Source organism: Vibrio sp. 10N.261.51.F12, from assembly GCF_041471725.1.
Taxonomy (GTDB): Bacteria; Pseudomonadota; Gammaproteobacteria; order Enterobacterales; family Vibrionaceae; genus Vibrio.
On record NZ_JBFROV010000005.1, the window covers coordinates 115,344 to 173,014 of the forward strand.

A 57,671-nucleotide genomic window follows, 5' to 3' on the forward strand; every position below is an offset into this window, starting at 1 on the left:
ATGCTTATGTGATTGCAAACGATGGTCAGCAAGCGCTTGAAGCCTATCAAAGTGACCCTCATTTTGATGTCATATTGATGGACTGCATGATGCCCGTCAAAGATGGGTTTACGGCCACAAAAGATATACGCAGCTTTGAAAAGCAACAGGGCATCAGACCTACGCCTATCATCGCCTTAACCGCAAGTGTCGTTGATGACGATATTCAGAAGTGTTTCGATGCTGGTATGGATGCTTATGTACCTAAACCCGTGCGTCGAGAAAAGCTGTTGCATGAGATGCAAAACCTCATGTAGAACGAAAATAGTGACGATATATCGCTCATAGTTTTGTCAAAAAACGCCTCTTCCTTGGGGCGTTTTTTATTTCCAGTGTTTTGAAGCGACGTTGTATTTCAATTGCCAATACATCCATCACCATTGTATTAGGGTACTCAACAGAAGACACAACGCTCTAAGCTCGCCCACACATAAAAGTGTTTACACTATCGGTGTTCAAGATTGAGGGTAATCGTATTGTGGGAAGTAGTGTGTTGAATAGTGACGTATTAATGTTGAGTGTAGGGTTGATTGTTGTTGTAATTATTCTCTTACTGCCTTGGTTACGTAACAAAGAAAAGTATCCTTTAAATGCCGTTAATAGGGTTCAAGCACCTGGACAGTTTATCGAGTTGAAGCATGGTTCGGTTCACTATCAACTAGTCGGTGTCCCTGAAGGTCACGTCGTTGTGCTAGTACATGGCTTTTCTGCCCCATATTATATGTGGGACAACAACGTAGAAGCCCTTGTTACTCGGGGTTATCGCGTTCTTACGTTTGACTTATATGGACGGGGTTATTCCTCTCGACCATCTGTTAAGTATGACAAAGCATTGTTCGTGGAACAAATTCGTGAGCTCACAAGTGAGCTGATTGGTAGCGCCTCGTTTCATATTGTAGGGCTCTCAATGGGCGGAGCCATTACATCCCATTATATAGCAACATACCCGAGCACTGTTTTAAGTGTTGCGTACATCGCACCGTTCAACCAACCCATTGATATTGGACCGTTGACTGTCCCATTTTTAGGGAAGTGGCTAGGGTATTCGTTCTTCGTTCCTAATTTGCCAAAAAATCAGCTTAACGATCTTACCGATCCCAGTCGCTTTCCTAATTGGCAAAGGACATTCCGTATCCAGATGCAGTATAAAGGGTTTAGGCGAGCGATTATAAGCACCGGACGGTATTTGATTACTCAAGATCCTACGCCGGATTTTGAGGCCGTTGGCAAAACACCGATTGCAAAATTGTTAATTTGGGGTAGCAGCGATAAGGTGATTGGGATTGAAGATGCGCCTCGCGTGCAAAAACTGTTAGGACATAATACGACATTCATTAAAATGGATGGTGCCGGTCATGCGATGCAATACGAACGAGCCAGTGAAGTGAATCGTGTACTCTTGAATCACTTGGGCAACGTTAATTAACAAGTATTGTCGTTACGACTCCGTTAATTACGGGCGACGATATACCTCAATAGGCTAACGTTAATGAGTAATTGAAACGTTATTGAATTAATATGCTAACAATATTAACCAATTCGAGATTAAGTTTTATAACTTAACGCAATCATCATGGTTATGTGTTGAATATGCATGGCTAATGCATATAATAATCCATAAGAACATAAAGCAGACGCTTCACTTCGGGGCGGCTGCTTTTTTTATTGAGAATTAAGAATGAAAAAGAACTCTGTGGGTTTGATTGGACTCATTGCCATCGTATTTGGGTCAATGATCGGAAGTGGAATATTCAGCATTCCTCAGAATATGGCGGAAAGTGCATCCTTGGGTGCGGTCGTATTGGCGTGGGTGATCACTGGTGTTGGTATGCTGCTGTTAGTCACAACGTTTAAGCAACTATCTGAACGTAGACCGGACCTCAACTCTGGGATTTTTTCTTACGCTAAAGCCGGGTTTGGAGAGTTTGTCGGATTCCAATCAGCGTGGGGTTATTGGATCATGAGTTGCATGGGGAACGTAGCGCTCTCTGTGATGATTAATGACTCATTGGGTTTATTTTTCCCAGTCTTGCTGGAGCATGGTGTTGAAACCGTTGTACTTTGCTCAAGTCTTTTGTGGTTAATGAATTTTATCGCATTGCGAGGCGTTCAAGCGTCTTCTCTTATTAATGTCATTTCCACAATCGGTAAGTTGATGGGATTGACACTCATCATTTGCATCCTGTTCGCGACGTTTGATTCTGATCGTATGGTAGTAGATGTTTGGGGTGAGGAAAACAATCTTGGCACGGTGTTTTCTCAAATACAAAGTACCATGATGGTCACCTTATGGTGTTTCGTTGGTATTGAGGGTGCGGTCGTGTTATCTGGCAAAGCAAAGAAAAAGTCGGATGTTGGTAAAGCAACACTCATTGGCTTTTTAGTTGCGATTACCATGTACACACTTATCTCTGTGCTAGCCTATGGAATACTGCCGCAAGCGGAACTAGCACAATTATCCAATCCGTCTGCTGCTTCATTGTTGGCGCACGCTGTTGGACCATGGGGTAGGCTGTTAGTGAATATTTGTGTGTTGGTTTCCGTTTTTGGCGCTCTAGTGGCTTGGACGATGCTGGTGGCTGAGGTGCCATTTGAAGCCGGGAGAGTAGGCGAGTTCCCACGTTTTTTGAGCAAAACGAACGACAATGGAGCACCTTCGGCTTCGCTCAATATGTCGACGAGCTTCATGCAAGTACTGGTATTGATGGTAGTACTGTTTGAAAACGTTTATCTTGCCGCAATTAATATCGCTTCTGTGATGGTTCTACCGTGCTACCTGCTGAGTAGCTTATACTTACTTAAGATTGCTATAAATGATCACTCTGGTCGGCATAAAAACTCCAAGCGCGTGGCGATCATCGCGGCGTTGTCTGCGGCGTTTTGTGTTTGGTTGATCACGGCGGCAGGTGTAGAGTATTTGCTGATGGCGACGATTTTATACGCGATTGGCATCCCTTTTTTCCGTTATACCCATGCTGATAGAATTCAATCAGGAGAGCGCGTGTATGCCGTGCAGGACAAGGTCTTTGAGATCGCACTGGTCATAATGGCGGCGATATCAATTTACCTTATGGCGACAGGTTATCTTCACGCTTAAAACAATTGATTATCAACATAGCGAATGCAAACAAAAAAGGAGCCCAGTTGGACTCCTTTTTTACTTATAGCGACGAGTGCTTTGCGGACCAGTACCAGTCACAAAGACGCTAATTAATTGTATTCTATGAGACAGTTAAACACGTTCTGCTAAGTAAGCTTCATAATCTGGGATTTCGATATCCACTTCTTTGCCCAATAAATCAGACTCAAACAGAAAGTTGGCTGTCGCACGGTTGGTTGCGACAGGAATATTCCAAACACTGGCAATTCTTAGTAGTGCTTTCACATCTGGGTCATGAGGCACCGCATTGAGTGGATCCCAGAAGAAAATAAGCATGTCTAATTTACCTTCAGATATAAGCGCTCCAATTTGTTGGTCGCCGCCCATAGGGCCACTAATCATACTTTTAATCGCTAGACCAGTATCCTTGCTTAACATATTGCCTGTGGTTCCTGTTGCATACAGGAAGTGGCTTTGTAGCTTATCTTTATTTTCTAAAACCCAACGCAGTAGCTCTGGCTTGTGATGGTCATGAGCAACAAGCGCAATGTGTTTGTGAGCGGGCATAGTACGTATTTTTTTCTGCATGGATTATTTCCTGATTATTAGCATTCTATGAGAGACAATATCCGTTATTGCCTCGTTAGAATGCCAAGTCCTTAATAATGAAATCGATTAACAATTAACGTCGATGTTAAACGTCCTTGAATCTTCAATCAATTGTGTAGAATAACAAGTGTGATGATTAATGGGGTTGGACGTCAAAAATAGGTCGGTAGCCTGTTGGAGACAGAGACTCACCGATAGCATTTGGGTTAAGGTGAGCGGGTGTGAGGGTTTCAATGCCTGGTGCCAGATCATAACCGTAAGGCTCACTTCTTAAATAAAACGTTGCTTGTTGCACTGACAAACGACCTTGTTCAACCATTTTATCAGTAGGTGCGAATTGAACTTTATCTCGTAACAACCCGCGATATACGCCATGGCTGAGGTAAATAGAAAGTAGGTCGATTTGATCTTGGAGATTCGCCGTGCGTACTTCACTTATTGCCGCTTCTATGGCAACGGCGCTGCCGACGAGATACTTCAAGTTAGGTCTGGTTTCAATAACTTGCTGCACAAGGTTACGTTGTAACTCCTTGTCATTATCTGCCCAGAGTGTATCAGTGACCAATATATCCGTATCCTTGATTGCTTCACGAAACCCTACAATCACTGGCTTAGTACCTCCGCTTGAGCGGGGGCCTGGTAAAAGTGCCAACTCAACGCGACCACTGCCTTTAGGATGTTTCGATGCAAGAAATTTACCGGCTTTATAGCCCATCCAATACCAGTCTACTCCTACGACACCTTTCACGTATTGTGATTGATTTTCGTCAACAATGAGGTGGTTGACGGTCGCAAAAATAGGGATGCTACCAGTGTACTGTGATAGGTCGTGTTCGAATGCTGTCGGTGACACTGTGCCTAAAATAATGGCATCAGCCCCCCAATCTTTACATGATTTGAGTTGCTGACGTTGTTTGTCAATATTTGGATAACCACCGGATTCCAAGACCTTGAGCTCGATGTTCAACGCTTGCGCTTCGTTAACCATGCCATAATTGACGGATAACCAATATGAATCCTTTAAATGCGGGTAAATAGTGCAAATTTTCTCCTCTGCACTGTTGGCAGATACACTATATAAGAGTGGAATTGCACTCAATAAGAGCGGAATAACACGCAGGATGGCTAGGTTTTTCGCTTTTTTTGACATGGACTCATCGTTTGGTGGCAACTGAAGATCGAACCATGCAAAATATAGCGTATTATCACAGTGTAAAACAGCGGATTTTCACGGGGTTATAAATGCTACTTGCTAAAGCTAGTATCGGGCGTAAATTATTTTACTCATTCTTTGTCATGGCATTATTGGTGCTGTTTTCAACCGTAATTGGTGTGTCAGGTTTTTCGTTAGTGGCAAAAACGGAAAGAAATGTCGTTGATACGGCCATGCCGTCTATGCTGGAAGCTCGTGAAGTGTCGGAGCTCAGTACGAAAATTATTTCATCAGTGCAAACCCTATCTACGGCCAATACCAAAGCTCAGCATCAACAAGCCGGTAAGAAGCTGTTTACACAACTTGAATCTCTTCTTACTCACATCAAAACACTCGGTTCAGATTCATTTGATGCGACCTTATTAGGGCAGTTAGAGCATGATGTACAAGCTATTTTAGATACACTCATTGAACTTGGTCTGTCTGTCGAACAAAGGATTGAGCTCAATCAAGCGATCGAACAGAAAGTTGATCAGCTGCGTATTCTCGCTCAAGAATTAGAACAACTAACTCGAACTCAAGTTTTAAATACGAGTACGATTGCTGTCGCTAACGTTACCCATATCTACGCACTGCTCGAAACGAATAAAAAGGCGCAAGCTTTGGATGCTTTGGATAGTCTCGTGGAGATTGATTTAGATCTTTCAGAGCGTTTACATGAGCTGCATTTATTGGCGTTTAAGACCTTAAACCAGATTGAAGAATCACGAACCGTTTCTGTGTTGGATAGAATTGAAGAGCTGCGAGTAAGCTATCAGCAGAATATCATGATCATGAAGCGACGGGTTCGTGGTGTAGAAGACCCCGCAAGATCACAGCAAATGATACAATTGCTTCAACAGCTTGACGATGGGAGTGACGTATTTTCGTTACTTAAACAAACCAACTTTCAGCAACAACGTTCAGTTGATCTGAACCAAGAGACATTAGATCAGTTGACGTCATTGAATAAAACCGTCGCCTTGCTCGTTGACCAATCTAATGCCGCGACCTCGTCGGCGGTTGCTCAGCTTTCTTCAACCTTAAATTATGCTCAATGGACACTGACACTGCTTTCCATCTTAAGCTTTGTGATTGTTGTTGTGATTGTATGGCGCGTGGTATACCTCTCTGTTGTGAAACGTTTAGCTGAGTATTCTTCAGCGCTGTTGGCTATTGCAAAAGGTCAGTTAGATGTGGATATCACGGTAAAAGGTAACGATGAACTTGCTCATATGGGACAAGCCATCGTTACGGCGAGAGATACGGCACAGTCGCTAAAAACCACCGCTGAAGCGGAGAGTAACGCCAAAAAAGCGTTACAAGAGCACAAGGCCCATCTGGAACAAACGATTGCCGATCGAACGCTAGAACTACAAACGACTAACACGAGCTTAAATCGAGAAGTAAAGAACCATGCTCAGGCACGTAACGACGCTGAGCAAGCGAGCAGGGCGAAAACTGCATTTCTTGCTACGATGAGCCATGAGATTCGTACACCAATGAATGGTGTCTTAGGCACGGCGGCGTTAATGGAAGAAACGGCGTTAGATTCGAAACAACAGCACTATCTAGGTGTGATTAACAGAAGTGGCCAGAACCTGTTAGCAATACTTAATGATGTATTGGATTACTCCAAGATTGAAGCGGGGCACCTTGATATTCGAAATAACCCATTTGATCTCACTCGTATGATCAGTGATTGCTATCAGCTTATGCACGGTAAAGCGCTTGAGAAACAATTGGACTTTAGCTTTAGTATTGATACGGATGTTCAATCCATTTATTGCGGTGATGTAACGCGCTTAAGCCAAGTCATCAATAACCTCGTTGGTAATGCCATCAAATTTACTCATGAGGGTGAGGTCAGTATCCATGTCACTAAAGATCCGGATGATGCGACTTGCTTGGTGTTCGAAGTCTCTGATACGGGGGTAGGCATTAGCCCGGATGATCAACTTTCATTATTCGATGCTTTCACACAAGCCAGTAATAGTCGCAACGTATCCGGGGGGACAGGGCTCGGCCTTGCGATTAGTCAAAAGCTGGTCCTCGCTATGGGCGGGAGCATGTATGTTGACTCTTATCTTGCCGAGGGAAGTCGATTTTGGTTTGTCGTTCCTCTAGAGACCTGTGAGTTTGAAAAACAAGATGTATACGAACCAATTGATAGTACCGTCGCTGTGAGCGCTAGAGTACTTTTAGTGGAGGACAACCCAGTGAACTTGATGGTCGCTGAAGGCTTCTTGGTTAACATGGGGCATCATGTGCGTTGTGCAGAAAATGGCGCTGATGCGATTAAGTTATTTACAGATAATGACTTCGATATTGCGTTGCTAGACATCAACTTGCCCGATACTGATGGCGTCAGTTTGATGCAAGATTTAAAACAGTTTGAGCAAAGCCTCACGATTAACAGCTCAACGCCAATGATCGCCGTGTCTGCTCATGTCTTTAGCGAAGAGGTGGATAGCTATTTGGACGCAGGGTTTGAAGGTTACCTTCCTAAGCCTATCGACCGAGAAGCGCTACAGACGATTATTCAAACTCATGTGCAAGGGCGCGATTTAAATGCAAACTCATCTAGATTGAGCTCGATGAACGGAGAGACAACCTTGACCGACTCGCATACAACGATAACCGATGCATCGACAACCATTGCCCACCCGCATACGCTTGTCGATGAACGTATTTTGGAACAAGATGTCGGTGTTTTAGGTGTAGCGAGAATGACCAAAATAGTCGATGCGTTTATATCATCCAGCGAAGATACCTTATCAGCGTTGGAAAACGCGGCTCAGTTGGGGGATGCTAAAGCTGTTAAAGACCTGGCACATAAGCTAAAAGGGTCAGCGGGTGCACTCGGGTTGACGTCGTTGTTTGATCATTGCTTAGCGATTGAAAAATCTGACGACCCCATTGGTGATTACATTCGGTTAGTGGAGCAAATCATGAGGGTCAGAGTTGAGTCCATGAGCATTTTGAATGCAATACTGGCTAGATTATGACGTGGCATGTTACCAGGACCTTCATCGCGTGACGTTATCGGGTTATTTGAACAGTAAAAAGGGCTCATATGAGCCCTTTTGATAACATCATTTTGTTTCGTCTTGCAAACGCGTACTTGGCGTTTCTTCGAGCCCTCGATTTTGGAGGCCCTGCAGATGTTCGAGTTGGTGTTCTAATTGATTCACAGCGTCGTAATCACCCTCAGAACAAGCAATATAAATCTGCTGTTCAATGGCATCAATGCTATCTCTAATGCTCATCATACACCTCCTAAGCGTTAAAAGAGCACCCATCTAGTACCAAACAGTTCTACCTATTCTCAAACCGATTATAGTCCAAAAGCCCAAACTCGATAGGTTGAGTACGTTGATAAAACTCATGGACTCGATCACTGAAGCTCCAAAAATCGGGGGAGGTACGCCTAACCGCATAATTATCGAGTAGTTTTATGTAGTCGTCTTCGTCTGAGATTTTACTAAACTGACTAACAAACTTTTCAACGTCATTCTCTGTAATTGAGAAATAGGCGGCAGGGTAGCTTCCAACCACACCGCGTACGATGGTTAAACTGTCGTTGGCGTAGTCTCGAGTGTCTTTTTCATCAAATAGACTCGATATATTAGTGTGAGCATTGTTATGAATGATGGTAAAGAGTTGGTCGGTACCCTCATTAGTTTTTATCATCAACATCATGATTTCAGGCACCGTTTCCAAGCCCACTCCTTTGATGTCGTCGATGGTTCGCAATAATGCTTCGTTATTTTCCGATAGGCCAGTTTGAACAATGTTATAGCGATCGTTCAGGTTGGGTGCCATTTCTTTTTTAATGAGATCAAACAATTCAGCCTTGTAATCGGTTGTTTTATAAAGCACTTGAGTTGGCTGACTAAATGGTTGTACGTTACGTTGTACAAATTCGCTAAACTGCGGGCTTTGATCCTTGTACCAGCTGCTAAATTCTTCATGTCTCATCGTGTTAGGTAGCAATGCTAAGAAATTACTCTCACCTTCCATTCGTAAGAAATCCATAAACATCCGCGTGATCAATTGGTGACCGAAGTTACCATAGACATCAAAGCCGGCAACCAACAGGTAATGAATTCGCTCTAATAGCGCATAGTCGAGTATCCACGCTGTTTTTGGTGGTAACCCAACCATACCTTGCACCACCGATGCACTATCAAAATGGCGAAAAACGGTCAGTGCAACGTTGGGGTTTTCACCATTTCCCTTCCATAACAGGTCCGTAGTGAGGTTTTTACCGCCAGTAAACCAACGATTCATGAAGTCGGCTTTGCCTTCTAAGTAACGGGCTTGTTGTTTAGAGTACTTAACCCAGTTGGTGATAGGGACGGTATTGCTGTCCTTCTCACTAGGCAGTTTTAGGTTGGGTGTTTGTTCGTCATAGAATTGAACCACCTGAGGGATAGACGTTCCTTTTGGATCTAAGAAGAATACCCAAAATCGGTCATTGATAACATTGAGCGCTAATTGTCCGCGACACACTGGCCCCTTGATGTAAGCCATAATGGTATTTTGTGCGTTATCGAGCATGAAGTTAAATCGTGCATCAACAGGTAAACTTTTAAATGCCGTCATTGGATTCGCTGCGACGTGAATGTCATAACTCGGCATTTCATCAACCACGTAGTCTGGCTCAATAAACCATTCATACCATTGGTCTAACTTTTTGTCATTTAGCTTAAACGGCATATGCGTTTTATCAACGATGGTACCTTGCTCTGGTATGAGTCGGTAATAGACTCGTTCCCTTTTGGGGTTATCATAAGGTCGGCGGGTCACAATACGTTTAACATCAGTGCCTGGGGGCGTACTAGAACGAACAATCGTGAAAAAACGTGGGTCGCCCTCAATTTCAGAAAAATAAAGATGAGATAGGAATAGATGCTCGTAAATGTATCTCGCCGTTAATTGGTTTTTGAGGGAAGACTCATTAAGCAGTGTTTCATACTTATTGACCATCGCTTGTTCAGCATTAGATAAAGGAATCGGGGCATTCATTAACGCACCGTTGCCCAACCAAGCAATAAGGGTTTCGTATTCTTTGTAGTCGATATTAGGCAATCCAAACGGCATCCCCCATAGCGGGTTGTCTTGCTCATAAGCATCGTATTCTTCAATGGTTGGACAGACTTGAGTACGAGATATTGAGAAATCAAAACCTTCGAGTTGATCGGTTTGGGGTAAAGGATGGCGAGCTTTTTGAGTGATCATCCGTGATACAAGTCCTGCATCTAAGTTGCCGCCCAATGTTTGTTCTCTTTCATTGAGAACTGGAAAAAAGCCGCGGTCGCGCCATTCTTGTGTGGTTTGAGCGTCTTCAAATAGGCGGCTCGGTTTAGCGGCGGTCAGTCGTGTGCCTTGATAAACCATTTCTTTGCTGGAGCCACGATCAATCCCCTCAACAGAGGACATTTTCAGCTGACATGGGGCGTCATAACACGCGTGACAGACGACACAACGGTTATCAATAATAGGTTTAACTTCGTTGCGGAAAAAATCTGCGTTTTTTGTGTTTAACGCAACGGCTCTCTCTCTTACTTCTGGTTTCCCAAATAGATGGTCGTAGTTTAATCCAGCATATGCCGCACACCCTGAAAAAATGAGGATGCAAGAATAAACCATCAGTTGCTTAATTTTCATAATGATTACTCACTGCGCAAATAACACGCTTCAATTCTTTGATATTATGAAACTAATTTTTATTTATAATCGAGAAAATATCTAGTTTATTGTTCATTAAATAAAAAAAGCCTGACACTAGGTCAGGCTTTACGATTCAAATTCTTGAACGGAAGAAGTGTTGCTTACGCCGCTTTGAGTTCAGCTGCTTTTTCTTCAGTAATAGGTTTAGTGAAGAAAGAAAGTAGGATACAAACCCCCATCATGGCTGCAGAGATAGTATACGCGAGGTTATAACCACCACCGTGACTCATTGAATACCCAACAACCGCAACACCGATAGCACCACCGATACCCCAAGACGTATAAAGTACGCCATAATTGGTTCCGTAGTTCTTAAGGCCGTAGAACTCTGCTGTCAGAGAAGGGAACACAGCAAGCAACGTGCCGTAACCCAATGCAGCCAGTGCAGTACCGATAATCAACGTTAATTCGCTATCAAATGTAGCGAATAAGATCATGTTGATGCCCTGAAGAATAAACGCAAGCATCAATGTGCGAATGCCACCAATCTTATCAGACAGGATACCAGCACCAATTCGACCACCAGAGTTGAATATCGCTAAGATTGAAGCAAGATAAACGGCATTCGGTAGGTTCGCTTGTACACTGGCGATATTAGTAATGTTACCAATGATCATTAGACCCGTTGCTGATGCAAGAGCATACATGACCCATAATGCATAAAACTGAGGGGTTTTTAGCATCGCTTTCCAACTGATATCGACCGCTTGCTTAACCTTGACAGGCGCTTGACCTGGTTTAACTTTTGGTTCAGCAGGGACGTAGCCAGCTGGTGGATTGTTAATCGTTGCTGCTAATGGCACCGCAATAAGTAAAATGCCTACACCTAACACCATAAAGCTAGAGCTGATCCCCATATTAGTGATCAACGCTGAGGTTAGTGGTGCCAGGTATACAGCAGCAAGGCCGAAACCTGCAGCGATTAATCCATTCACCATACCTTTCTTTGAAGGGTGGAACCACTTCATTGCCGAAGGCGATAAACAAGCGTAACCAAAACCAATACCAGCACCAGTAATGACACCAAACGTGATATTAAGAACAAGTACAGATTCGGCGAAGCTAGAGGCGATCATGCCAATGCCCGTTAATGAAGCACCAAGGATAAGAATGTTTCTTGGACCCATACGGTCTTGAAGAATACCGGCAACCAGAAGACAAAGAGAAAACGTAATAGTCGCAATCGCATAAGGTGATGAAGCGTCAGCGGCACTCCAGCCCCATTCACTAACTAGGGCTTTGTTGAAGACACTCCAAGCATACAGGATGCCAAGACAAAGGTTGATACAGAATCCGGCAATAAGGATTCGCATGGCTTTATCAATCTTGCTCATTTTTGCTCTCTGATAATTCGAACAATGTTCGGGGGTTAGACAAATTTTCAAATTTAGTTTGCATTTATCAATAGATATCGCAAAGAGCGCGGATTATAACCAATAAAAGTGTGATTGGTATCTATTTTTATTAATTAATTGAAAATAGAATCTCAATGTAAATTAAATGTAAGCAAAAGGATCTTAATCGTTAAATCCATTACAGACTCTAGTGTGATCACAATTTTTCAAATGAATATGATTTTATTTTCATGTGTATAATTTGTTAAATAGCATGACGATAAGTGACGCATAATACGTAACATACTGTAACTTAAGGAAAGAGTTATTTCGCAATGTTACGGTTATGTGAGCATCGATAATACATAGTTTTAAGAGGGTGGATTGGTTAATTAATGAGCTTGTATTCGACGTTAATACGTATGACAATATATACAAAATGAGATTTCAAAAATGAAAATGGATGTTTCGCTCCTATTTTTATGACTTTATGAGGTGATTTATGTTCATTGCAAAAATCGGTATGTTACTTGGATTTTCTTTTGGCGCAGGGTATATAGCAGCCGACCATATTCATTCTTACATGCTTGGATTTTCAATTGCAGCGCTTGCAGTAGGGGCATGTTACCTGATCGCGTTTGCTAGCACGAAATATCCACAATTTGCGATGGGTTTGTTACTTTTAGGTACAATGGCAAAACTCACTGTCACGGTGGTCGGTGTCGGTATCGGGATATCTTTTGAATTGATCTCATCACCGCTTATATTTTCATTGTCGTATCTGTTTTATCTAATCGCAGTGACTTATCTTTGGTTTAGCTTTAAAGATAGCCGCATGCCAATCCCTGATGTTATGAAGCCAAAATTGGCATCGTAGGTAAGGCGTACATAACCATTGATATGATTGATATAGAAAAAAAGGACTTCGGTCCTTTTTTTTGATCTTTACGTTTCTTTCTTTCTTTCTTTCTTTCTTTCGAGAGGCCACGTGGCGAGGAAGTACTACAGACTCTTCTTTTTGTTTATCGAATCAAAGAAAGCGAGAACAATAGACCCGACGAAGTGTTAAGTGAGGGATGCGCAGAAAATACCGAACTACTCACGCCTGTTATCATTAGGGATGATAATGATAGTCAATAAAAATCAGTATTCGCCAACAAATTGCACTTAAGGCAACAACTTAAAATTAAGTTGATAAAGATAATGATAGTAATTCTCATTTATGTTTGCAATAATATATACACACAAGTTATTGGAACAAAAATAAAGAAGGAACTATGAAACTAAAATTGTCGATTTTGGCTAGCTCAGTGGTACTAGCACTCACGTCTAACGCTCAAGCAGAAGAGGTCACGCAACTTAATGAAGTGGTGGTTTCTGCGTCAAGGGCTGACAAAACTAATCAAGATAAAACTCGGTCGGTCGTGAAAGTCGATATGGAAAAGCTGGACGAAATTCAGCCTAACTCCGTAGCTGAAGCCATTAAATACGAACCAAACGTGTCTGTTGCAGGTGCAAATGTACCGGGAAATCAGTCGGTTAATATTCGCGGTTTAAGTGGCAATAAAGTACTGCAGGTTATTGATGGCAATCGCCAAAATATGCAGTACGGACATCGACCGACTTACTTTCTCGACCCGTCACTCTTAGGAAGTGTCGAGGTAGTAAAAGGTCCAATTAGTTCTTTGTATGGCTCGGGCGCTATTGGTGGTGTTGTCGTGCAAAATACGTTAACCGCAGACGACATTCTTGAAGAAAATGGTTTGGGCGGCCGAGTAAAAGTAGGTTATCAAGATAACGGTGATGTTTGGACGAACACGGCCGCGCTAGCCAATAAAAATGATGATATTGATTGGATCATTGCAGGCAGTTACAAAGACAGTGGTTACATGAGCCAAGGTGACGGTAGTACGTTATATGGTACTGAAGCGACGAACAAAACGGGGTTGGCAAAATTTAATTGGCAGATAAATCAAGCCCATAAACTAGGGTTTAATTTACGGTATGCGGACTTGGATGGGCGACCACCTGTTGTTGGCGATTCAAGTGGACAACTCAATGACCCTGACTTGCTGATCAGTCGTCAAACTACCGATCAATCTTACGGCGTTAACTATAACTTTAACCCAGCGAATCCGTGGGTGAATTTAGAAGCGTCAATTTACCGTAATGACACTAAAATTACTGAAGTTGATCCATCGGTAGCAGGTGAGGACATCTCCCAGCTTAATACGACGGGCTTTAACATTACTAACCAGTCTGAATCTGGAAAATTGAAGCTATTTACTGGTGTAGATGGTTACTTAGATGAATTAGATGCGAGCCGAGCAACATCAGTATCTGGTCGACCTGAATTGCCTGAAGATGCACAAACCTCTGCCATCGGTGCGTTTGGCTATATTAACTACGCGCTATTTGAAACCCTGACGGCTGATGTAGGCGTACGTTACGATTCATTTACGTCAAAAGCGAAGGGCTACGATGATAACAACCAATCGTCATGGTCACCATCTGTAGGTCTTTTGTGGCAAGCTCAACAATGGATGGCATGGTCGATTCGTTACGACGAGGCGTTCCGAGCGCCAGATACGTCAGAGCTCTACATGAGTGGTACTCACTTTGCTTATTATCCAGGCGGCCCAAGTAACATATTTGTGCCAAACCCAGAACTGAACCCTGAGAAGTCGCACAACGTAGAGCTAAAAGGGCAATTTGATTTTGAGAATGTCATTGGTGATGATGCGCTTTCTATTACCGCCGCAGCATTTCAAAATAAAGTAAAAGATTTTATTAACCTAGATGTTGATATGACACCTGATAGTAGTTGTGGGGTTGGCGGTTCTATGGTCGGCTGTGCTGGCACTAGTAGCTCTAGCAATATCGACAACGCTGAGTTAACCGGCTACGAAGTAGCGGCGGACTATCGTTGGCAGCAAATGTTGTTAGGACTGTCTTACGGACAAACACGTGGCAAAGACACCGATACCGATGAATGGATCACGAACATCCCGGCAGATAAGTGGGTAGCACACCTACAATATGGGTTCTGGAACATCGATACGAAAATTGGTACACGGGCGACCTTCGTCAATGGCCAAAACCGCGTTCCAGATGGTTACACAGAAGGTCCATATGATTCGTATCAATTGTTTGATTTCTATGCTTCATGGGAACCAACCAGTAATTTAGAAGGGTTAAAAGTGGACCTTTCTCTTATCAATGCCTTTGACGAAAACTACCAAACGGCGTGGTCCCAGGTTTATCAACCAGGTCGTTCCGTTCGACTAAACGCACAATACACGTTCTAGTCAGATTATTAGTCCTCAAGCGACTTCCATTGTGAAGTCGCTTTTTTGTTGTAATGCGTTTAGTATTAGTTACTTACCTGTACGAGTAATAAGGACGCTAGGTGCAAAATTCCATCACATTAGAAGCACTACATATTCTTGATGCGATTGATCGTAGAGGGTCATTTTCCGCAGCAGCTGTCGAATTGGATAGGGCAACGTCCTCCCTGAGCTATCAAATCCAAAAGCTTGAACAAGATTTGGATATTATGATTTTTGACCGCTCTGGGCATAAGGCTGTGCTCACTGAGGCTGGCAAACTGATTTTAGATAGAGGACGGGCCATACTACAGGTGACGGAATCCATGGTTCATGAAGCGCGTCTGATTGCTAACGGGTGGGAACTCGATTTGACTATCGCCTACGACAGCATCATCCCTGTGGCCAACTTTTTTGAATTGGTCGATAAGCTTGGCTCGGTTAGTAAAACCAGAATCAAGCTTGAAGAAGAAGTGCTTGCGGGTTGCTGGGAGTCCTTGAATGATGAGCGCAGTGACTTACTTGTTTGTCCACAGCCTGAGGTGACACCGCAGGGTGTAAAAACACAAGTGCTTGGCACCATGAGTATGGTATGGGTAGCGGCAGCGGACCATTATGTCCATAAACGAAGTGGCACGTTTGACAGCAGCGCGCGAGAAAAGTATCGGGTGATCGCCATCGCCGACACGGCAAGAGAGCAGCCAGCATTAAGTGTCAACATTTTGGAAAAGCAGCCAAGACTGACGGTTTCAAATTTAGAAGCTAAAGTGGAGGCTTTGGTGTGTGGTTTAGGCATCGGCACCTTACCTAAGCAAGTGGCTGAACCATTAATCAAAGCTGGCAAGCTTCTCCCGATTGAAGATACGGACCATGCCGAGATTGATATTGTGTTAGCGTGGAAACGCAATAAAATTGGAGAAGCTAAGTCATGGTGTATCAAACATTTAACGAAGAACTGGGTATTACGTTAATTCTTCGTAATTAGTTAGAACCCCATAAATTTGTCACGTTGTCACAAAATTATGGGGAACTTGATATGACCACAAGATTGCGCCTGCTTTTATGCCGCGATTCTTGGCTATATCACTGCAATCTCAACACCATATCCGCCACACCATCTTCAAATTGGACGTCGAGTTCAAACCCTAATTTTTGTGCCAGCGTTAACATCCCTCGATTGGTTGGCATTGTCATTCCCGAAATCTTTACTGTGCCTTTTGCTTGGCAGTAATCAATAATTTTCTGCATTAAAACACGTCCTAACCCTACACCTTTCAGGTCAGAGCGAATTAATATTGCGAACTCAGCATCTGAGTTATCTGGGTTCACTAGCACCCTTGATACACCAATAATCCTTGCTGGAGCGTGTGCGATATCAACCGCGACAAACGCCATTTCTCGGTCATAATCAATTTGAGTTAAATTCGCTAGAGCTTCATGGTTGAACTCGCCGACATCAGAAAAAAAACGCTTATAGAGGTCTTCTTTGGTAACGTTGTTGATGAAGTCGGCGTGAAGTGGTTCGTCTTCAGGTTTGATAGGGCGAATTAATATTTGAGATTGGTCCTTGAGGGTGATCGATGTTTCCATCTCCGTTGGATAAGGACGAATAGCTAAGCGCGCTTGAGGGTCACCGTCAAATGGTTTAATTGCAATGGAAGCATCAAGAATGGTCAGGTCATCACCGTTAAGTAGCAACGGGTGAATATCGAGTTCATAGATCTCAGGACAGGCCACAATTATTTGCGATACTTTAACGATAAATTCAGCTAACTTCGCCAAATTGACAGGGTTGGGCGACTTATGGAAACGCAAAGTACCATTATTGATAGCGCCGATGATTAAGTAGCGCGCTAATGCCGTGTTCAATGGTGGAAGTGCGGTTACGGCCTCTTTACTTAGGTTCCAATCGGAACCACCTTGTCCAATAAATATGACCGGGCCGAATGTTGGGTCGGTAATCGCTTTAATTCTTATTTCTTGCCCGCCGGTCACTCGTGCCATTTTCTGGACGGTGAGCCCTTCAATCCGCGCTTCTGGGTATGACAGCTTTGTTCTGTCCAATATAGACTGAGCGGCGTTGGATACCTCATTTACGTCACGGAGATTGAGCATTACCCCGTGAATATCAGATTTATGTTGAATATCAGGTGAGCGGAGTTTTAATGCGACTGGATAGCCAATCTGTTCGGCTAAATGAATGGCTTCACTTGGGTCATGTGCAAGCCATGTTTTGAGAACTGGTAATTCAAATAACGTGAAAAGCTGTTCACACAAATGCGATTCCAGCCAAGTAATATTGTGTTCAGCTTGTTCAGCTTGTTCAGCTTGTTCAGCTTGTTCGGTTTGTTCGGTTTGTTCGATTGTCGCATGTTTGGACAACCAGTCATGCGCTTGAGTGAGTTGCAATGATGTGTACGAGTCGGTTGTAGTGGGGGTTTCCATCAGTTGCCATTGGTTGCGCCTATAATCAACAAGGTGCATAAATGCAGTAACAGCACTTTCTGGCGTTCGATAGGTGGGAATACCATTATCAGTAAATAACAGCCTCGCTTGTTTTGCGGTTGCTTCGCCAGACCAATTGGTCAAGATGTTAAAACGCTTTGCTTTCGTATGTTGTTTGATGGTGTCGATGACAATTTGTGCCGTTTCTTTGGAGTTGGAAACGGCAGAAGGGCTATGCATAATCAAAATAGCGTCAATATCGCTACTATCAAGCACTCGATTGATGGCTTCTTTATATCTCTGTGCAGTCGCGTCGCCAACAAGGTCTATCGGGTTGGATCGAGACCAGGTCGCAGGAAGGATTTCAGTCAGACTGTCGATAGTTTGACTAGACAGTTCGGCGAGTTTACCACCTCGGTCGGACAAGGTATCAAGTGCCATGAGCGCCGGTCCCATGCCGTTGGTAATAATGGCTAATCGTTCTCCCCTTAACGGAACGGAGTGTGTTAGCGTTTCTACTGCCGCAAACAACTCGTGTGTATTGTTAACTCGTAACATGCCGGCACGTTGAATCGCTGAATCATAAACAATATCAAATGATAATTTAGTGGGGGGGTGATCGGCTTTTGTGACGGTTTTAGAACGTCCGGCTTTTAATACTAATATGCGTCGATTACGTGAGGTAGCACGTGCCGCAGACATAAAGCGCCTTGCATCTCGAATTGAATCCACATACAGCAGGATAGACTCTGTTTTACTATCGCGAGCCAAATAATCAAGTAAGTCGTCGAAATCAATATCAGCGCCATTGCCAAGCGAAATAAACGCAGAAAAGCCAATGTTCTTATCATTAGCCCAATCCAAAATCGTGGTGCAAACTGACGACGACTGAGAAATAAACGCAAGCTTGCCGCGTTTACAGTTGACCGGTGAGAACGACGCATTGAAGTTTTGCCAAGGTAATAACAGGCCGAGACTATTTGATCCCAGTACTCGCATGCCTGAATTCTTTGCAATATTAATGCATTGTTGTTCGATCGTGAGCGCATCTGGATTGGTGTGATCAACGAGGGTCATATCGGAAGCCATAATAATAACCGCTTTAACCCCGATAATAGATAGTTCGTTGAATAGCTCTATATTGCGAGAGCCTTGGGTGCAGAGAATCGCAATATCCGGTGCAAATGGCAACTCGCTGACGCTTCGATAGCAAAGAATACCGTTGACCGATTTATACTTTGGGTGAACAGGTAAAATCGTACCCTCAAAACTACCAAGTAATAGATTTTTAATGACTACACCGCCAGCACGCTGCGGCTTAATAGATGCTCCGATTACTGCAATTGATTTTGGTTTAAAGAGTACATCGAGTGACATAGTTCATCCTTGCATGTCAGTAACGGGAACAATGAAAGCATTCGCCTAAAAACAGCATCATCTAGTCGTCGATGTGTTACCTAAGTCGTGTGCTTGCCTTTTATTGCTACATAGTAGCGTAGCACGAGCGTCGCCGGAATTTGATTGTTCAAATTTCGAGATAACATATTGCTGTGTCTCGAATAATGTGTAACATGTCACAGCAATGGACAGCTGACATGCGGAATCGTTGAATCAAATAATTTCAGTCGGCATGATTTAGAAAAATCGATATTTGGGCAGTAAAGCTATGAAAAAAACTATCATCGTCAGTATCACCGTATTATTAGCCGCCTGCTCATCAGGTGAGTATGTAAGTGAAGTGACATCCGAGAGCTATAAAGAAGATTATACGCCATCGGTAGAGGCCACAGCAGTTGCGCCAGTTGCGGTTGCTTCAACATCAAATGCAACGAAAGAAACGACTAAAACTGAAATAGTTAAAAGCTCCCCACAACAGCAATCTGAGCCGCAAGCTGTTGTAACTAAAACACAAGCGCAACCGTCGAAAGCGACCGCTGCTGACAAAAATGTAGTTAAAATTGTACCGCCTTCCAAAAAGCAAGCCGATCAAGATTTCCGATATGGCTTCACGATTCAAGTCGCTGCGGTTGGAACAAAAGAAAAGGTGGCGCTGTTTTCCAACAAGCTACCTAAAAACGGCCAGCCTGTTTGGGAGAATTATAAGATTGTAAATGGCACCAAATGGTACTCTGTTCTCTACGGTGACTATGCAACTCGAAGTAAAGCACAGTCGGCTATTGCGACACTACCAAAAGAGTTCCAAGCACTAAAACCGTTTGTCAAAAGTATCGATAAGATTAAGAAATCAGATTACCCAACATTGAGTAAGTTAAACTAACCATTTCAATTAAAAGAAAATGCATTCAGATACGCTCGCTAACGTGATGCTATATGGATGCATTTTTGTATGTAAAATACCCATACAGCAACCTATTCGGGTTATTTAACACTTTTAGAACAGATTATTAAGTCGCTATGGTTTATCATTCATGACAAACGAACCAAGGACAGATGTACGATGTCAAAAATGAATATTCTTCTATTATGCGGTGGCGGCTCAACCGAGCATGAAGTGTCACTCTTATCCGCTGATTTCCTTGAAATGCAGCTAAAGACCAATCCTCGTTTTGACGTTATACGTGTTGAAATTACTTCAGACGGATGGAAATGCAGTGATGGACATCTTGTTTCTTTAGATGTGAATAAGAAGGCACTTGTGAGTGACCAACACGATCTCACGATTGATTATGTTGTTCCGTGTATTCATGGCTTTCCTGGAGAAACTGGTGATATTCAATCTCTTTTAGAGATTGCGGGGATTCCTTATTTTGGTTGCAATCCTGAAGCTAGCTGCAATAGTTTCAATAAAATCACCTCTAAGCTTTGGTATGACACACTTTCTATTCCCAACACACCTTACTTATTTTTAACCACTAATGATAGTGCGGCACATCGCGAAGCTCATGATGCCTTTGAACAGTGGGGAAAAGTCTTCGTGAAAGCTGCGAAGCAGGGGTCCTCAGTTGGGTGTTACAATGTCACAGAAAAAAGCGAGTTGTCATCCAGCTTAGACGCTGCGTTTGGTTATTCTGATCAAGTCGTGATTGAAAAAGCCGTCAAACCGCGTGAGCTTGAGGTGGCAGCCTATGAGTATCAAGGTGAATTACACATTACCTTGCCAGGCGAGGTGACTGCACCTGATGGTGCGTTTTACTCGTACGACGAAAAATATAGTGCTAAGAGTCACTCGACCACCTGTGTAGAAGCAAGTAATCTAACGGCCGAGCAACAAGTACTAATTAAACAGTATTCGGAGAAGGTATTTAAACAGATGAAACTGCGTCATCTATCAAGAATCGACTTTTTCCTCACCGAAGATAACGAAATCTATCTAAATGAAGTGAATACTTTTCCAGGGATGACACCAATATCGATGTTTCCTAAAATGGTTGAGCATTCAGGTGTAAATTTCGCAGACTTCATCATCGATTGCATCGAGCGCTCATAACGTTAGTCGTAATCCTTAGACGGTTTAAACTTACTTTTTTCGACGTCAGATAGCTCAGTCTTGCCGGTGTATTGCAATGGCATCGCAGGACTGGCCCATCGACCAAATTCTTGTATTTCTCTAACTTTGTATCCTTCGCTCCACAGTTTTTTTACCGCACCGACACGTCCAGATTGTGATGAAAAACGCAGATTATCGGGAAGGTGAAGCAGTTCACTTGCGCGCCTAAGTATCCGATAAATGGATGAATCATCCAGCAGGCCATTATTGATGTTTCCGTGTCGGTCTATCGAAGTAAAAAGCGTGGTGTAGGGATTATGTTTCATCCATTCACCAAGTGCAGCACTGGCTTCACTGCTTAATACGTAACGTGTACTTTCGATTAAGATATTGATGGACTGATTTAAGAGTTCAATATGGTCAAGGTTGAGATTGCGCAAGTCCCTTCGTTTCATTGCACATTCAAACATAACGTAATAAATAGCTAAATCCCGTAAGTCTTTCGGTTCAGTCGAGTTCGCTAATAGTTTATCTAGTTGAGCTAGATGAATCTCTGTAAATGCGTTAGTCGTTTTTACTTTATCGGCACCAGCCGTTCGAATCGCTCCCAATAACAAACCGACTTCACGGTTTTTCGTAGGGTCTTTCAGTTGAAGTACAGTATGCACGACACCAATAGTGACCGTGTAGCGTTTTAAGGTTGAGTATTTTCGTGAGGCTCTTTCTTTGTCTAGGAATCGACGTACTGCTGTGACGGAAGCGGGGATGCTACTAACTCCGTTTAAGCGACAGAATTCGTTGAACAAACGCCAATCTTTTGAAAGAGCAAGTAGCGAACTTTTTGAGTAATAACCAGTGGTTAACTCATCAAATTGTGCCGCTGTTATAGAGTCGACCAAAAATGATTTAAATTTATTAACTTGATGCTTTTCTGTGATCAAGGGGATGTCTTTTTTCATCTTAATGCACTATAACTCAATTGATTGGTAAAAAATAACTGATACCATACGAAGGTAATATCAAGTGTAGCAATTATAAAAAAGAGATGCATCTTTATGGCTTTAGCAAGTTATCGGGGATTCACCCTTAAGTCAGTCGGTACAGAAAACCAAGTTTGGAAAGTATCAATTAAAAATCGAGAGTTGAAAGGTAGTCTTTCAGCAATAAAAAAGAGTGTCGATTGGTGGTGTGATACGGCTTCAATTATCGACCCGTCACAACTCGCCGCGTCATCACAACGAGCAGATAAGCCTGGCTCACAAGAAGTTTTCCAAGGGTACACCATCAAAAATGACACCGGCGAAATTAACGCATGGTACTGTATGTTTAATGGTAAACTCATCAAAGGGGGTAAGCTGGCAATTCAAAAACACATAGAAGCTTACCTAATCGCAAAGAAAAAAGCAGAGCAAATAAAGAAATAACATGACACTCGTATATTCAACAGAAACTGGCCGCATCAAAGAAGACAAACCGGAACCTCAACGCGAAAAAGGTGACGGAATTGTTAGGATTCAAAAACAAACCAAGGGGCGCAAAGGTAAAGGTGTTTCCGTTATTACCGGATTAGACTTAGACGATGCTCCTATGAAGCTGTTGGCGGCTGAGCTTAAAAAGGTATGCGGTTGCGGTGGTTCAGTAAAAGATGGAACCATTGAGATTCAAGGCGACGCCCGAGATAAAATCAAAGCGGCGCTAGAAAAGAAAGGATACACAGTAAAACTGTCTGGTGGCTAACAAAGCAACATCGAGTAGAATCGATCGTGAGTTACCAAGAACCGTATATGGTTCTTATGTAATAATCACTTTCTTAATATTATTAAGAAAGTGATTATTAGCTATTTTATGGTAAATAGCGTTATTGTTAAATAATCGACTCGCAACAGCGACAAAACTGAAAAGGGAGCAGTAACAAGGGTTTTACATCGTTATACGAATAGTTAATTTAACATAATATACATAATGCGTAGTGTGGTATCCAAATTTAACATTTAGGCATTCACTCTTAAAACTGTCTCAGTTATTAATTTATGCTGCTGAGACATAATAACATCCGTTTTAACTCTTCATACAATCCGAACGGCTTGATTTCATCATTGCAGCGCATCATACGGCGTTCGGCTTATTACACCTCTAACAGCAACAGCCGCAAATTAGACGAAAAAATAATGTCGCCTCTCTGGCACTTAATGTTTTATGAGCCATTCAAAACGCTCTACTAGCGCGAGTTGTATTCTGTTCGTCAAGACGATGAGTTTTTCACGTAAACGGCCTACCGGTCGGCATTGGTTTACGGCACAGTAGCGACCAACCCAATAAATAATAAAAGCTTGGGATGCTTATCTTATGACATGTGTTGGCCTGGTTTTAGTATTAATGAATCTCGCGCGGTTCTGATTACACCGACTAGTCGTTAATTCAGTCCAAGGAATTGGAATTTGAAATTATCATAACCAGACTGGTAATCGGTGTTGATTGATTCACCCTCTAATAGGCTTTTAGTGTTCAAGTGATTAGCCATTTTGTGGTGTCGTTTATTTTGTTAGCGTGTAAGTGAATGAAATAATACTTATAGTAATAAATCAATAAGTTATAGTGCGTTGGGATGTAACTGTATTCGGCTCGATAACTTTGGTTGAATGGTATCAAGTGCATTCTTAATAGATCCTGTCCGTATGCCGTTTATGCTTTGTTGGATGTCCCTCGAATAAAATACGGTGATCACACAATGCTATGAGATTACAATCGGTCATATGACGGCGGACATACTCTTTTATTGGGTTCTTACGTGCCATTCAACACCCCTTCGAATACTTTACGATCGTTGTTGAGTTGGTTGATACGCTCAAGATTAGCAAAGCTAAGACCTGATATGATTTCGAGTCGTTTTGTTCACACCCATTTAATGTACGTCTGGTTTTATATTTACTCTTGCCTCATCATTACTACTGTTTATTTATACAGCTCGCTCCTGTTTTGTGATGAACCCGTGCTTGGTAAGACCGATAACACCTTGTGCACGCGTATAGCGCTGCTTTAAAATTGGTCAATATATTTTAGGCTTTTACGTCCTTTGGCAAGCCTGGTCCTTTCGAGCCTTCGTCTGCAGTTCGCGATCTCGTTTTTAACTCGTTTGTGTACGCAGCAATTGAGAAGTTACTCGTAAGCACGAACCTTATCTAATTCTAACTTTAACTACACTGGTTTAGGATCGACTTCAAAAATACGTTATCCAAAACGGTTAGGTTTTTATGCGTATTGTCGACACTCTGCGATTGGCTAACATAAGTCTGGGTATCATATATGCTTCATGCCGTCACCACTAAACGCTAGTCACCCTCCAATTGAATCGCTAAACGTGACACTATATCTTTCGTGGAAATCATAGCCGACTGAGGCTTGATGAAAGTTACGCGGTTTAAAAATTGAGATTATTACCGTAGGAAGACATGCTTTATTTGAGTAAGTCGCTATGCTCGCCATCATTCACACCTTAAAGAAGAACCAGCGATCATTATCTTGCTTCATTTAGCTTAAGGATTTGGCTTGGTCTTGGAAAACGGACGCAGCAAAATTTCAGGCATCAGGCGGTTAATGCGAGATACGTAATGTACTAGCACGTCGAACCCATCACCCGAATGAAAAAAACTAAACGCAGACCGGAACCAGACAACGGCGCTGTTACGTTAATTGAACGGCACCACAGCGAGTAAGTTTAGGTGACACTTTATGATGAATTCTATCGAAAGAAGCGCGTTAACCAGGTCAATAATATGAGTTATAGTGCTTTAGATGCAAATTAAGTTACACGGTCACACGCGATATTCTCAGCTTGCTTCTAGTCTTCAGCGCTAATTACCGTAGTAATGTTGAAAAGCAATCGCGGTTTTTCTATCCCACTTCAGCTACCCATTTTTATTGAGATTCTAATAACTTTTACGGCTTATTACATGGCCAATTTTTGCGATTGTTTCATCAAGCAAGTAAAGACTTACTACTGCGGTGACCTCGTCAAGGAATGGCACAGCATATTATGCTGTGCCATTCCTTGTTGATTTTGAATGTGTAATTAAATTACACATTCAAACATTCACTCTTACACTGGCAGCATAAAACACTGCGCCGTGCATTGGGGGGAAAGTATGACGTAACGCTTATCTAAGGCAAAAAAAAAGCCCTCTAATGAGGGCTTTACGTGATTCGAGAATTACACAAAGTTTAAGATTTGTTTTCTGATGACTCTGCTTTATCTTTTCTAATTTGATCGGCAATGATTTTAATTGCCTGTCCAGTGCTCATGCCTTGCTGCATTAACTCTTGAATGCGCTCTACGGCAGCTTGTTGCTCTTGATGGGACAGTGTTGGTAAATCGTCAAACATAAAGTCCTCCCGACGATGAGGGTATCATTCGTAAAGGAGGACTATAAACGATAATTTTCTAGAGGCAAGCGCTATCGACGCTAGTAAGTCGTCAGAAAGTTAATAGAAGCCCCCATAGCTTGTGGCGATGTGTAACTTGCAGCTATATCGATTTCAAGTATGTTTAACGGACTCAAGCCTATACCTGCAGTCAGGGTACCCTCTGAATCGCGAGCCATATTTTTCATGTACCCTCCCCTCAGTTGAATTTGTCTGACGAGGTCAATCTCAATTCCCGCGCGCAACATTTGGACATTGTCATCGAACTGGGTGAACTTCTTTTCTTCATTTAAGTCATAGTCGACAGAGAATTGAAAGTAATCAGCCACAAAGCCAGCGCCGACCGTATATAAAGGCGATAATTGATATTCGTAACCATAATCAATATCTCGTCCTCCGACATTAACAGTGCCACTTTGCGTTTTAATATTTTTCGACAACATGTTCTTTGCCGATATACCAGCTCTAAATGGCCCATTGAACCATAGAGCACCGGCATCTAAGTTTAGAGAAGTCTCACCTTGTGAATTTTCACGAATATTGTTGAGTTGAAAATCATTCAGCGAACTAACGGAAGTATAGGTGTATACACGCTGAAGTTTCGGCGAAACGCCGAATGAAAAATGCTGACCGAAGAGTGTCTGGTATTTAGCAAGTGATATTCCAACCTCTGTTATTGCTACAGAAGCCGTTTTCACTGCCGATTTGTTTGCTCTGTCAGCATCACTCGACCCTGTTTGATCAATATCTGGTGTCGCGACATTTTCTACATACGCTTTACCAAAAATATTGGCAGCTAAGTATCGATTTGGGATGCCAAATGCAACCGCACCACCAAAATCGACTTTCGCCTGGGTCCCATTAAGCGCATCAAGAGATGCGGCTGACGGTGAGTTAATCACGTCGTCAATTTTGTCGAGCATTTGATCTTCATCGTTATAACTCACGCCTAAACTAGGGACGAGCATACCCGCATCATCATTTCTTCGATAAATCGCCACTAAGGCGGGGTTATAGAAAGGTGCGGTTAAATAGGATGCTGATACAACACCAACACCACCCATTGCATCACCTCGAGCATCAATCGCTAGTGATGATGCTACGACGCTAGAAGAAGACAATATAGTGAGTGCGGTAAGCGTTTTAATTCTGGTGTTCATTTGAAAAGTGCCGTTAATCCTTTATGGGTACATTAACGGCAACAATTGAATTAACTTTAGTAATTATGTGTCACTTTATGAGGTTAATCATCAGCAGACACATCAAACGTCTTACTAATAATTTGTGAGCGTTCAAACAAGATGGGGCCCTGCCAACGGCTCTGGGTCATAGATATGGCGAGGACATATCGATCGGGTACGATATTTTTTGCTTCAAGCGTGGATGGATAATCCGATTCGTATTCTTTGGCCCATATTTGCGTGTATTTGCCATCAATATAGTCGTAAAGCCCTACTTCGAGCTTAGGTAATGGGCAGTAAGGGTTAAGCAATGCCTTTTTTTCAATTTTCCATTCATCTTTTGCAGACCACCGCACCGTTTGCTTCAGAGCTTGATCGGTAAAGATTAACCACTGGCTCCATACTTCACCATCGGCTCTCTTTATTTCAAGCCGATACAAACCCACTTCTATTGGCGACGCGAGGTTGTAACGTTTTCCAAAATGCATTGATTTAGTGACAGGGTCACCAATATTTCGATTGTAAAACTCGCTGTCACTCGACACATTACGGTCAACCCACTTTTTTAAAGTGATATTGGCGATTTCGGTATCTGACTCTATTTCGACGTCGGCTTGAAAAGTGTCACGGCCTGGGCTTTGTATCGACTGTTGCTTGACCACGACGGACTTTAACCATTCCGGCAACGGTTGGGATACATAACCTTTCCCGCAGTCCACTTCTAAGGATTGCAAGAAAAGTCGATTGATATGACTTTTGATCGTTTTCGACGGCTGTTGTTGCCAGATTTCAACTAAAGACTGGAACATCGACTCTTGATCATTCGTTAATAAGTGTCGGTGAGCCTGAGATATCGGGGTATTAGATTCAAACCACTCGGCACCAACCTGGGTTGATGCCGTGAGTAATGAAGCAATAAGGAGCAGTGATTGTTTTGACATTAGCCTTTCATTTTATAGCCAACACCACGCAGTGTTTCTATTTCCAGTCCTGGAAGTTTTTGGCGTAATTGCAATACGTGTGTATCCACAGTTCGTGTGGTAGGAAAATGATTGTATCCCCAAACATGGTCAAGTAGTTCATCTCGAGTGAAGACACGTCCGAGGTTACTTGCTAAAAACTGTAATAAGTCAAACTCTGTACGAGTTAAGGTAATTAGCTCACCTTTGTAATCAACTTCGCGTGTTAGTTTGTCTATAATCAGACTCTCTGTAACGACTTTGTTTGTCTCTTCAATATCAGATTCTGGCGCACGAAGCTGAGCACGAACGCGAGCAAACAGCTCCGCTTCCGCAAATGGCTTTGTCAGATAATCATTAGCACCAGCATCAAGGCCCGTCACCTTATCTTTAACGGTTACCAGCGCGGTAACTAGAATAACGGGAACGTCTTTTATTTGCTTCCAACCTGGCAAGTGTTGCACCGAGTCACCATCAGGCAATTGACGATCAAGTATCACTAAATCGGCTTCTGCCCAATATTGTTCAACTTGGGAGATAAGTTCTGCATGCAAGCAGTTATACCCGGCTAACTCTAAGCTTACTAAAAGGCCGTCAGCTAGATTCTTGTCATCTTCAACAAGTAGCAGTGTCTGTTTCACAGGGTATCTCCAATATAAATGTTGTTGGCGGTCCGGCGAGGGACATTTTCCCACCCATGCGTCCAACCATAGATTCTACAATCGTAAGCCCAAGTCCAAGCCCAGCCTTACTTACAAATGGTTTTCTCAGTTCGCGCCAATCGCTTGCCGACAAAGGACCATTATCGATTACTTCAATTCGTAACGAATTTGAGGAAGTAATTACATTTAACGTTACTGGTGCCACACCATATTTAATGGCATTGCGAAGTAGGTTATCAATACATGTACCTAACCAATATATATTGATCTTAGCAGCGATGTCTTCATCAATAGTCAGATTGACGTCAACTTCAAACTCTTCTTCAGCTTTGAAACTTAACCAATCTTTTACCGACGGTAACCACTCTGTTGCAAGTGGTTTATTATCAGACTGCAAATAATCTTTGCTCGCTTCTGCTAATTGTCTAAGGCGTCGTGTATCTTCGCATAAGCGCCTAAACTCATCATAGACAGTTTCTGGCAAGCGTTCAAACTCTCGACGAAAGCCTTCAACCGTAAGTGATAAACTGGCAATCGGCGTTCTTAATTCGTGAGTGAGTATTTGAAGCACCAACATGCGGCTTCGCATTTCTTCACGTTTCGTATTCCAACGATAGATTGCCCAGCCAAGTACTAACAGTATATTAGCAATGATCAAAACGATCATACTAATTCTTAATACATCAGAATGGTCTTCAACCTCCCAACATAGGTTACCTCGTTGAACAAAACACGTCGTCGTTTGTGATGCGAGCTTATAATTCAACCCGGCTTCTTTAATGTTCGCTTTCCACACACTGGGTTCGAATAGATAATAGACATCTCCCCTGCGTAGCCAAAGCTCATCATTTTCCACAAACATTGATGATCCGCGAATCAACGAAATAACCGTTTGCTCATCCATCACTTGCAAACGGCCAAGCAACGATTTAGGCGGCGACAACTCACGCTCATTGATGTGCATGAACTTCTTTAATTCTTCTTTCTTTTCAGGATATTTCGTTAGGTATCTCGCCGCGTAAGTCCCTCCTCCCGGATGGATTAAACCACTTCGAGCAAACCATTTAGTCGATAGTTTTCTGCCACCACACATTGCTCGGGTAAAGACTAACGGTTCCGTAATCAAGGGACTCAACGGTAGCTTTCCACTACATTGATCGGCTAAGCGATAAAGTTGTTGTATTGACTTTAATGGATACTTACTCGTTTGAGGGAGCATTGACAACGGCGTTAACAATTGTGTTGGGTAGTCTGCTTGGATCACTCGAATATCGTAAGACGCACTAGCTTGTTCATAATTGAAAAAGGTGACGAATTTATCGATGCGCTCAGGCAAGGATTCAGCGCTTGCAAAACCGCTTAGCGACAAAGTGATTGCGAGAAATAATGTATGACTTAGTTTATTCAAGGGCTGATCGTGTCTCTAAGTATTGAGATTGCAACAGAGTTGTATATATTATCGGTAAGAAGCAAGCCAAGTGCACGTAAATATTCTGTAAATACTGTCTTTTTCCGGTAAATAGCGCAAAAAAAAGCCAGCTTAGCGCTGGCTTCTGAATCTAATTGACTAATTAGAGTGCTTTCGAAATAGCATCGACACTTTCTTTAGCATCACCAAATAACATTGATGTGTTTTCTTTAAAGAAGAGTGGATTTTGAACCCCAGCATAACCAGTATTCATTGAACGCTTAAATACAATCACATTCTTGGCATGCCAAACTTCTAGTACTGGCATTCCCGCAATTGGACTATTTGGATCTTCTAACGCGGCGGGGTTAACCGTATCATTAGCGCCTATAACCAAAACAGTATCAGTTTCAGCGAAGTCGTCATTGAGTTCGTCCATTTCGAGTACAATGTCGTATGGCACTTTGGCCTCAGCAAGCAACACGTTCATGTGCCCAGGTAAACGGCCCGCGACTGGGTGGATACCAAAGCGAACATTGATACCTTGAGCACGAAGTTTCTCTGTGATTTCATGAACCGGATATTGTGCTTGCGCGACCGCCATACCGTACCCTGGAGTAATAATAACGGACTTGCTGTCTTTCAGCATTTCAGCCACATCTTCCGCGGTCGTTTCACGGTGTTCACCGTATTCCTGATCTTCAGAAATAACCACTGTTTGACCAAAGCCACCGGCAATAACACTAATAAACGAGCGATTCATTGCCTTACACATAATATAAGACAGAATTGCACCAGATGAGCCGACTAATGCACCAGTAACAATCAAGAGATCGTTCGCAAGCATGAAGCCCGCTGCCGCTGCTGCCCAACCTGAATATGAGTTAAGCATTGAAACAACGACTGGCATATCAGCACCGCCAATGGATGCCACAAGGTGGTAACCAAACGCAAATGCGATTAACGTCATCAAGATCAACGCAAACATGCTTCCATCTGCTTTCACAAAGTAAATCATGAGTAGTGTTGAAACCACGATCGCCGCAAGATTCCATTTATGCTTATGCGGAATACTCAATGGTGAAGAAGAAATCACACCACGTAGCTTACAGAACGCAACAATTGAGCCCGTAAACGTGACCGCACCAATGAACACACCTAAAAATACTTCAACTAAATGGATGACATGTTCAGCGTGAATTTCAGACGGGATAGCTGAAATGGCTTCCGGTGGTGCTAAATAGCTGTTGTAACCAACTAAAACCGCCGCAAGGCCTACGAAGCTATGAAGAATTGCAACCAGCTCAGGCATTTCTGTCATTTCTACCTTTTTAGCGTAGAAAACACCGATTGAACCACCAATCACCATCGCGATGATAACCCAAACAAAGCCTTGAGCGTCTGGGCTGAAAATCGTCGCGATAAGAGCGATTGCCATACCAGTAATGCCGTAATAGTTACCTGAACGAGCAGACTCCTGCTTAGACAGGCCAGCTAAACTCATGATAAAAAATAACGCCGCGACAATATAAGCGGCTTGTACTAATCCTGCAGACATGTCGCCTCCTATTTGTCTTTACGGAACATTTCAAGCATACGTTTGGTGACGGTAAAACCACCAAATATGTTGATGCTTGCAATCAATACTGCAATAAATGACAGTACGGTCACTGCACTATTACCCTGACCAATCTGAAGTAGAGCGCCAACAACGATAATGCCTGAGATCGCATTAGTGACGGACATCAGTGGCGTATGCAGTGCGTGTGACACATTCCAAACCACGTAGTAACCAACCACACATGCCAATACAAACACCGTAAAATGTGACAAAAATGCAGCAGGTGCGACGGAAGCAATCCAGGCAAATGCGCCTAAACCAGCCGCTAAACCTACCAACTTTTTAACCGGTGATGTCGGCTCTTCAATTTTCTCCGCGGGTTTTACCGGCGCCGCTTTTGCTGCTGCTGGTTGCGCTGAAACTTGAATCGGAGGCGCAGGCCAAGTAACTTCACCTTCCTTAACCACAGTGACGCCACGAAGCACTACGTCATCGAAGTCAATATTGATATTGCCATCTTTCTCTTTGCTCAATAGCTTGATTAAGTTGACAATGTTGGTTGCATAAAGCTGCGATGATTGAGTCGGAAGACGCCCCACCATGTCTGTGTAACCAATCACTTTCACACCATTAGGTGTCGTGATAACTTGGTCAGCAACACTGTATTCACAGTTACCGCCATTCGCAGCGGCAAGGTCAACTATCACGCTACCGGCTTTCATTGAGTCGACCATTTCTTTGGTGATCAATGTCGGCGCTGGGCGCCCCGGGATTAATGCGGTAGTAATGATGATATCAACGTCTTTTGCTTGTTCAGCATAAAGCTCAGCGGCTTTAATGTTGAACTCGTCAGACATTTCTTTAGCGTAACCATCACCCGAGCCAGAGTTTTCTTTGAAATCGACTTCAAGAAACTCAGCCCCCATCGACTCAACTTGCTCTTTGACTTCAGGGCGAACATCAAAAGAACGCACAATAGCCCCAAGGCTTCCGGCAGCACCGATTGCAGCAAGACCAGCAACGCCAGCACCTGCGACTAAAACCTTAGCGGGCGGTACCTTGCCTGCTGCCGTAATCTGTCCGGTAAAGAAACGACCAAATTCGTGCGCAGCTTCAACCACTGAGCGATAGCCCGCAATGTTAGCCATTGAACTTAGTGCGTCGAGTGCTTGCGCACGCGAGATACGAGGAACGGCATCCATCGCCATCACGTTAATGTTCTTGCTCGATAGCTTTTCCATTAACTCTGGGTTTTGAGCTGGCCATACAAAACTGATTAAGCTCGCACCATCATTTAAAAGAGTAATCTCTTCATCGGTTGGGGCATTGACCTTAAAAATAAGCTCTGAATTCCAAACTTCTTCTGTCGTTACGATCTTAGCGCCTGCGTCGATATACGCAGTGTCATCGAAACTTGCGAGGGAACCTGCTTGAGTTTCAACTGAGACTTCAAATCCCAATTTTAGTAGCTGCTCAACCGACTTCGGCGTTGCGGCGACTCGCGTTTCACCCGCGAGAATTTCTTTTGGCACACCAATTTGCATAGCTATTCCTTAACTATTGGCAGAATGATTCTTCTTTTTTAACTAACCAACTTTATAACATCAAGCCTTTTGTAAGAAAAAGACAATTATTCATTACATATAACGGAATGTAATCGAAATAAAACAAACTTTTTCAGTAAAAAAACCACATTTATGAAGTGTGTCTAGAGGTCATACCTGTTTCATTTTAAGTATTTACAGCAAGAATTCAGGTAGACAAGTCATGTTATGACAATTTTCATTAAAATCGGATGACCAGCATCAATTTATGCGGGAAACTATCACTGGTCTTTCCTGAACAAAAATACAACGATTTTGTACGTTTCTAGAGTATTTTATAAGATGAATTAAAAAATATTGTCACCCATCTGATCAATGAACATTTGAGCTTTCTTTAACATCAGTTCATTGGCGTCAGATTCATTACCCAAAACATCCGAGCGGATAAAGCGGTGTTCCTTAGTTTCCTCACCTATTAGTTTGGTGATTTTTCCGGCAATGCGATATTGCCCTCCCTCAGAGATTGCTTCTTGATATATTAAGAATCCTTTATACTCTACGGGCTCAACCTCTTTAACCGCCACGTCTTTTTTACCGCCAAACAACTTTGAAAAAAATCCCATTCCTACGTTCCTTTGAGTTCACAAGCTATGACTCTATGTTGTCGATTATGAGCATGCGGGTCAACCTATTCCCTATAGAAATCGGATCGCTTCCGTCTCATCGCTTTGTTATCGTCAAAAACCCTATTGCCACTCTCTTTTATCTGCTCGACAATTCGACGCCAAACATCATACTTTGGGATTTATCAGTAACAAAACACTTGGCAAATCATCAAATTACCGTATGCTAGAAGTCATATTCCTGTAAATTAATATGTTTCGAGCCGTAGCATTAATGTCGACATCCGTTGCTAGTTCCAACTTGTTCCGACTGTTCATTCCTGTCGTATTAATTATTTGCGTTCTATTTGGAATGAACCATATTATCGAGGCTGCTCAAGCTAATTTTGGTTTTTCCACCAATCTCCCTTATATCCTGTTTGCGACTGCATTTGCTTTGAGCCACAGCTTCAAACAATCGCGTATCGCCATGGTGTCAATGGCCATGCTCGTCGCTTACGCTATTATTCAAATACGATTACAAACCCCTATCTCGACAGGTACAACATTACTAGAGTTGTCGTTGGTCGCGTTTTTATTGCCCGTATCATGCTGCTTAACATTTTTATTTCCTGATACCGGTATCTTTAACAAGGGCATGTACCTTTTTACCGCGATTGTGCTTAGTTTTTTAATGTGGACCTGGTTAATATTAACGCATTTTTATACAGGCGGATTTAACGGATTTGCAGAGAACTTGTTATTTGCCTTTCCGCAGATCTCACGATTACCTATCGTGTTAATTTTATATTGCATCGCTATTACCGGTACGACCGGTATTTCTGTTCTCAATTACAATCGTCCAATTGATGCCGTTGTCTACACCTGCATTTTATTGACTAGTACGACATTTATATTTTTCCACTTACCATTTGTTTCAAGCACTCTATTTTCACTTGCCGGTATTTTAGTCATTATCTATGTGATTTCCGCCAGTCATCAAATGGCATTCAATGATCGGTTGACGAATATCCCTGGCCGCCGCGCCTTAGAGATGGATATGAAACATTTAGGGCGAAAATTTACTATCGCGATGCTCGACGTTGACCACTTTAAGAAATTTAATGATACATATGGCCACGACACTGGAGATGATGTGCTCAAGCTTGTTGCCTCTAAAATGACCGCAACTGGCGGGAACGCGAAAGTGTATCGATACGGTGGTGAAGAGTTCACTATTTTGTTTAAAGGCAAAACTGTAAAGGAAAGTAAGCCCTTTTTGGAAGAGCTCCGTCACGATATTGAACATTATCAAATGGTGATAAGGGATACTAAGCAGCGACCAAAAAATCATAAAACCGGCGCCCAACAAAGAGGTAAAGGGAGCGATACATCAAAAGTGAGTATCACTGTTAGTATCGGTGCATCTGATAGTAAAAACACAAAAAAACCTGATGAGGCTTTGAAAAAGGCAGATAACGCACTCTATAAAGCCAAAGAACTAGGAAGAAACCGAGTTCACGTAATGTCTTAGCTCTTGGTGTTATTGGTTTTTAACACGGCTTCTAAAATTCATTTAATCCTGATTGAAGAACAGCACCAAGCTACCACCTTTTAGCGCACTACCATAGTTTAAGCTCAAGCCTATACCTATATTATCCACAAATTGAATATGAAATGGCGGTGTCATCAACCACCCGACGGTACCTTCGTAATAATGATCTGCTCCAATTGGACCGACAGTGTCACCACCTACATCGACGCGCCTAATACTCGAATAGAGCGTTTGAATCGAGCGTCCCCAGTCTGCTACATCGTAAAAAAACTTTGCTTCGTTGGACCAGTACCAGCCTTCCGGGGAGCCGACATCACCATCGTTTGCTTGTCCCCACCCAACACCTGAAAAGTAATTGAACGTTGAATTGTATTTAACATGCCCCCACTCCCGTGGCGCGGTATAGACAAAGCCAGCTTTGGGTTGCACTGTTGCTGCCCACGCACTGGTATTCACTAATTGACCATCAATAAGGGGTTTTAGTTGTTCTTGAGAGATCGTCGAGTTGAAGTTGTAATCACTGAAATAGTATTGTAAATGGACACCGATGCCCGTTTCAAAACTCCAGTGCTTTGCAAACGGTATTTCTTGTTCATAACCACTGAAAACACCAAGAATCGTTTCTTTATGTACATCAGGTGCTTCGTTGGGGATATCGACAACATCACCCTCAGCACGAAGAGCAGAAAACCGGAGTACCGCTCGTTGTTCAATGAGATTATTATTACCAATATCAAAAGTGAAAGGTAAAGACGAAACCCCAATACTTTTTCTAAGATCGAGGGCGTCCTGAGATCCAATATTATCGTTATCTAAATTAAGCCAATCATTAGGATCGAAGTCTTTAAAGCCCAACGTCAATGCGTCGCTGTCCGTCAGTATGATGGCAGCCGCAAAGCTGTCTTCAAAAATACTCGCATATCGAGGGTCAGCATGAACCGGAGAAGAGACTGCCAAAAGCGAAATCACTGGGAATAAATAGCGCACTCAAAACCTCATAGAGTGGTTGTATCACAATGCTTGGTACTTATATTATAGATACCGCTTTACAATGTCGATTAAGGTTAATGTTCAAGTTATCTCAAGAGTTTATGGGATAGAAACGTGTAAGTCTCGCTCCGCAGGTAAAACATATTGATTTCGACCTTTGCGCTTTGCCTGATAAAGCAATTTATCGGCGCTTTCGTACAATTCATTTATAGGCTCGCCTCCTGATGGTATCACACTGATCACACCAAGTGACAGGGTCACTCTATCCGCTGTTATAGAATGTTCATGCTTAAGGTTGAGGTCAAATACGCCGGTGTTAACACGCGCGGCATGTTTTTCCGCCTCAGCAATGTCACATTTACTAATAAATATGACAAACTCTTCACCGCCATATCGCCCGACATATTCTCCGCTTCGTATGAACATAACGTCCAAAAATTGTGCTAAATCGATAAGGCATTGATCACCTTGAGTATGACCATAATTATCGTTGTATGCTTTGAAGTGATCGACATCTAACAAAATTAATGCAAATGGCATTTGGTGCCGTCCATGCCATTGAATGAGATCCGAAAGCGTATCATCCATATAGCGACGATTAAATAATTTCGTCAACCCATCTTCATTCGCTTGATGTTGAAGTGCCTTGTTGGCTTCTTTTAATTGGGCACTAGCTTGCTTTAGCTCTCGACGCATATGAGCGATTCTTTGCATCGCAATCAATTTGGACTGAAGGACAATTTTGTTCACTGGTTTGACCAAGTAATCATCCCCCCCCGCTTGAATCGCTTTCGCAATCATTTCCGGTTCATCATGACTACTCAAAAAGATGATGGGAATCCAATCCTCAAGGTAACGCTCACGAATTTTAGTAGCAACCTCAAATCCATCCATGTCGGGCATAGAAATATCGAGAAGCACTAATTCAGGCTCAAAGTTCGGATAGCGCTCGAGAGCTTCTTGGCCACTCGCTGCCGTTTCGACTTCGTGCCCCAACTGTTTAAGACGAATCTGAAGTTGCATCCTTTCTAGCTGCGCGTCATCAACGAGTAATATTCTCATTGAAGAATCCATCGGAATCATAGTCTTCCCTGCAAAAAATAAACTTTATAGTTATCTTAGACGTATAACATATAATAGAACAATATTCATCTAAGCCCATAAATTGAAATCAAATAGACAACTTCTGAACAAAGTCTGCATTAAATTTAGGATTTTTATTAAAAGTCAGTTTATCATTGACTTTTATCCTACCTTTTTTAGGATAGGCGAACATTATTCAGAGAGATAGCCGTATGTCTGACACAGAAAACACCGAAGTAACAACCGTTGATCTAACCACCATCTCACCTGAATTGCGTAAAGTCATTGAATTTGATGACGTACCAGAAGCACTGCACAACATGATTGTCTCTATTCATGAAGTCACAGAAGAAGCAGTGCGCGAGGCGTGGGACTCACTACCAGGAAGCGCTCAAAATATTCTTGATAACTTCGAGCAATTTCACGCCCTTATCTCTGTAAGCCAAGGTTTTGCAGGCGTGAATACGATGGAAGAGTTTGCATCGATGGATCTTCCAAAAGATATGAGCGATGAAGAAAAAGAAGATTACCGAGCAAATCTAATCGATAAGGTTCTTCATAACTGTATTAAAGATATGGTTAAACAAATTAAGAAGGCACGTCGTGACCCAATCTTAAAACGTGAGTTCAAAGAAGTTTTTGAAAAATAACGTTTAAAATAATGAAGGCGCTGACATAGCGCCTTTTTTACACCCGCTCGCCTGATTTTTTATCCAATGTGTCCCAGCTAATCACTTAGGCACAGATCCCTATCAGTTTGTGTTAATCACTAGACCTAGATACAACAACATTAACTTAGTAGTGTGGCTCTAGAGCGACATCTCGCTGAGCGACGCTCACCCCTTTGATTTGTGCATACACACGTTGCCCGACACTTAAGCCTAATTCTTCTTTCGCCCACTGCGTCACAACAGCGATCAATTCTGCACCGTTGCCTAAGCTCAGCAAAACCTCGACACTTTGCGTTGAGGAGCCGTGAGAACCTTGGTTTATTGACTGAATTTGGCAAGCCAGAATATTTCTTATGGATGTTTTTGATGGGCGATCCAATGCAATAGAGACATCATTCGCTCTTACTCTTAAACGTACCGGTTCTCCGATTGCGCCTTTAGTATGCTGAACCCATAAGTAACATTGTTCATTAAGTGCAATTTTTGTTAGAGCGTAATGTCTGTTCTGCTCCAATATTTGACCTTTGAACAATACACTTTTGTCCGAAAAAGACTGCCAAGCCTGCATCGCTGACGAACGCCATACCTTCTCTATGGTGTCTGACTCAACAATGGTCCCTGAATCAATAATGATGAGATGCTGAGCGAGTCGTAAGATTTCATTTAAGCTATGTGTCACATAAATGATAGGAATATCGATTTTCGTCGACAAACGTTCGAGATAAGGCATTAACTCACGTTTACGTGGTAAATCTAGCGACGCAAGAGGTTCATCCATCAATAACAAATCGGGTTTACTCAGCAGTGCTCTTCCGATGGCCACTCGCTGCTTTTCTCCACCGGATAATTCCGAAGGATACCGCTGTAATAACGCTTCGATAGACAATAATGACACAACCTCATCAAAATGGTTCCGGTCAAATAAAGTGACGCCGTAACATAGGTTACGTTGCACTCTCATGTGAGGAAACAAGCGTGCGTCTTGGAATACATACCCTATTTTTCGCTGTTCGACAGGGATATCAATACCACTTTCAGAGCAATACAGAACTCGATTCTTGACGAGAATACGGCCAGTATCAGGCTTAGTTAAACCACACAGTAAATTAATTAGCGTTGTTTTACCCGCACCTGAGCGACCAAAAACGGCCGAGATCCCCTTAGGCGGCAATGTGGTTCTAAAGTCAAAAGTTTGTTCAGGTAGTCGCTTTTGAACGGATATATTAATCGCACTCACCTTAACACCCCCAAGCGCTTACTTGTCCACCGATTCAGTCCGTCAGAGAACCAAAGTGAGGCTAAAGAGATCACGACAGAAATGATACAAAGCCTCATTGCTGCCATTTCGGCTCCTGGTGTTTCTAAAAAGTTGTACATGGCGAGAGGAAGCGTTTGAGTTTCGCCTGGGATGTTTGATACAAAACTTATTGTTGCACCAAATTCACCAAGGCTACGCGCAAATGCCAGCATGGTTCCGCTTATCACCCCAGGGATGATTAACGGCAAAGTAATGGTATAGAAAACACGAAATGATGACGCACCAAGAGTACGAGCAGCTTGTTCAAGCTTGTAATCAATGTTATCTAACGACAACCGTATTGAGCGGACCATTAAGGGCAGTGCGACCACAATACAAGCCAATACCGCTCCTTTCCAACTAAAACTGAAACTGATGCCCGTCCATTGATAGAGAAATTGACCAATAAAACCCTGACGGCCCATTGATACCAATAACAAATATCCGACAACAACGGGTGGGAGTACTAAGGGTAAATGTATCAAACTATCAAGAAAGCTTTTACCAAAAAACGTTTTCTTACTTAACAGCCAAGCAAAAGCAATACCTAATGGTATCAACCAAATAATAGCCACCCCGGCTACTTTTAGACTCAACCATAATGCTTGTATTTCGTAATCGGTCAACATCATTTATTCGCTACTATCATTTATTCACGATCATCATTTGCACTATCAAAGCCATAAGACTGCAAGATAGTTTGACCACTACCAGACAAGATAAATTCTACAAAGGATTCAGCCTGCTTCGTTTTGGTAACGTTAACCAAAGGATAGACAATAGGATCATGGGTGTCGTCTCCAAATCGAGCGACGACGTTCACGTCTGAGCTCAACAGTGCATCGGTTTTATACACAATACCAAGCGGTGTTTCCCCCCTTTCGACCATTGCCAGTACTTGTCTCACATTACTTAAAGGGGCCGTTTTAGTTTTTAGTTTTTGCCAAACTCCCTGTGAAGTCAATGCTTGTTGTGCGTAAGCACCGACAGGAACAGATTCCGGAATGCCAATAGCAAGTCGACCAGAGCCCAGTGATTTTTGCCATGATTCAAAACTAGAGACCATAAGTGGCGATGACTTTTGTTGATCAGTGTTTGCCACAACAACCAATTGGTTTTTCGCAATCACGTGAGTGTCATCAGATGACGCGACGCCTTGTTCGAGTAGGTAATCGACCCATTTAGCATTAGCGGAAATATAAATATCAGCAGGCGCCCCACGGTATATTTGCCGAGCAATCGACGCTGAACCACCAAAAACCTTAATCACATCTACATCATGTACTTTTTCATATTCCACAGCCAGAGCATCGATTGCGTTCGTCATTGAAGACGCGGCATAAATAGTGAGTTTTTCCGCGCGCACACTCTGTGACAGCGTCACTAAAAAAAGAATCGCTAATCGTTTCATTGACGTTCCAGCCTCATGTCAGGCCAAAGCTTGTTAAGGTCCATATGGGACTCCAACGCATCGGCTATTCGGTCGATCGCTTTCTCTTTTTCATCAACGATCGAAAAATGACTGAGTTGTTCTCCATTAACCCAACTTGTAAGTAACTCGACAAAATCCGGTGAGTCAAAGACTCCATGCCAATAAGTGCCTAATATCGAAGAATCTTGATTTAACGCCCCCTCACCGACATGATCAGCGCGCGTAATCGGCTGATGTTCGTTGACATGCGTCACGCCAGCATGAATTTCATACCCTTGAACTGGCTGTAATTTCCCTGCTAGTTCAATTGTGCCAATTACATTTTTCAATTGTTTCGTTTCCGCAAGCACTGTTTCAACGTTAAGAAGACCGAGTCCAACAGTTTTTCCAGCAGCGCCTTCAATACCTAATGGGTCATCGATACTCTGCCCAAGCATTTGATACCCACCACAGATCCCCATGACCTTGCCGCCATAGCGCAGGTGGCGATATATTTCGTTATCCCAACCTTGTTCTCGAAGATACGCTAAGTCATCACGCACCGACTTGGAACCCGGCAAAATAATTAGGTCAGCACTGCCTAATGACTCTCCTTTCCCTACATATCTAAAGTCGACATCGGGGTGAAGTCGTAACGCATCGAAATCGGTATGGTTACTAATTCGAGTCAATACTGGTACGGCAATCGTGATCTTGGTTTGTTCGTTTTTAATCTGTTCACCTGCGATCGCATCTTCGGCTTCGATATTGAGCCCATGTAAATATGGAATCACGCCAAGCACTGGCTTCCCTGTTTTTTCTTCTAACCAATCTAAACCGGACTCTAATAGTGAGATATCGCCGCGAAATCGATTAATAACAAAGCCTATCACGCGATTTTGCTCGGATTTAGACAACAATGCTAAGGTTCCATAAAGGTGAGCAAATACACCTCCTCGATCAATATCCGCCACAATAATCACGGGGATATCGGCTTTCTCAGCAAACCCCATGTTGGCAATATCGTTCTCTCTGAGGTTGATTTCAGCAGGGCTACCAGCCCCTTCTATAATAACCGTATCAAATTGCTCGCTGAGCCGGTCAAATGATTCCATAACATACGGCATAGCGATTTTTTTATACCCATGGAAGTCGACCGCATCCATATTTGCAAACGCTTTACCTTGAATAATAATCTGAGCACCAATGTCCGAGTTAGGTTTAATCAGAACAGGGTTCATATCAACCGTTGGTTGCACTCGAGCCGCTTGAGCTTGCACGACTTGCGCACGGCCAATTTCTCCGCCGTCGTCCGTTACCCCGCTATTAAGCGCCATATTTTGAGATTTAAATGGTGCCACCTTAACTGCACATCTTGCCAGCACCCGGCATAAACCTGCCACCAAAACACTTTTACCGGCATCTGAAGTTGTTCCTTGCACCATCAATGCTTGTGAAGTCCGACGCATACGCTACTAAATCTCTTTAAAAACCTTTGGTTAGTTTACCTTTTTTCAAAGAATATCCCAAACGCTCTCCCATTAGTTTTTAATTGCATTATGAGTGAATGGAAAATGAATAAGCCCCTCACGCGTGGTTAAGTTTAAGTGCGTTTAAATAGACTCTGAACTGAAGCACTTCCCTAATACAAAGGATATTTACGATGAAAAAAACAACGATTAGTCTTATTGCTGCTCTATCTTTAACGCCTGCGTTAGCACTAGCGAAAGGCGGCGACCACCACGCTCAAACCTCCGTTGTTTATAATGGTCCCGTCGATACAGTCTCGGTTTCTGAGCTTCTCAATGATACGAGCATGTTTAGTGAAAAGGATGTGATTATTGATGGTTATTTAGTCCGCCAAATTAAAGGTGACAAATTTATTTTCAGTGATGGAAAAGCAGAAATTCAAATCGAGTTAGATGATGTTGTTCTATCTTCTCCTATCGACAATAAAACCAAAGTTCGCATATACGGTGAATATGAAAGCGGCTCAACACCAGAAATAGAGGTCGACCATATTCAAATAATGTAAATAAATTGGTGACATAAGATAAATTGGTCTGTATTTTGCAGACCTTTTTTATATATACTTGACGAATTGTTCACATTGACCTTATGTCGCCCAATTTTATTACGGAGTTCTCATGCTAGGTAAAGCAAGTCGTACTGCCCTTTTAGCGCTCGCAGTCGCCGCCCCTACGTTAGTTCAAGCTAACAACTTTAATTACAATGCTTTTCAAGTTCGCCTAGGCGCTAACCCAGGTACGATTGGCGCTGGATTTAGTACATTCTTTACTGAAAACACGCACTTTATTTTAAAAGGTGACACTCGTTTTGAGGGCGATTGGGACGTAGCTGGAGGGATTGGGTTTAATGGACCAGCCGGTCAGTTTGCAGATATCTATGGTCAGCTTCTTGTTCATAATGTAAAGACTCGTGACGACGAAAAATTTGATAGCGAGTTTATGTCTGAGTTCAACATAGGCTCAAGAGTATGGTTGCTTGAAAATGTTGAAGGTGTGGGTCAAATTGGTATGTTAAATAGAAGAGATGATACCGTCTTCATTTGGAGCGCCGGTGCACGCTTTCATTCAACTGACCAACTTTCTCTTGGTGCTGATTTAAAAGACGGCGGTATTTATGGCACGCAAGTAGAAATGGCGGTTCGATTTGAGTTTTAGACCATTAGGTCAATTAATCATGACACATTGACTGCCCTGCTTAAGCTATATGTCAAACTCAAGTAACAAAAAAGGCTTTCATTTCGAAAGCCTTTTTTAATCAAAGCAACAACGTTTATTTGGTGCTTGGTTTTGGTTGAACGTATTTTCTACCGACATCTACTAATGCAACATCTCGGAAAAAACTTCTCCCTAACAACACTGGGTATTTCAAATGCGTACGATTCGCCAGCGTAAACTCAGTTTTACTGGTCATGTCGCCTATAGTAATCACCGATGTTACCACTGGGCGTTTATCGCTTTCATCTGAACTCGACTGTTTCACTTTCACCCAACGCTCAACAGGCATACTCATTTCTTTAGATTCAATGCCTTTATGCTTAACTTTAAATTTGACCCAATCTTTACCATCACGCTCAAAAGGAACGATATCGACTGCGCTTAACGATGAAGTTGTCGCGCCTGTATCAATACGGGCTTTGGTCGTTATTTTCATATCAACCAAACGAACATACTCTTGCTCGCCTAAGATCAGTTTACCTTCCTCTGTTTTAACAGGCGCAGGTTTCGCAACAGGTTTTACCGGTTTTTCAGCGGGCTTTGCTTCAACAGGTTTGGTTTCTACAGGTTTGGTTTCTGCAGGTTTCGTTACCTCACCTTCTTGTTTAGCTTTGTCTGCATCAGCTTCCGATTTAGTGGCGTCAGAGTCAACCGAGGTCTCGTCCACTTTCGAATCTGTTGTAGGTTTCTCAACTTGCGGAGGGTTAACAGGTTCAATTGGAGTCGTAGTAGAACAAGCAACTAAGCCGCCACTCAACATCAGTGGTAAAATTACTTTCCACGGTTTCATTTATTCACCTTTATAGCTCTATTCAACATGGCACTACTGTGCACTTAATTATTATTTATAATTGGATAACATTCTGACAGAACACAATACTTTTCTTATTATGTTACTGATTCACTGATATCAACGCATCGGCAACATAAGGTAGCTGCACTTCAGATAAACCTGCGATATTGATTCGGCCATCGTCAACACCATAAATACCAAAATCAACACGAAGACGCTGCATCTGCTCTGCACTAAATCCTAGCACAGTAAACATACCTTTGTGATCCATGATAAAGTCAAATTCGTCACATGAATGGTTATTTTTAAGTTCTTTGCATAACCCATCACGCAGCGAAACCAATCTTTGCTGCATTTCCACCAATTCTGACTTCCATTGTCCCGTTAGATGTTCATCCGCTAGTATGGTTTTTACTAACGCCGCACCGTGATCAGGCGGCATCGTATACGTTGAGCGAGCTAATGTTAGTAGTTTACCTCTTGCATTCGCGGCCTCTTTGGCATTTTTACCGATCACAACCGCCGCACCGGTGCGTTCACGATACAAACCAAAGTTTTTGGAACAGGAGGTTGTTAACAACATCTCTTCAACGTTTTCTGCCATGTGTCGAAGTCCGAATGCATCTTGCTCTAACCCATCGCCAAACCCTTGATAGGCAACATCAACAAATGGAACAAATCCATTCCGAACGCTGAGTTCAGTAATTTGTTTCCAATCGTCTAGCGATATATCAGCACCGGTTGGGTTATGGCAACAACCATGCAATAACACGACATCGCCCACACCCGCGGTGCTGATATCGGTCAGCATGGCGTCAGTGTCTACTTGTTTTGTAACGGCGTTGAAATAACGGTAATACTTAACATTCAAGCCTGCCGCTTCCATCACTGGTTTATGGTTAACATAGCTAGGATTCGATAACCAAACTGTTGTACCCGGCGCTGCGACGTTAAGTAAGTCACCTAACATTCTTAAGCCGCCACTGGCACCTGGTGTTTGAATAATTGACATACGGTCGTAAATGGGTGTTTCACCGAATACAACCTTACCAAGGCTTTGATTAAACTCTTCGCAGCCAGCCAGTCCAACATAAGCTTTAGTTTGTTGCTCACTAGTCACGATTCGTTGCGCTTCTGCAACGGCTTTCATTATTGGTGTTTGGCCATCACTATTGCGATAAACACCAATGCCAAGATCAACTTTGTCTTGGCGAGGATCATTTCGGTACGCAACCGAAAGAGACAGAATAGGATCGAGCGTAGGCTCGGATAAATGAGAAAACATGAAAGTCACAACCCTTTGAAATTCAAGCGATGGCGTCAACGTTATCACTAGAAACAAATTTTTGAAATACTTTTGTGTTTTCTATAGATTCAGAAGGAAAGTTTGCGTAATAAAGACCCCATAGCATTGCTTGTGCTATGGGGTCTTTAGTTTGCTTGTTATGAAAACAGGTGACAATACGGCCGGAGATCGAGGTGGCAGGGATTTTGTTTATTGACGAAGCATATGGTATTTCTATGGCTATTACATAATATCGGTAAAGCGATGGATAATTTGATTCGCACTGCCTCGCCATTCCAACTCAGGGTCAAACAAGTTCTGTTCAAACTTCCCATCCACGAGTACATCAATAAGGTCTACGATTCGTTGTTGTTCAAGTGACAGTGCCGATAGCGTATAGCCCGACCATAACCAGATGTCCTTACCTGGACACTCTTCTTTCACTCGCATGACCAACTTCAGCACTGACTCAACGTTCGCTGGGTGCAACGGGTCTCCCCCGGATAACGAAAGACCACGTTTTTTAATACGAGTACAATTAAGATCAGCGATGATCTGATCTTCTAACTGTTGTGTGAATTCATGGCCTGAACGCAACGACCATGTTGTCTGATTATAACAGCCACGACATTGATGCTCACATCCAGAGACAAAAAGTGTACTCCTTGTTCCCGGGCCATTAACCACATCGATGGGATGATACTGGTGATAATTCATAGTACTTGTGTCTCTGATTCACCATATCATGGTGTATCGGCATAGGATAAAAGGGTAAACGACAGACCACCTACATCATAAATCATAAATCATAAATCATGGATAGGTAGCCGATTGAATGCACAACGTAAGCACATAATCAAAAAACATAGTGCCACATTAGCGTGGCACTTTGTTTCTCGTTCGCATGCTTTTCATAAGCATGCTTAGCACGGCTTATTATAAATGCTTAACTCGGCGCTTAACTTCTTCTTGTTTACCAAAGTTAAACGGACGAGCGTCAGGACTGCCTAAATACCCACAAACACGACGCGTTACGGATACTTTAGATGAATCATGGTTGCCACACTTAGGACAAGTAAACCCTTTACTTGCGCAATCAAATTCACCGGTATAGCCACACTCGTAGCACTCATCAATTGGCGTGTTTGTTCCGTAGTAAGGGACTCGACTGTAGCTATAATCCCAAACATTCTCTAACGCTTCTACATTCCGCTGCATGTTCGGAAATTCGCCATAACAAATAAAACCACCAGACGAAATTTCTGGGTAAGGCATCTCAAAGTCTATTTTGTCGTAGGGATTAACTGTCTTTTGCACATCTAAGTGGAAACTATTCGTGTAATAACCCTTGTCTGTAACCCCTTCAATCACACCAAATTCTTTCGCATCAATTTGGCAGAAGCGGCTGCACAAATTTTCACTTGGTGTTCCGTATAGGCTGAATGCGTAACCCGTTTCTTCAGTCCAAGCATTCACGGTTTCTTTCATGTGCTTAATGATATCCAACGCTTTATCACGGATGTCATTATCATCGTACATATGTACGTCCGCACCAAACAGCGCGGTCATGGTTTCATGCACACCGATATAGCCCAATGAAATAGAGGCACGACCATTTTTAAAGATGTGTGCAATAGAGTCATCAGCTTTAAGACGAACACCACATGCCCCTTCCATATACAAGATAGGCGCTACACGAGCTTTCACTTTTTCCAGGCGACTGATACGAGTTTCAAGCGCACGGCGAGCAAGTGTCATTCGATCGTTCAATATTTCATAGAACTTATCGAGATCACCATTCGCTTTTATTGCAATACGTGGCAAGTTCAAACTTACAACACCAAGGTTATTTCGTCCTTCATGTTGCAATTCACCATTCTCCTCGTAGGTATTCAAAAAACTACGACAGCCCATTGGTGTTTTAAAAGAGCCTGTAATCTCTACGACTTTGTCGTAGTTAAGAATATCTGGATACATACGCTTTGTTGCACATTCCAATGCCAATTGTTTGACATCGTAATGCGGATCTTGTGCTTGATGGTTCAATCCATCTTTGATCGCGAAGACTAATTTAGGGAACACCGCTGTTTTACGATTTTTACCCAAGCCAGCAATACGATTCTTTAAAATAGATTGTTGAATCAGCTTTGATTCCCAGCTAGTGCCAAGACCAAAACCAAACGTAACAAAAGGAGTTTGACCGTTTGCGGTGTGAAGGGTATTGACTTCGTATTCAAGTGATTGGAACGCGTCATAACACTCTTTTTCCGTTTGCTTAGTAGCAAACTCCTCAGGTGCATGAATATCCCACTCTTTAGCAATTTCTAAGTGCTTATCAAAACTCGTTTTTACATAAGGTGCTAATACTTCATCAATACGATTGATCGTTGTACCGCCGTAAATGTGGCTTGCCACTTGAGCGATGATTTGTGCAGTAACTGCTGTAGCCGTTGAAATAGATTTAGGTGTATCTATTTCAGCGTTGCCCATTTTAAATCCGTGAGTCAACATGCCTTTAAGATCAATAAGCATACAGTTGAACATTGGGAAAAACGGCGCGTAGTCAAGATCATGATAGTGAATATCACCTTCATCATGGGCTTGAACAATATCACGAGGCAGAATACGTGTTTTTGCGTAATGCTTCGCGACAATACCAGCAAGCAAATCACGCTGAGTAGGGATTACTTTGCCGTCTTTATTTGCATTCTCATTCAGTAGGTCAGCATTACTTTCTTCAATCAACCCTTCGATTTCTTTGGTCAACGCGCTTTTTTTCTCGCGAGCCAAATCACGGTCATGACGATATTCGATGTAAGAACGCGCAAGACCTTTGTAAGGTCCCTGCATAAGCTCATTCTCGACTAACGTTTGGATCTCTTGGATGTCTACATGTTCGCAATCCTGCAACTTCAGTTCGACCGCTAACGCAACGTTGGTTGCATACAGCTCAAGCGCTTTGTCTGCATGTTCTGCTGCTCTTACTACGGCAGCTTCTATACGATCCTTTGTAAACGGAGCACGAGAGCCGTCTCTTTTGATTACGATTGTTTTCACCCTTTCTCCTATCCCCCAAATATTCACAGACTTATCCACAAATACACTATATAGGGTTGTTACGTTTAATTCTGACACAATATATTGTGGTGTATTTAACGAGAACCACCAACTCAAAGTATTGATTTAGATCAACAAAACGAAGGTACTGAGCAATAAGAATTCGATCTTGATGGACTTGGTCTCAGTTGATGAATTGCATAAAATTTTCACTCATTTTTGATAAGTTTATGTTGATTTTTTGCCATCGCTTGCGGCACATTGGCTCAGAGATAATTTTAAAATGGCAAGGAAGATGATTAGAACAATCCGTTATGAAATGGCAAAATTTACTTGCGTACTGGCTATAAGTATTTTTCCTACAATGTCGCAGGCAATCACATTGACGACTTGGAATATAGAATGGTTATCCACGACCGCCTCGTCAAAGTTCGAGCAAAGCGATCGTTCGCCTTCCGATTTTGAGGCATTGGCTCATCATTTTCAAAAAGTGAACCCAGACATTTTGGCGTTTCAAGAGGTTGACTCAATAGAGGCGATACGAAAAGTGGTTGGCAATGGCTACAGGGTTTATTTTTCGGAACGTGCACTTTCCCACAACAGTAAGCATCAATTTAACGAGATCAACCAGTATACTGGGATTGCTGTGCGCAATACCCTATCTTCATATGATGAACCGGATTTTCCGCTAACAAGTGGAAATAGATTGAGGTTTGCATCTGCAGTCAGACTTGACCACAAAGGCCAGACTATTCACTTACTCTCTGTTCACTTAAAAGCCGGATGCTCGGGTAAGTATTCAAACTCTTCTTCATGTAAACAACTTAAACACCAAGGGCAAGCTATTAATAGTTGGCTTAAACAAGTAGAACAAACTGGTCACCAATATGTGTTACTCGGTGACTTTAACCATAATCTTGCTTATCGCGGTGACTGGTTATGGAATGATATGACTAAGAATCTAAATCATAGCCCTCGCTTAACCACACAATCAACCAAGGCGATATGTAAGATAAGGTCAAACAAGAATCCCAAAAGAACTCATCAATTTCGTTCTATTATCGATCACATTATTGTTAGTCCAGCCTTAAACGCTGCGCCTGCCGTTCAAAATAAAATGGATATCGATGACGTTCTTAACTTTAAAATGAGCGATCATTGTCCGGTTTCAACACAACTTTATTGAGAACAAATAAAAGGGTTTTGAAAGACTCCTTTCAAAACCCATCCGTTTTCTCCAGCCACAATCCGTACATACATTGATAAAGGAATGTCGCGAGACTTATCGATAGTCTGGTTATCGTCCTGATAGCTTTCCGCCAATCGAAAGCCCAAGTAACATTGTCACAACAAAACCCACGATACCCCAGCTACCATTAGCAATAGACGCAATAGCTGGACCTGGGCATATTCCTGCAATTCCCCAACCGATGCCAAATAATGTTGCACCGATTATGAGCTTTTTATCAACTTTAGTGTTAGTCGGAACACAAAACTCATCTTGGCAAACCGGTTTTTGTTTGCGCTTGATAATAAACCAATAACTGGGTGCAAATACCAACAAAGCGCCCCCCATCACAAACGCCAGATCTGGCTTCCAATGACCAAAGACATCTAAAAATCCAATTACATTGAGGGGATCGCTCATGCCTGACACGATCATTCCAACGCCAAATAACACGCCACTAATTAACGCAATAACTAAATACATACGAACGCCCTACAGTACATGTAAGATAAAAAAGGTTGTCAACATGGCGATGCCCATAAAGACGATGGTGGCAACAATCGATCTAATCGACAAACGCCCCATCCCGCAGATCCCGTGGCCACTCGTACAACCATTACCTAGACTGGTACCAAGCCCCACAATGAGACCCGCGATAAGGACAAACGGCAACGACACAACCATTTCTACAGGCTCTGTGTGAGTAAAGTAACCTGCCGCAAACCCACCAAGTACCATGCCGACCAGAAAGACCCACCGCCAGTCCACGTCGCCAGTTCTTCTGGTTAATACCCCAGAGACAATACCGCTGATACCTGCAATTTTGCCGTTAAATAATAATAACAACGTTGCGGATACACCTAACAGCATCCCACCAAACAACGATGCCCATGGAAATACAAAGTCCATTATTACTCCTCGCTCTACGTCGTGATGCAGAACTAATTATGTGAAATGCTAATGACAGTACAGGCGATGAAGCTGCTCTATTAGTGCCTTGATTCGCTCGTCTTTTAACGAGTAATACACGTGTTGTGACTCTTTTCTAACCTTAACCAAATCCGCTTTTTTCAATACCGTCAAATGCTGCGAAAACGCCGACTGGCTTAGATCGGAGTTCGCTTGTAATTCGCCTGCACCTTGCTCTCCGCCCACTAACTGGCAAAGTACAAACAAACGACTTGGATGGGACAATATTTTAAGCGTCTCCGCGACCGCGTCGACTTTGGGTTTCATATCCGCCAAATTCATCATTAAATTCTCAACACCTTATTCAATGAGTGAATTATTCACAATACCATTAAATTAGTCAATGCTTATTTAGCAATAGCAAATTTAGCTAAGTCAAATGTAGCAATTTCAAATTTAGCAAAAGTTATATTAGACAAAGCTAATTTTAATGATATATTAAAAAACAGATGCGATGACTCGCAGAAAAAAACTGACACTTTTACGATTTAGAGACGAGGTAAGCATGACTAAGATATTAATTGTAGGCGGAGTTGCCGGTGGCGCATCGGCAGCAGCACGAGCACGTCGTTTAGATGAAAATGCCGAAATCATTATGTTCGAACGCGGTAGCTTCGTTTCGTTTGCTAATTGTGGACTGCCTTACCACATTGGTGGTGACATTACTGACCGCAGCAAATTACTTCTTCAAACGCCAGAAAGCTTTTTATCACGTTTCAATGTAGACGTGCGTGTCATGAATGAAGTTGTCTCAATCAACAAACAAGAACAAACAGTGACCGTAAAAAACTTACTCGACGGTTCCGAATACGCCGAGAATTATGACTTTTTGTTATTAAGTCCAGGCGCGAGTCCGATTGTTCCCCCTATCCCAGGAGCAATGAATCCTTTAACACATTCACTGCGCAACATTCCCGATATGGATCGCATCCTTAATACCATTGAAAGCAATAACGTTGAACATGCAACAGTGGTTGGAGGCGGTTTTATCGGTTTAGAAATGATGGAAGCGTTCCACCAGCGAGGGATTAAAACCACTCTGTTAGAGCTTGCAGACCAAGTCATGACACCCGTTGATCGTGAAATGGCCGGGTTTGCGCACGCCGAGATCCTAGACCATGGTATCGATTTAAAATTAAGGGTCGCGTTAACAGCGGTTGAATATACACCAACCGATCATGTCCCAAGTATCGATACTGGTGAAGATACCGAACATACTCATATTAACGGTCATTTATCATTGTCACTGAGTAACAATGAGGTACTGCAAACTGATTTACTCATCATGGCAATTGGTGTTCGCCCTGAAACCTCTCTTGCTAAGCAAGCTGGCCTAAAAATTGGTGACCTGGGCGGGATCTGGACATCACCAACGATGCAAACAAGTGACCCATTTATTTATGCCGTTGGCGATGCTATTGAAGAAATGGACTTTGTGACAGGCGAACAAACTCTCGTCCCTCTTGCTGGCCCTGCGAACCGACAAGGTAGAATGGCAGCGGATAACATGTTCGGCCGAAATGAGTCTTATCAAGGTACTCAAGGCACCGCGATTTGTAAGATTTTCGATCTTGCTATTGCCTCAACAGGTAAAAATGAGAAACAGCTCCTCAAGGAAGGCATTCATTACGAAAAGGTGTACGTCCATACCGCAAGCCATGCGAGCTATTACCCTGGTGCAGAGCTCGTTTCATTCAAAATGCTGTTCGATCCTACCGATGGCAAAATTTTAGGTGCACAAGCGGCGGGGAAAGACGGAGTCGACAAACGCATCGATATTATGGCCGTCGCACAGCGTGCTGGAATGACGGTTCAACAACTGCAACATTTAGAACTCACCTATGCGCCTCCGTACGGCAGTGCAAAAGACGTGATTAACCAAGCTGCTTTTGTTGCTAACAACATCATTAATGGTGATGCGACTCCGATTCACTTTAATGAAATTAACAACCTCACTGGCGATCAACTATTACTAGATGTTCGTAACCCAGGAGAGCTGGAAAATGGAGGCTTTATCGAGGGCGCCGTCAACATTCCTGTTGATCAATTACGCCAACGTATGGATGAGTTGCCTAAAGACAAAGAGATCATCATTTATTGCCAAGTTGGGTTACGCGGTAACGTAGCTTATCGTCAGCTTGTCAATTGTGGCTTTAAGGCTCGCAATCTTATTGGTGGGTACCGTACTTACCAATTTGCACGCAAGTAGCCGGGTAGACAGCAATCATTTGAGCCCGCTGTCCTCTATAATTGAAACAAAAAAGGAAGTCAATCGGCTTCCTTTTTCCTTAAGAACAAAGGCTACTTAACAGGCTTGTTCTGACAATGTTTTATCGCGTCCGCCATTAATTCAAGCGCCGTCTTGTCACACTCAGGCAAGGCAGCATCACTAGAATTAATTGGTGTGACTCGTTCACCCCATTTTATATGACCCGCACCCCAAGTTAAGCCAGCTCCAAATGCAGCAAGAAGTAGATTGTCGTTTGGTTTTACTTTACCTTGCTCAACGGCTTCACATAATGCGATGGGAACCGTTGCAGCCGAAGTATTACCATACTGTTGAATATTAACGAACGCTTTCTCGCGCTCAATACCAGACAAATCGCACAAGGTTTGAATAATACGGATATTTGCTTGGTGTGGGATGACCACATCAATGTCTTCTTTCGTCAGGTTAGAACGAGACAAAACCGTGTTCGCCGCAGCGCCCATGCCCTTAACTGCTCGTTTAAAGATCTCTTTACCGACAAATTCAAATTCGAAGTAACCATTGTCCGCAGCAAAACGGTCCATTGCTGTTCCGAATTTAGGAACCGCTAGAATATCACGCCCTTTCGCATCGCAACCTATCTGAGCATCTTGCAAGCCAACTTTAGTTTCAGTGCGGCTAAGAACCGCAGCGCCTGCGCCATCACCAAAAAGAACCGCAGTATCACGCTCACTCCAATCAAGGAAGAAAGAAAGACGCTCTGCACCAATCACAATGGCGTTACGATAATTTCCCGATTGAATCAGTTTGGTCGCAGTTTCAAGACCGTAGACAAACCCTGTACATGCAGCATTAAGATCGAAAGCCGCTGCAGAAGGAACACCCAAATTTTGTTGAACGCGTGAAGCCGTATTGGGGATGAGGGAATCTGGAGAACAAGTGGCGACGATAATAAGGTCAACATCGTCTGCTGTAATGCCCGCACAGGCCATCGCATGCTGAGCCGCTACGGTTGCCATATCTGACGTATTTACATGACTAATGCGACGCGCTTCTATTCCAGTTCGAGAACGAATCCACTCATCAGAAGTTTCCATAACTGTACTTAGGTCATGGTTGGTCAGTGTCGCTGGTGGAAGGCACTTACCCCAACCAGTAATCTCCGCATAAAAAGTTGTCATTCTGTACCTATTTATAATGGATCATTAAGCAATTTTCCCATCATATCACAACATTTTGCCTCGAATTGCAAATAGACATTCCGGAATAATTAACGCCCATCAACAATACATTCATGGAGCCCCGAAGCATTCACACCTAGCATTTACCAAATAAATAGAACGAGTTATTTAAACCTCTCTCCACAGTCGCAAAAGTGACCATAATTTGGGTAATACTGTTCGAGTCGTATGTTTTACAAGACTGACATATACGACGTTCGTTCGCTACTTTCAATCAACCATTAAGTTTGTATGTGTCTGTAGTGAAAAATCTAGCACGTTGGGATACAACTCATCGAAGCAATCACTAAACACTGAATAATTTCTTGCTAAGTCAGTACCACATTCAGCTAGAGGTCCCATCCTCAGGCTTCGCTGTGACATTCTTTCTAATGCATAGCACACGTTATCAAAGTCCCGATACGATTCTAACCATCGCTCTCGCCACATATAGTCGCTCATGCGAATAAAACGTTCAGGTAATAGAACTGAATCAACCTCACAGGCAGTGTTTACCTCAATTTGTGCAAAATTGACGAAACTCGCCAGTGTCATGGCGTGGTGACTATCCCAACTTTTGGCTAAACAGTGATCCCAAAACATATCCATAGCGATAGGAGCAAAACGGCGATTATCTACAGAGAACAGTGATTTACAATGCTTAACCATTTCATGGGTGTCGGTATATGAATCCACACTTCGATGTAAACGAATCCCTTTTGCAATAGCCGGAGAGAACTGCTTGTCCGGATCGCCTTTCACAAAGTCACCCAATAAATTGCCTAGCATATTACTTTCACAATGATGGGCGATATGTAGGTGCGCTAAAAAATTCATACATTGCCTTTCGAATTATACTTAGTATTGAGTGTGACCCTTATCGCGTAAAAGTCCAAAATACTGTTTTTCCATTGCTTGTTTTTTGAAATGGTTAAAGTAGCTGTAAACCTAACGACACAGCACTCACAAAACCGATCCTCGTGCGAACCTCGACTTACTCAGTGTGACAGCGATACTATCTTGCCAGCGTTTTAGGCGGGCAAATTAATGACGTCCTAAAACAAAATAATAAATACTCGCCAACGATGGCAGTTTTACGACAAACAAAGGAATGCAATTTCATGGACAAGGATCATAGTTTACGAGAAAACCTGCTTGCGCTTTTACTTGGAAGTGCACTGGTCTCGCTTGGTGTTATTTTCTTCAATCAAGTTGGCCTATTGACAGGTGGCACAGCCGGACTTGCTATTTTTATAACCAAAGTCACCGCCCTGACATTTGGACAAGTCTTCTTTGCCATTAACCTGCCCTTTTACTTGCTTTCAGCCACTCGCATGGGTTGGCCGTTTACTGTCAACACCTTCATCGCCGTCAGTCTCGTATCATTTGCGGTCGATCATCTACACCATGTCATTGAACTTACTCATCTTGATCCACTTTATGCAGCAATGATCGGCGGTGGATTAATTGGCATGGGCATGTTGGTGATCTTTCGACATAAGATGAGCCTAGGAGGCTTCAATATCCTAGCGTTATATCTTCAAGACCGTTTTGGCATTCGAGCAGGAAAGGTTCAAATGGCTTTGGATTGTTTAATCGTAATTTTATCTCTCTTCATCGTTGATTGGACATTAATTGTATTGTCGATTCTAGGGGCAATTACCACCAATCTTATCCTAGCTATGAATCACAAGCCCGGTCGCTATCAACCGGTTGTTACTGCTAAATAGACAGTTACTGTTAAATAGACAGTTACTGTTAAATAGACAATAACGAATTAGTAACAATAACGAGTTGTAACCAGTAGCAGACGTAGAATTGGCGGTAACAAACGTTATCCGCCAATCCTACTTATACCTCAGCCTCCAGTTTGCCCGTTACCTTGTCACAAATATATTCTCCAATGGGTAATGCTGACGTCGCTGCCGGAGACGGTGCGTTGCAAACGTGCAAGCTTCTCTTACTTTCCGCAAATAAAAAATCATGGACAAGCGTGCCATCGGATAACACAGCTTGCGCTCTAATGCCCGCAGGATATGGCTTAAGATCGTTAATAGTAATACTAGGACAATACTTATTCACCGCTTTCAGATATCCCGCTTTCCACCAAGAATTTTTAAACTCAGACAACCCAGTTTTTAAGTGTTTTCGTGTTACCTTCCAAAAGCCTGAATACGTCAGCATCTGCCAAGTGTCTTTCCAGCTCACATTGACGGTGCCATAACCTTCTCTCTTCCAACCTTGTACCGCATTTGGGCCCACCGTCACTGAGCCATCTATCATTCGCGTTAAGTGCACACCAAGAAAAGGTAAGTCTGGATCTGGGATAGGATAAATCAGATGGTTAACCACGTTATTATGTCGGCTATCTAAGCGATAATATTCACCTCGATACGGAATGATTTGGAAGTCTGTTTGTAAACCAAGTAATTGGGTCATTCTATCGGCCATTAGCCCACTGCATGTAATCAAAAACTGGCTTTGGATCGTTACCTTTTTACCTTCTGAGATGCAGCCGAGCACAATATGTTCATCATTTTCGGTGAGTTGAGTGACCTCGGTTTGCAATTTAATGCTGCCGCCCTTTGACTCAAACTCACTCGCCAGACGCTCTGTGACTAAGCGATAGTCAACAATACTGGTGCTCGCCACGTAAATCGCACCTAAGCCAGTGATATTGGGTTCTGCGAGTTTGAGCTGAGCTTGGTCAAGTAACGTGACGTCAATACCATTCACATGGCATCTTTTATACAGCTCCATCATGCGCTGCTGTTCAATCGCGTTGGTTGCCACCAGTAACTTACCGCAGTTTTCTACTGGTATATCATGCTCACGACAAAAGGCGATGGTTCGCTCAACGCCACGCTTACAAAAATCCGCCTTCATGCTCCCCGGCGCATAATAGACACCCGCATGAATCACGCCGCTATTGTGGCCAGTTTGATGCCGTGCAAAGCCCAACTCTTTTTCCAACAATAAAATGGTACGATTGGGGTATCTTTGCTGCAACTGCCAAGCTGTGGAGACGCCAACAATGCCACCGCCCACCACCACATAGTCATAGTCTACTTCCATGTTGTTCCTCAAGATGCTGAAGCCGAAGGTAGCGTCGATTTTGCTTGCTGAGCTTTCACTTTCTGCTCATTAAAGACTCGGTTACTGTGCATAAAAATCAGCACAAATACGCCACTGGCGAGCAAGCGCACCACAAGAGGCAGATCATGCCAAACTAGGCATACACCGACTCCAACCAGTACCAGTCTTAAAAGAATGGTTAACGGCCCCTCTAAGTACCCTTCAATGGCACCAATCAACGCATAGGTACCAATAATGGCAAAGAATCCGACGCTCACCACCGACATGACATCCCAGCTAACCAGCCCAGTATAAGCAATCAGCAAGGGCACCAGATACAGCCCTTTCGCGATTTTCCATGCCATTAACCCAGTTCGCATTGGAGGCGTTTTCGCAATGGTTGCAGCAGCAAACGCCGTTAAGCACACTGGAGGAGTAACGTTACTGTCCTGTGACAGCCAAAATATGATTAAATGCGCTGCGAGTAACGCCAAACCCACCGCTTCCATTCCAATACTT

At 42.8% G+C, this 57,671-nt stretch carries 50 protein-coding genes (2 of these 50 cut by a window edge); 18 read left to right on the forward strand and 32 right to left on the reverse strand.

What is annotated here, in order from left to right:
- The 3 genes from AB4405_RS03140 to AB4405_RS03150 all read left to right on the forward strand — a co-directional run.
- Positions 1-296: the 3' portion of a response regulator gene (locus AB4405_RS03140; RefSeq protein WP_372059714.1), read on the forward strand. 2,845 nt of this gene lie to the left of the window's left edge; the window shows 296 of its 3,141 coding nt (coding positions 2,846-3,141); its start codon lies beyond the left edge, outside the window; the stop codon is at positions 294-296.
- A gap of 233 nt (positions 297-529) precedes the next feature.
- On the forward strand, positions 530-1,465 hold the full coding sequence (locus AB4405_RS03145; protein WP_372059595.1) for an alpha/beta fold hydrolase: 936 nt from the start codon (positions 530-532) through the stop codon (positions 1,463-1,465).
- Between the two features lie 252 nt (positions 1,466-1,717).
- On the forward strand, positions 1,718-3,136 hold the full coding sequence (locus AB4405_RS03150; protein WP_372059596.1) for a basic amino acid/polyamine antiporter: 1,419 nt from the start codon (positions 1,718-1,720) through the stop codon (positions 3,134-3,136).
- 135 nt (positions 3,137-3,271) lie between these two features.
- On the opposite strand, the gene AB4405_RS03155 is transcribed toward AB4405_RS03150, so the two are convergent.
- Together AB4405_RS03155 and torT are read right to left on the reverse strand one after the other, a co-directional pair.
- Positions 3,272-3,727 (reverse strand): methylglyoxal synthase, encoded by a 456-nt coding sequence (locus AB4405_RS03155; protein WP_372059597.1) that lies wholly within the window; start codon positions 3,725-3,727, stop codon positions 3,272-3,274.
- Positions 3,728-3,884: 157 nt separating this feature from the next.
- Positions 3,885-4,898 (reverse strand): TMAO reductase system periplasmic protein TorT, encoded by a 1,014-nt coding sequence (gene torT, locus AB4405_RS03160; protein ID WP_372059598.1) that lies wholly within the window; start codon positions 4,896-4,898, stop codon positions 3,885-3,887.
- Positions 4,899-4,990: 92 nt separating this feature from the next.
- Between torT and torS the strand changes: the two genes are divergently transcribed.
- A complete protein-coding gene (gene torS / locus AB4405_RS03165) occupies positions 4,991-7,948 on the forward strand; it encodes a TMAO reductase system sensor histidine kinase/response regulator TorS (RefSeq protein ID WP_372059599.1) in 2,958 nt (985 codons plus the stop codon).
- A gap of 87 nt (positions 7,949-8,035) precedes the next feature.
- Here torS and AB4405_RS03170 read toward each other — a convergent pair whose 3' ends face one another.
- The 3 genes from AB4405_RS03170 to AB4405_RS03180 form a co-directional block, all read right to left on the reverse strand.
- On the reverse strand, positions 8,036-8,212 hold the full coding sequence (locus AB4405_RS03170; protein ID WP_157933700.1) for a hypothetical protein: 177 nt from the start codon (positions 8,210-8,212) through the stop codon (positions 8,036-8,038).
- Positions 8,213-8,258: 46 nt separating this feature from the next.
- Positions 8,259-10,613: a fatty acid cis/trans isomerase gene (locus AB4405_RS03175; protein WP_372059600.1), complete on the reverse strand. Its 2,355-nt coding sequence runs from the start codon at positions 10,611-10,613 to the stop codon at positions 8,259-8,261.
- Between the two features lie 164 nt (positions 10,614-10,777).
- Positions 10,778-12,010 carry an OFA family MFS transporter gene (locus AB4405_RS03180; RefSeq protein WP_372059601.1) on the reverse strand — a complete coding sequence of 411 codons (1,233 nt, stop codon included), beginning with the start codon at positions 12,008-12,010 and terminating at the stop codon, positions 10,778-10,780.
- A 502-nt stretch (positions 12,011-12,512) separates the two neighbouring features.
- Here AB4405_RS03180 and AB4405_RS03185 point away from each other — a divergent pair.
- The 3 genes from AB4405_RS03185 (at position 12,513) to AB4405_RS03195 (ending at position 16,307) form a co-directional block, all read left to right on the forward strand.
- Positions 12,513-12,887: an NADH:ubiquinone oxidoreductase gene (locus AB4405_RS03185; protein WP_102468586.1), complete on the forward strand. Its 375-nt coding sequence runs from the start codon at positions 12,513-12,515 to the stop codon at positions 12,885-12,887.
- Positions 12,888-13,287: 400 nt separating this feature from the next.
- Complete coding sequence (locus tag AB4405_RS03190) at positions 13,288-15,318, forward strand: TonB-dependent hemoglobin/transferrin/lactoferrin family receptor (protein ID WP_372059602.1); 2,031 nt, start codon at positions 13,288-13,290, stop codon at positions 15,316-15,318.
- Between the two features lie 101 nt (positions 15,319-15,419).
- Positions 15,420-16,307: a LysR family transcriptional regulator gene (locus tag AB4405_RS03195; protein WP_102468584.1), complete on the forward strand. Its 888-nt coding sequence runs from the start codon at positions 15,420-15,422 to the stop codon at positions 16,305-16,307.
- A 112-nt stretch (positions 16,308-16,419) separates the two neighbouring features.
- On the opposite strand, the gene AB4405_RS03200 is transcribed toward AB4405_RS03195, so the two are convergent.
- On the reverse strand, positions 16,420-19,158 hold the full coding sequence (locus AB4405_RS03200; protein WP_372059603.1) for a GNAT family N-acetyltransferase: 2,739 nt from the start codon (positions 19,156-19,158) through the stop codon (positions 16,420-16,422).
- 289 nt (positions 19,159-19,447) lie between these two features.
- On the opposite strand from AB4405_RS03200, the gene AB4405_RS03205 reads away from it, so the two are divergent.
- Positions 19,448-20,059 (forward strand): SPOR domain-containing protein, encoded by a 612-nt coding sequence (locus tag AB4405_RS03205; protein WP_372059604.1) that lies wholly within the window; start codon positions 19,448-19,450, stop codon positions 20,057-20,059.
- Positions 20,060-20,239: 180 nt separating this feature from the next.
- Positions 20,240-21,229 (forward strand): D-alanine--D-alanine ligase, encoded by a 990-nt coding sequence (locus AB4405_RS03210; protein ID WP_372059605.1) that lies wholly within the window; start codon positions 20,240-20,242, stop codon positions 21,227-21,229.
- A 2-nt stretch (positions 21,230-21,231) separates the two neighbouring features.
- Here the strand turns inward: AB4405_RS03210 and AB4405_RS03215 are convergent, their stop codons facing one another.
- Positions 21,232-22,188 carry a tyrosine-type recombinase/integrase gene (locus AB4405_RS03215; RefSeq protein WP_372059606.1) on the reverse strand — a complete coding sequence of 319 codons (957 nt, stop codon included), beginning with the start codon at positions 22,186-22,188 and terminating at the stop codon, positions 21,232-21,234.
- A 96-nt stretch (positions 22,189-22,284) separates the two neighbouring features.
- On the opposite strand from AB4405_RS03215, the gene AB4405_RS03220 reads away from it, so the two are divergent.
- Together AB4405_RS03220 and yciH are read left to right on the forward strand one after the other, a co-directional pair.
- Positions 22,285-22,653 carry a DUF3319 domain-containing protein gene (locus AB4405_RS03220; protein WP_372059607.1) on the forward strand — a complete coding sequence of 123 codons (369 nt, stop codon included), beginning with the start codon at positions 22,285-22,287 and terminating at the stop codon, positions 22,651-22,653.
- 1 nt (position 22,654) lies between these two features.
- Complete coding sequence (yciH, locus tag AB4405_RS03225) at positions 22,655-22,966, forward strand: stress response translation initiation inhibitor YciH (protein WP_102468578.1); 312 nt, start codon at positions 22,655-22,657, stop codon at positions 22,964-22,966.
- 2,481 nt (positions 22,967-25,447) lie between these two features.
- Here the strand turns inward: yciH and AB4405_RS03230 are convergent.
- From AB4405_RS03230 to AB4405_RS03265, 8 genes are all read right to left on the reverse strand, one after another.
- Positions 25,448-25,609, reverse strand: coding sequence for a YoaH family protein (locus AB4405_RS03230; RefSeq protein WP_102468577.1), 162 nt, complete (start codon positions 25,607-25,609; stop codon positions 25,448-25,450).
- An 80-nt stretch (positions 25,610-25,689) separates the two neighbouring features.
- Entirely contained in the window at positions 25,690-26,808 is a 1,119-nt protein-coding gene (locus tag AB4405_RS03235; protein WP_372059608.1) for a conjugal transfer protein TraF, read from the reverse strand.
- A gap of 83 nt (positions 26,809-26,891) precedes the next feature.
- Positions 26,892-27,770 (reverse strand): DUF2861 family protein, encoded by an 879-nt coding sequence (locus tag AB4405_RS03240; protein WP_372059609.1) that lies wholly within the window; start codon positions 27,768-27,770, stop codon positions 26,892-26,894.
- Complete coding sequence (gene vxrB / locus AB4405_RS03245; protein WP_102468574.1) at positions 27,770-28,429, reverse strand: response regulator transcription factor VxrB; 660 nt, start codon at positions 28,427-28,429, stop codon at positions 27,770-27,772. Before vxrB ends, AB4405_RS03240 begins: the two co-directional genes overlap by 1 nt.
- Positions 28,404-29,858, reverse strand: coding sequence for a sensor histidine kinase VxrA (vxrA, locus tag AB4405_RS03250; protein ID WP_372059610.1), 1,455 nt, complete (start codon positions 29,856-29,858; stop codon positions 28,404-28,406). The genes vxrB and vxrA overlap by 26 nt, the downstream gene beginning before the upstream one ends.
- Positions 29,859-30,021: 163 nt before the next feature.
- Positions 30,022-31,416, reverse strand: coding sequence for a Re/Si-specific NAD(P)(+) transhydrogenase subunit beta (gene pntB / locus AB4405_RS03255; protein WP_102468572.1), 1,395 nt, complete (start codon positions 31,414-31,416; stop codon positions 30,022-30,024).
- An 8-nt stretch (positions 31,417-31,424) separates the two neighbouring features.
- A complete protein-coding gene (gene pntA / locus AB4405_RS03260; protein ID WP_102468571.1) occupies positions 31,425-32,963 on the reverse strand; it encodes a Re/Si-specific NAD(P)(+) transhydrogenase subunit alpha in 1,539 nt (512 codons plus the stop codon).
- A gap of 347 nt (positions 32,964-33,310) precedes the next feature.
- Positions 33,311-33,586 carry an HlyU family transcriptional regulator gene (locus AB4405_RS03265; RefSeq protein ID WP_102468570.1) on the reverse strand — a complete coding sequence of 92 codons (276 nt, stop codon included), beginning with the start codon at positions 33,584-33,586 and terminating at the stop codon, positions 33,311-33,313.
- Between the two features lie 274 nt (positions 33,587-33,860).
- Between AB4405_RS03265 and AB4405_RS03270 the strand changes: the two genes are divergently transcribed.
- On the forward strand, positions 33,861-35,099 hold the full coding sequence (locus tag AB4405_RS03270; protein WP_102468569.1) for a GGDEF domain-containing protein: 1,239 nt from the start codon (positions 33,861-33,863) through the stop codon (positions 35,097-35,099).
- A 42-nt stretch (positions 35,100-35,141) separates the two neighbouring features.
- Here the strand turns inward: AB4405_RS03270 and AB4405_RS03275 are convergent, their stop codons facing one another.
- Both AB4405_RS03275 and AB4405_RS03280 read right to left on the reverse strand, forming a co-directional pair.
- The gene (locus tag AB4405_RS03275; RefSeq protein ID WP_372059611.1) at positions 35,142-36,107 is read right to left on the reverse strand and encodes a Solitary outer membrane autotransporter beta-barrel domain; all 966 of its coding nucleotides are present in this window, start codon (positions 36,105-36,107) and stop codon (positions 35,142-35,144) included.
- Between the two features lie 102 nt (positions 36,108-36,209).
- Entirely contained in the window at positions 36,210-37,172 is a 963-nt protein-coding gene (locus AB4405_RS03280) for a GGDEF domain-containing protein (protein WP_372059612.1), read from the reverse strand.
- 233 nt (positions 37,173-37,405) lie between these two features.
- Between AB4405_RS03280 and AB4405_RS03285 the strand changes: the two genes are divergently transcribed.
- On the forward strand, positions 37,406-37,843 hold the full coding sequence (locus tag AB4405_RS03285) for a DUF3069 domain-containing protein (RefSeq protein ID WP_102468567.1): 438 nt from the start codon (positions 37,406-37,408) through the stop codon (positions 37,841-37,843).
- A gap of 145 nt (positions 37,844-37,988) precedes the next feature.
- On the opposite strand, the gene modC is transcribed toward AB4405_RS03285, so the two are convergent.
- The 4 genes from modC to AB4405_RS03305 are packed head-to-tail and all read right to left on the reverse strand — an operon-like array spanning position 37,989 to position 42,041.
- Positions 37,989-39,101, reverse strand: coding sequence for a molybdenum ABC transporter ATP-binding protein ModC (gene modC / locus AB4405_RS03290; RefSeq protein ID WP_372059614.1), 1,113 nt, complete (start codon positions 39,099-39,101; stop codon positions 37,989-37,991).
- Positions 39,098-39,790, reverse strand: coding sequence for a molybdate ABC transporter permease subunit (modB, locus tag AB4405_RS03295; RefSeq protein ID WP_102468641.1), 693 nt, complete (start codon positions 39,788-39,790; stop codon positions 39,098-39,100). Before modB ends, modC begins: the two co-directional genes overlap by 4 nt.
- 20 nt (positions 39,791-39,810) lie before the next feature.
- A complete protein-coding gene (gene modA / locus AB4405_RS03300; RefSeq protein ID WP_372059615.1) occupies positions 39,811-40,572 on the reverse strand; it encodes a molybdate ABC transporter substrate-binding protein in 762 nt (253 codons plus the stop codon).
- Positions 40,569-42,041 carry a cobyric acid synthase gene (locus tag AB4405_RS03305; RefSeq protein ID WP_372059617.1) on the reverse strand — a complete coding sequence of 491 codons (1,473 nt, stop codon included), beginning with the start codon at positions 42,039-42,041 and terminating at the stop codon, positions 40,569-40,571. The genes modA and AB4405_RS03305 overlap by 4 nt, the downstream gene beginning before the upstream one ends.
- A 194-nt stretch (positions 42,042-42,235) precedes the next feature.
- Between AB4405_RS03305 and AB4405_RS03310 the strand changes: the two genes are divergently transcribed.
- Positions 42,236-42,607, forward strand: a complete 372-nt coding sequence (locus AB4405_RS03310; RefSeq protein WP_102468563.1) for a YgiW/YdeI family stress tolerance OB fold protein — start codon at positions 42,236-42,238, stop codon at positions 42,605-42,607.
- 112 nt (positions 42,608-42,719) lie between these two features.
- Positions 42,720-43,256, forward strand: coding sequence for a hypothetical protein (locus AB4405_RS03315; RefSeq protein ID WP_372059618.1), 537 nt, complete (start codon positions 42,720-42,722; stop codon positions 43,254-43,256).
- A 115-nt stretch (positions 43,257-43,371) separates the two neighbouring features.
- Here the strand turns inward: AB4405_RS03315 and AB4405_RS03320 are convergent, their stop codons facing one another.
- The 4 genes from AB4405_RS03320 to nrdD all read right to left on the reverse strand — a co-directional run bounded on the left by AB4405_RS03320 (position 43,372) and on the right by nrdD (position 48,451).
- Complete coding sequence (locus tag AB4405_RS03320; RefSeq protein WP_372059619.1) at positions 43,372-44,106, reverse strand: RimK/LysX family protein; 735 nt, start codon at positions 44,104-44,106, stop codon at positions 43,372-43,374.
- A 103-nt stretch (positions 44,107-44,209) separates the two neighbouring features.
- Complete coding sequence (locus tag AB4405_RS03325; protein ID WP_372059621.1) at positions 44,210-45,394, reverse strand: amino acid aminotransferase; 1,185 nt, start codon at positions 45,392-45,394, stop codon at positions 44,210-44,212.
- Positions 45,395-45,637: 243 nt separating this feature from the next.
- Positions 45,638-46,111 (reverse strand): anaerobic ribonucleoside-triphosphate reductase-activating protein, encoded by a 474-nt coding sequence (gene nrdG / locus AB4405_RS03330; RefSeq protein WP_372059622.1) that lies wholly within the window; start codon positions 46,109-46,111, stop codon positions 45,638-45,640.
- 219 nt (positions 46,112-46,330) lie between these two features.
- Positions 46,331-48,451: an anaerobic ribonucleoside-triphosphate reductase gene (nrdD, locus tag AB4405_RS03335; RefSeq protein WP_372059623.1), complete on the reverse strand. Its 2,121-nt coding sequence runs from the start codon at positions 48,449-48,451 to the stop codon at positions 46,331-46,333.
- Positions 48,452-48,746: 295 nt separating this feature from the next.
- Between nrdD and AB4405_RS03340 the strand changes: the two genes are divergently transcribed.
- Positions 48,747-49,637: an endonuclease/exonuclease/phosphatase family protein gene (locus tag AB4405_RS03340; RefSeq protein WP_372059624.1), complete on the forward strand. Its 891-nt coding sequence runs from the start codon at positions 48,747-48,749 to the stop codon at positions 49,635-49,637.
- A gap of 111 nt (positions 49,638-49,748) precedes the next feature.
- Here the strand turns inward: AB4405_RS03340 and AB4405_RS03345 are convergent, their stop codons facing one another.
- Genes AB4405_RS03345 through AB4405_RS03355 form a run of 3 tightly spaced genes read right to left on the reverse strand, consistent with a single transcriptional unit; the run spans position 49,749 to position 50,930 of the window.
- A complete protein-coding gene (locus AB4405_RS03345; RefSeq protein ID WP_372059625.1) occupies positions 49,749-50,162 on the reverse strand; it encodes a DUF6691 family protein in 414 nt (137 codons plus the stop codon).
- Positions 50,163-50,171: 9 nt separating this feature from the next.
- Positions 50,172-50,588 carry a YeeE/YedE family protein gene (locus AB4405_RS03350; RefSeq protein ID WP_372059626.1) on the reverse strand — a complete coding sequence of 139 codons (417 nt, stop codon included), beginning with the start codon at positions 50,586-50,588 and terminating at the stop codon, positions 50,172-50,174.
- Between the two features lie 48 nt (positions 50,589-50,636).
- Complete coding sequence (locus AB4405_RS03355) at positions 50,637-50,930, reverse strand: helix-turn-helix transcriptional regulator (protein ID WP_102468640.1); 294 nt, start codon at positions 50,928-50,930, stop codon at positions 50,637-50,639.
- Between the two features lie 223 nt (positions 50,931-51,153).
- Here AB4405_RS03355 and AB4405_RS03360 point away from each other — a divergent pair, with 223 nt between their 5' ends.
- The gene (locus AB4405_RS03360; protein WP_372059627.1) at positions 51,154-52,857 is read left to right on the forward strand and encodes an FAD-dependent oxidoreductase; all 1,704 of its coding nucleotides are present in this window, start codon (positions 51,154-51,156) and stop codon (positions 52,855-52,857) included.
- Between the two features lie 92 nt (positions 52,858-52,949).
- On the opposite strand, the gene AB4405_RS03365 is transcribed toward AB4405_RS03360, so the two are convergent.
- Both AB4405_RS03365 and AB4405_RS03370 read right to left on the reverse strand, forming a co-directional pair.
- Positions 52,950-54,038 (reverse strand): ketoacyl-ACP synthase III, encoded by a 1,089-nt coding sequence (locus AB4405_RS03365; protein ID WP_102468553.1) that lies wholly within the window; start codon positions 54,036-54,038, stop codon positions 52,950-52,952.
- Positions 54,039-54,308: 270 nt separating this feature from the next.
- Positions 54,309-54,914, reverse strand: a complete 606-nt coding sequence (locus AB4405_RS03370) for an ACP phosphodiesterase (protein WP_372059628.1) — start codon at positions 54,912-54,914, stop codon at positions 54,309-54,311.
- Positions 54,915-55,198: 284 nt separating this feature from the next.
- Between AB4405_RS03370 and AB4405_RS03375 the strand changes: the two genes are divergently transcribed.
- Positions 55,199-55,807, forward strand: a complete 609-nt coding sequence (locus AB4405_RS03375) for a YitT family protein (protein WP_372059629.1) — start codon at positions 55,199-55,201, stop codon at positions 55,805-55,807.
- A gap of 121 nt (positions 55,808-55,928) precedes the next feature.
- On the opposite strand, the gene lhgO is transcribed toward AB4405_RS03375, so the two are convergent.
- Positions 55,929-57,152, reverse strand: a complete 1,224-nt coding sequence (gene lhgO, locus AB4405_RS03380; protein WP_372059630.1) for an L-2-hydroxyglutarate oxidase — start codon at positions 57,150-57,152, stop codon at positions 55,929-55,931.
- An 8-nt stretch (positions 57,153-57,160) separates the two neighbouring features.
- On the reverse strand, positions 57,161-57,671 hold the end of the coding sequence (locus AB4405_RS03385) for a TRAP transporter permease (RefSeq protein ID WP_372059631.1). It continues 1,643 nt past the right edge of the window; only the last 511 of its 2,154 coding nucleotides appear in the window; the start codon falls outside the window, past its right edge; its stop codon occupies positions 57,161-57,163.

What these genes read in the sequence shown, in the direction of transcription:
- AB4405_RS03150 (WP_372059596.1), top strand. Translation starts at nt 1,718, where the DNA reads ATGAAAAAGAACTCTGTGGGTTTGATTGGACTCATTGCCATCGTATTT.
- AB4405_RS03155 (WP_372059597.1), bottom strand. Translation starts at nt 3,727, where the DNA reads ATGCAGAAAAAAATACGTACTATGCCCGCTCACAAACACATTGCGCTT.
- torT (WP_372059598.1), bottom strand. Translation starts at nt 4,898, where the DNA reads ATGTCAAAAAAAGCGAAAAACCTAGCCATCCTGCGTGTTATTCCGCTC.
- torS (WP_372059599.1), top strand. Translation starts at nt 4,991, where the DNA reads ATGCTACTTGCTAAAGCTAGTATCGGGCGTAAATTATTTTACTCATTC.
- AB4405_RS03170 (WP_157933700.1), bottom strand. Translation starts at nt 8,212, where the DNA reads ATGATGAGCATTAGAGATAGCATTGATGCCATTGAACAGCAGATTTAT.
- AB4405_RS03175 (WP_372059600.1), bottom strand. Translation starts at nt 10,613, where the DNA reads ATGAAAATTAAGCAACTGATGGTTTATTCTTGCATCCTCATTTTTTCA.
- AB4405_RS03180 (WP_372059601.1), bottom strand. Translation starts at nt 12,010, where the DNA reads ATGAGCAAGATTGATAAAGCCATGCGAATCCTTATTGCCGGATTCTGT.
- AB4405_RS03185 (WP_102468586.1), top strand. Translation starts at nt 12,513, where the DNA reads ATGTTCATTGCAAAAATCGGTATGTTACTTGGATTTTCTTTTGGCGCA.
- AB4405_RS03190 (WP_372059602.1), top strand. Translation starts at nt 13,288, where the DNA reads ATGAAACTAAAATTGTCGATTTTGGCTAGCTCAGTGGTACTAGCACTC.
- AB4405_RS03200 (WP_372059603.1), bottom strand. Translation starts at nt 19,158, where the DNA reads ATGTCACTCGATGTACTCTTTAAACCAAAATCAATTGCAGTAATCGGA.
- AB4405_RS03205 (WP_372059604.1), top strand. Translation starts at nt 19,448, where the DNA reads ATGAAAAAAACTATCATCGTCAGTATCACCGTATTATTAGCCGCCTGC.
- AB4405_RS03210 (WP_372059605.1), top strand. Translation starts at nt 20,240, where the DNA reads ATGTCAAAAATGAATATTCTTCTATTATGCGGTGGCGGCTCAACCGAG.
- AB4405_RS03215 (WP_372059606.1), bottom strand. Translation starts at nt 22,188, where the DNA reads ATGAAAAAAGACATCCCCTTGATCACAGAAAAGCATCAAGTTAATAAA.
- AB4405_RS03220 (WP_372059607.1), top strand. Translation starts at nt 22,285, where the DNA reads ATGGCTTTAGCAAGTTATCGGGGATTCACCCTTAAGTCAGTCGGTACA.
- yciH (WP_102468578.1), top strand. Translation starts at nt 22,655, where the DNA reads ATGACACTCGTATATTCAACAGAAACTGGCCGCATCAAAGAAGACAAA.
- AB4405_RS03230 (WP_102468577.1), bottom strand. Translation starts at nt 25,609, where the DNA reads ATGTTTGACGATTTACCAACACTGTCCCATCAAGAGCAACAAGCTGCC.
- AB4405_RS03235 (WP_372059608.1), bottom strand. Translation starts at nt 26,808, where the DNA reads ATGAACACCAGAATTAAAACGCTTACCGCACTCACTATATTGTCTTCT.
- AB4405_RS03240 (WP_372059609.1), bottom strand. Translation starts at nt 27,770, where the DNA reads ATGTCAAAACAATCACTGCTCCTTATTGCTTCATTACTCACGGCATCA.
- pntB (WP_102468572.1), bottom strand. Translation starts at nt 31,416, where the DNA reads ATGTCTGCAGGATTAGTACAAGCCGCTTATATTGTCGCGGCGTTATTT.
- pntA (WP_102468571.1), bottom strand. Translation starts at nt 32,963, where the DNA reads ATGCAAATTGGTGTGCCAAAAGAAATTCTCGCGGGTGAAACGCGAGTC.
- AB4405_RS03265 (WP_102468570.1), bottom strand. Translation starts at nt 33,586, where the DNA reads ATGGGATTTTTTTCAAAGTTGTTTGGCGGTAAAAAAGACGTGGCGGTT.
- AB4405_RS03270 (WP_102468569.1), top strand. Translation starts at nt 33,861, where the DNA reads ATGTCGACATCCGTTGCTAGTTCCAACTTGTTCCGACTGTTCATTCCT.
- AB4405_RS03280 (WP_372059612.1), bottom strand. Translation starts at nt 37,172, where the DNA reads ATGAGAATATTACTCGTTGATGACGCGCAGCTAGAAAGGATGCAACTT.
- AB4405_RS03285 (WP_102468567.1), top strand. Translation starts at nt 37,406, where the DNA reads ATGTCTGACACAGAAAACACCGAAGTAACAACCGTTGATCTAACCACC.
- modB (WP_102468641.1), bottom strand. Translation starts at nt 39,790, where the DNA reads ATGTTGACCGATTACGAAATACAAGCATTATGGTTGAGTCTAAAAGTA.
- modA (WP_372059615.1), bottom strand. Translation starts at nt 40,572, where the DNA reads ATGAAACGATTAGCGATTCTTTTTTTAGTGACGCTGTCACAGAGTGTG.
- AB4405_RS03305 (WP_372059617.1), bottom strand. Translation starts at nt 42,041, where the DNA reads ATGCGTCGGACTTCACAAGCATTGATGGTGCAAGGAACAACTTCAGAT.
- AB4405_RS03310 (WP_102468563.1), top strand. Translation starts at nt 42,236, where the DNA reads ATGAAAAAAACAACGATTAGTCTTATTGCTGCTCTATCTTTAACGCCT.
- AB4405_RS03315 (WP_372059618.1), top strand. Translation starts at nt 42,720, where the DNA reads ATGCTAGGTAAAGCAAGTCGTACTGCCCTTTTAGCGCTCGCAGTCGCC.
- AB4405_RS03320 (WP_372059619.1), bottom strand. Translation starts at nt 44,106, where the DNA reads ATGAAACCGTGGAAAGTAATTTTACCACTGATGTTGAGTGGCGGCTTA.
- AB4405_RS03325 (WP_372059621.1), bottom strand. Translation starts at nt 45,394, where the DNA reads ATGTTTTCTCATTTATCCGAGCCTACGCTCGATCCTATTCTGTCTCTT.
- nrdG (WP_372059622.1), bottom strand. Translation starts at nt 46,111, where the DNA reads ATGAATTATCACCAGTATCATCCCATCGATGTGGTTAATGGCCCGGGA.
- AB4405_RS03340 (WP_372059624.1), top strand. Translation starts at nt 48,747, where the DNA reads ATGATTAGAACAATCCGTTATGAAATGGCAAAATTTACTTGCGTACTG.
- AB4405_RS03345 (WP_372059625.1), bottom strand. Translation starts at nt 50,162, where the DNA reads ATGTATTTAGTTATTGCGTTAATTAGTGGCGTGTTATTTGGCGTTGGA.
- AB4405_RS03350 (WP_372059626.1), bottom strand. Translation starts at nt 50,588, where the DNA reads ATGGACTTTGTATTTCCATGGGCATCGTTGTTTGGTGGGATGCTGTTA.
- AB4405_RS03355 (WP_102468640.1), bottom strand. Translation starts at nt 50,930, where the DNA reads ATGAATTTGGCGGATATGAAACCCAAAGTCGACGCGGTCGCGGAGACG.
- AB4405_RS03360 (WP_372059627.1), top strand. Translation starts at nt 51,154, where the DNA reads ATGACTAAGATATTAATTGTAGGCGGAGTTGCCGGTGGCGCATCGGCA.
- AB4405_RS03365 (WP_102468553.1), bottom strand. Translation starts at nt 54,038, where the DNA reads ATGACAACTTTTTATGCGGAGATTACTGGTTGGGGTAAGTGCCTTCCA.
- AB4405_RS03370 (WP_372059628.1), bottom strand. Translation starts at nt 54,914, where the DNA reads ATGAATTTTTTAGCGCACCTACATATCGCCCATCATTGTGAAAGTAAT.
- AB4405_RS03375 (WP_372059629.1), top strand. Translation starts at nt 55,199, where the DNA reads ATGGACAAGGATCATAGTTTACGAGAAAACCTGCTTGCGCTTTTACTT.
- lhgO (WP_372059630.1), bottom strand. Translation starts at nt 57,152, where the DNA reads ATGGAAGTAGACTATGACTATGTGGTGGTGGGCGGTGGCATTGTTGGC.